The organism is Bacillus sp. z26, from assembly GCF_058313635.1.
Genome location: NZ_JBZFQM010000004.1, coordinates 1 through 57,671, shown reverse-complemented (window position 1 = coordinate 57,671; position 57,671 = coordinate 1). Strand labels below are relative to the sequence as shown.

Genomic DNA, 57,671 nt, shown 5'->3' with positions numbered 1-57,671 from the left:
AAGCGACGTAATTACTATAGGAGGTTGATATTTCTTAATTAACGCTAAATCACTTTCATAACGATGATTAGTAGAGTGGACGATTAAGTTAACACCCCAAGGTGCAATGGTTTTGTCTGAATTTTCTTTCTGCATTTGTGTATGTCTATCCTTTATTTCTTGAAACCATTCCTCCAATTGTTCCTCAGTTCGGGCATTTAAAGTTGGGAATGTACCTATTACCCCAGCTTTACAACTTGCCAGTACCATTTCTGGAGTAGAAATAATAAACATTGGTGAAACAATAATCGGTAAAACAGTTTGCTTCGCTAATTTTTTTACTCTGCTTTCTCTCATTCTTTCTCCACCTTCCCTATTTTAAAGCCACAATATATTATCATATTCCGAATTTACAAATTCATATCTCTGTTTTGTAGTGAAAGAGTATCATCTTGTCGTTTATTTGATATATCGAGAGAAAAGACTATGTAGAGCTTTAATAGAATCTGTATACTGGCAATTCATCAATATCCGCAATTAAAGAATCTTCTTTAACACCTATATCCGTAATTATATTAAATATTTCATTGGGATAAGTTGGCCTTTATTCAAATGCATTTTGCATAAAACGCCCCCCTATCCAATTCCTGAACGAGATAAACTCTCTTTCAAACTAACGCATTAAAATCCCCTTCTCTCCAATCAGCTAAACCTGTAATTCTTACAATAAGATTTTAGAGCTAAAAAAATCTCTTCTTACAGTACTTTTTCAACATCAAGTTAGATATTTCCTTTAAATTGACCAGAAAATGCTCATGGTTTTCTGGTCAATTATCCATTCACGTGGTAGTTCCTTAATTCTTATCATCATGGTAGAAAATAAAAAGAAGACTTTATTAAGAAGAGTATTCCTAATGAAGCCTTCTAAATATGTACTAACCGATTACTGTTAGCAATAGATTATAAATGATTAAAACCTAGTCCTAATGTTTCTTGTTCAATCCCTTTTTCCAGTGAACCTGCACGTCCATAAATGCAAACACCAATCCAATCATTGGCTGTACTTATTTTTTTATTTTTATTTTTTCCTCTTACTACGCTATAGGTCAAGTCGACTTTTTCAAGGAAATCACCTACTTGAATGGTTCCTTTGCCTACCCCTTTTACGGCCTCTAAAATGGTATGATATAACGTATTTCGTTCATTGTATGATTTAGAATTTATAATTCCGTTTGTTTTTGCACTTACTTCAATGACAGAGATGACTTTATTTAAGTCAATAGAACCTATACTTCCTACTGTATACCGGTAATTCTCCTTATCTAGTTGATTTTTTATTATTTCACCGGCTTCATTATTATGTAAGAGGACCAATAATGAAGTTAATTTGCCTACTGTAAAATCATGCTCCTGAATGATCATTGTTAGCACCCCTTTACTTCATTAAAAAGAGCTAGAAATTCTAAATAACAGTTTATCCTCACCTTATACTATTTATTCGTTTATAAAATTTTAGATAAAAAACAAAAAAATCTGAGCCATGCTAAATGGTTGACTAATAAACTAAATCCACTAAAATAACCCTCTAATTACTGATCACTCTTAATACTTAGTGGTTTCATATGCGATGAACTTATTCTAACCAATATTTATTTCAATATTTACACATTTATGATTAAAAAATTAGTTGCAGGTATGTTTATCATCTTATTTTTGAGGGTGAATGATCTGTAGTATGAAATGGGGTGAGCATATAAAATGCTTAGCCTCTAAGGAGTATCTAAATTTAAAAAAATAACTTAATAACCCAAGCTATTATCTTATGCGTTTACTTTCATTTTCCATCGTTTCAACTGTGTTAAAAATTCTTGAGAAAACATCCAATATATTGGCTTCGTTGACCTTATCATTATAAAGACCATAATCCCACTGTAACTCCTCCTCGCCAGAACGGTAATATCCTGCTGCATAATATCCTGGTTGTGGGTTTGGAAATCTTTCAGGATCCGTATCATTCATATATGTATCTGGGGATTCAATAAAGAAGAAAGGGACAACAGCGTTTTGGTATAATTTTTGATAAGTTACTTCTGCTGCTTCAGTTGAATGCTGCTTCATAATAAAAATGGCATCATATTTGGAAGATAGACTACTTTGATTTAAATCTTTTAGTTCAATCTTTTTAAAATGAATGTGATCCTCGCGGACTTCTGGAATCTTACCGACAACACCTATTGTTAATTTTTCACCTTCATATATTGGGCTATCCTTCACTATATTGTTATCATTCATACATGCAGATAGTAGAAATAAAATCCATATTAAAACCAATACAGTATTTTTCTTCATTTAAGCCTCTCCAATCGGCAATCTTTCATTCATTCAACATAATTCCATTTCTCTTTTAGAAATCCCCCTGGAATGAAAAGTGAACTTACTAACTTTATAACCATCTCTTCATTCCGTTTCGAATATAGAAAGTTTATGCTGAGTACGCAAAAACAGACTAATTCGCTATATAAACCAGTCTGTCATAAGTAAGCTCTATTTATTGTTTTTTCTCTGTTATATTTTTTTAACAGGGCCAAAATGATCTTCTAATGCAACCTGCAATATTCCGATGGAACGTTCCAATTCTATTTTCATTAACTTCCGGTAAATTTCTAATTCTTCTTTCCCTTTATCCGTTAAATAATAAATAAAGACTTCCTGGACATTCGCTTCCGGATCACCTAATATTTCCGTTCTCTTTTTTAAGAACCCAGCTTTATACAGTTCTTTATAGGTTTTATATATTTCCGTATGGGTTGGTGAATAACCGAATGGTTTAAATTTCTCTCTTAAATCATTTAACACCATTGAACCATAGTCCCTCGGATGAGAAGCAATTTCTAAAAGATAAAGCTTTAAAAACGCTTTTTGTTTTAATAAAAATCCTCTGTTCATCCCAATCACCTCTTACGTCAAACATCTTTTATTACTTCTATAGTAACAGATTTTCTCATTTCTTGATGGTTTTAAGACTTTTCTTGGTGACGTGGATTTTTGAGATAAACAATGAATATTTGGAACATAGTTTTTATAATTCTTATAAAGAGGTTTGAACTTAATTTAGTGATTTTGGTTCGAATTGGGTGATTTTACAATTTTATTGGTATGAAGACAATAAAAAGCGCGAATCAGCAAAGATTCGCGCTTTTTTCCTTGTACAAGGAACTTTTAAAGTCTTGTATCCCATTTATTGCACCAAACAAGCTCATTTGGTGTGCCGTGGAACTCAGATTCACCCATGATTTTGTCAATCACAGCTTTGATGGTAATTTCAGTATCTTTGTAAGCGTTAATATAGCATTTTACCATTGGTACATCTGTTAAATGCGTTGTATAGTTCAATGATACGAACACAGTTGGTACTTCATGTACATACCAAGGAACTTCGTTAGACATAGCCGTCTTCCATTTGATACGGTAATTGTTTTCTGCACCATAACCGATGACATTGGCGAAAACAAGTGCTGCGTCTACTTCTTCACGATATTTTAATGTAGGGCCTTTAACACGAGTGGTACCATCGTTCACCGTTACTTCAAAGCCTCTGCTTTCTAGCTCACTCACAATGTAATTAAGCGTTTTGTCATCAGCTTTATAAATGCCACCTTTTTCTCCTTCTAAGAAATACAGGCGAATGCGTTTATGTGTTTCTGGGCGAATTGGAAGCTGATCTAACGTGTTTTTAACAAGCGTAATCCCTTTGTCTGCAGCTTGTTTAGCACGCTCGATATGATCGTCACAGCCAATGACTTTTAAATCTTCTTCTGTACGGAAGATGGAACCATCTTCTTTCGCTTTGTGCAAGCCAAGTGTCGCTTTGAAGCCTAAGATTCTTTCTAACGCATCTTGAAGACGTTCTTCTGTAATGATGCCATTTTTGTAGCCATTTAACATGAAGTTATAGTCTTCATCGATATCGTTGAAGAACAAGAACATATCACAGCCTGCTGCAATGGATTGTGGTACATACTCTTCACGTCTCATCGCTGCTGTCATTCCCAGCATATGAGTTGCATCAGTTAGCACTAAACCGTTAAAGCCTAATTTACCTTTTAGAAGACCATTGATTAACTCAGGAGCCAACGTAGCAGGCAAAATATCGCGGTCTTCTAGCTCAGGTACCAATGCTTTTTGATATTCTGGTAAAGCAATATGACCAGCCATAATAGAGTGAACACCGTTTTCAATATGGTTACGGTATACTTCACCGAAGGATTTTTCCCATTCGTCTACAGATAATTCATTTACGCCCATAACTAAGTGCTGGTCACGTTCTTCTGTTCCATCACCAGGCCAGTGCTTAATAGCAACACCTACATTGCTTTCTGTTAGCCCTTTAATGTATGAATTTGTGTGCTTAATAACCGTTTCAGCTTTTGTACCGTAAGCACGTGTATTAACGATTGTGTTTCTCCAGTTTTCTAAAATATCCACACATGGGTCAAAGTTCCAGTTCACACCAACCGCATGAGCTTCACGTCCGCTTACATATCCAGCGTCGAATGATACTTGTTCATCACCGGAAGCTTCACACATAGCAGCTGAAGCCACATATGTACCGTCGTTCACCGCACCATTACCGCCTGCATCACAGTTTGCTGCCACTAATAAAGGAATTTTTGTATCCTTTTGAAGTTCGTTAATAAGTGCTTGAACTTTGTCGGAATTAGCACCCATGTAACGAGCTCCGCCAATATGGTATTTTTCAAGAAGTTCTTTATTGGTAAACGCATTTCCGCTGAATTCATCATTACCAAAGAAGAACAAGTTAATAAACAATTGTCCGATTTTCTCTTCAACAGTCATTCCAGAAATCGTATCTTTAACCCATTTGATATCTTCATCAGAAAGATTATAAGGCTTTGCTTTTAAATCAACTTTAGGCATTGGAATGTTTTTAGCAATTTTTTGGATCATCCGTAGTTCCTCCAAATCTTATTTCAAGTTATCATTAAATTCCTTGATTAATTGTTGTTGGTATTCGCCTGCGAAGCTGCCGTCTAAGAATTTCGCTAAAGCTTCTTCTCTGAAGCGATCCCAAGAGAACTTCTCTTTTCCAACGAGAATTGGGTAATAAAGAACACCATTCGCTTCTGCAGCAGATAAATCTCCCGGAGCATCCCCAATCATCAATACATGAGTATTGTCATAACCGAATTTTTTCAATTGCTCAATGCAGTACGCTTTTGTACCAGCTTCTTGACCAAGCATGACATCAACATGTACGTTTAGTTCATGTCTTGTCCATTCATCAAGGACAGCCGCACCATTTGCTGAAGAAACAATTGCTACATCAGCTACATTATTAGCAGCCTCCAGTCCAGCTTTCGCGCCTTCAACAGGCTTATCGTTACCCGCTAATTCTTCTTCAATTGTACGGTTAACGGCATGGCTCCACTCTAAAGCTTTCTTTAATTGCTCATCATTTGTTTCAGCAATTGCTCTTTCAAGTGATGGATTGGATAGTTCATTTGTTGTTTCTGCCCATTTTTTGAAGGAAGAGATATCTGGCATTTCGATGCCTTCTTTTTCTAATGCTTCAAAAGTAGCGACAACCCCTTTAAAACGGTTGATTCCTCTTGTTCTAGTGTAAAGATTGATATCATTCCATACTTTAAGGAAGCGATCTTTAATATGATGAAGATTCCAAACGTCCACTGCACGAGGTCCAAACGCTTCTTCGTGCTTTACACCCATTGTGTCCATTGCGCAACCATCGGAATCGACGCATACTAAAAAGTCTTTTGTCTTAACAAATTCTTTGATGTTGTCCTTCATTTCTGTACTCTCCTTCTATATGAATAAGCCGATACGAATTCTTAACGACAAGATCCGCATCGACTTATTTTAATCATTAGCGATTATTTTTATTTACTGCTTCCCATAATCCAATTAGGTAAGTAGCACCTAATGCACGGTCATATAAACCGTAACCAGGTTTACCAGTTTCGCCCCAGATCATACGACCATGGTCAGGACGGATTGGTCCTTCATAGTTGAAGTCTTTCATTGCTTTAATTACTTCATACATATCAACGGAACCATACTCAGATGGGTGAGCACTTTCTTCAAATGACATTCCGCCTGTTAATTTAACGTTGCGGGCATGTACAAAGTTTACGCGGTCTTTCTTACCAAAGTAACGAAGCATTTCAGGGAAATCGTTATTTGGGTGGGAACCAAGTGAACCGCTGCACATTGTTAAACCGTTATATGGGCTGTCATATAGGTTAACGAATCTTTCAAGGTTTTCTTTGTTTGTGATGATACGTGGTAATCCAAAGATATCAAACGGAGGATCATCTGGGTGGATTGCCATTTTTACGCCAGCTTCTTCTGCAACTGGGATGATTTCCTTAATGAAGTACTCAAGGTTTTCCCAAAGTTTTTCGTGATCAACATTTTTGTAGTGATCAAATAATTGTTGCAGGTCTTCTTTTTTATAGCTGGAATCCCAACCTGGTAAAGAAAGTTCACCTGTTAATGGATCCATTTTCTTAGCTACTTCTTCTTCGAAGATAAGAGCTGTAGAACCATCTGGAAGACGGTATTCTAAATCTGTACGTGTCCAGTCAAAGATTGGCATGAAGTTGTAGCACACAACTGGGATACCAGCTTTACCAAGGTTACGTAAAGTTGTTTTGTAGTTTTCGATATATTTATCACGAGTTGGAAGACCAATTTTGATATCTTCATGTACAGGTACACTCTCGATAACAGAGATGTGCATACCAGCATCTTCTACAGTTTTCTTTAATTCTTCGATTTTATCCATCGGCCAAGCTTCTCCAACCGGGATATCATAAATAGCTGTTACAATTCCTTTCATACCTGGAATTTGACGGATGTACTCCAAAGGAATACTATCCGTTTTTCCATACCAACGGAATGACATTTCCATAGTAAGTTTCCTCCTAAAAATTATTGAAGATCTATATTAAAATAGTTCTTAGCGTTATTAAAGCAGATGTTCGTAATTAGTTTTTCAAGTAGCGCATCATCATTTGGAATTTCTCCGTCTTCAACCCAAGTACCAATTAGGTTACATAGAATGCGGCGGAAGTATTCATGTCTGCTATAGGAGATGAAGCTACGTGAATCAGTGAGCATCCCTACAAAGTGACTTAATAATCCTTGATCAGCTAAAGCTGTCATTTGGCGGATCATACCTGGTTTAGTATCATTGAACCACCAACCAGAACCAAATTGGATTTTACCTGCGATTCCTTCTTCGTTTGTTTGGAAGTTTTGAATCGTTGTACCAATCAGTTCGTTATAAACAGGATTCAAATTATAGACAATAGTTCTAGGCAGAGCATCCCTGATTTCGAACGCATTTAGCAGCGCATTTAATGGTGCGGCTACTTCGCCTTGATCACTGATGGAGTCAAAGCCTGCATCAGGTCCTAATCTTTTGAACATTTTTGTGTTGTTATTGCGGATTGCTCCAAAGTGAAGCTGCATTGCCCAGCCTCTTTCTGTATAGGCCTTTGCAAGAGCAATCAAGATGGCTGTCTTAAATTTATTTTCATCCTCTAGGCTTACAGCTTTACCACTGCGTCCAGATTGATAAATTCCTTCTAATTCGCTTTCATCGAATTCAGAGAATGGAACCTCAGATAGACCATGGTCAGAAATTCTGCAGCCTTTTTCGTGGAAATATTGAACACGGTCTAATAGAGCCGCTATATAATCCGCATAAGTGGCTAATGATTTGTCAGCTACCTTTTCAAGAGTTTCCACGAATGGAACGAATGTAGCTTTATTGATTTCCAATCCTTTATCAGGTCGGAATGAAGGAAGAACCTTCACTGGGAAATCAGGCAATTCAGCAATTTGCACATGATACATAAGATCATCCGTTGGATCATCTGTCGTGCCAATTACTTTTACATTTGAGCGTTTGATGAGTTCGCGAACAGAAAAATCATCTTGCTGCAACAATTCATTGCAACGGTTCCAAATGCTTTCCCATGTATGTTCGTTTAATAATTCTTCAATACCGAAGTAGTTTTTCAATTCAATATGAGTCCAGTGATACAAAGCGTTTCCAACTGTATATGGAACCGTTTTAGCCCAAGCCTCAAATTTCTCCTTCGGATCGGCATCACCAGTAATATACTTTTCAGCAATACCATGTGCTCTCATTGCTCTCCATTTATAATGGTCACCTTCGAGCCATAGTTCAGTAATATTTTTAAATTTACGATTCTCTGCAATATCCTTTGGGGATAAATGGCAGTGATAATCATAAATCGGCATATTCTTAGCGTATTCATGATACAACTTCACAGCTGTTTCATTTTGCAATATAAAGTTTTCATGTATAAATGAACTCATCCACTTTACCCTCCTTTATGTAGCAGGTCTTGATTATTTATTTTGAAGAGTTGCTAAATGATCCATAAACTCTCTTGCCACTGCTTGGACAGAGCTGTAATCACCATCTTTAACGTTCTTCGTTAAAGCACTTCCGATACCTACCGCGAATGCTCCAACTTCGATCCAGTCAGCTAGGTTATCCTTGCTAACACCGCCAGATGGCATCATTTGAACATGTGGAAGTGGTCCGTGTACATCTTTAATGAAGGATTTACCCAGAAGGCTTCCTGGGAACATTTTAATAACATCAGAACCATATGTAACAGCCTCCATTACTTCCGTTACAGATCCGCAACCTGGTAAGTAAGGAACACAATAACGATTACACATTAATGAAATGTTTTTATCAAAGTGCGGGCTTACGATATAGCGTGCACCCTTCATAATAGCCAGACGAGCTGTAGCTTCATCTAATACTGTTCCAGCACCAATAATCATGTTGTCATCATTCATGCTCGCAAGTTCAGCAATGACGTCAGCTGCATCAGGTGTTGTAAACGTGATTTCTAATGAACGAATACCGCCTGCATATGCTTGTTTAGCAATTTCTACAGCCTCTTCTTTTGTTTTTCCGCGAACAACTGCTACGACGTAGCCTTTTCGCATTTCATTTAATACTTCAAATTTTGGTAACATATCATTCACTCTCCAGTTCACGAGTCGATATCAACAAAACAAATAGCGATACTATAATCGCTATTTGTTTGCTATTTTTAGAACAAATTAAACACCAGAATATGCAGAGAACGCACCATCAACAGGGATGATTACGCCATTAACAAAGCTGGATGCTTCATGGCTTGCAAGGTATAACATTGTTCCAACAAGCTCTTCCGCTTCCCCAAAACGATCCATTGGCGTATTGCGAAGGATTTTTTCAGAACGTTCTGTGTAAGAACCATCTTCGTTTTTTAACAATTTTTCGTTTTGTGCTGTAACGAAGAAACCAGGTGCAATCGCATTAACACGGATTCCCACTTTGGACATATGTACAGCCAACCATTGTGTAAAGTTACTTACCGCTGCTTTAGCTCCGCTGTATGCAGGGATTTTTGTTAATGGTGTGTATGCATTCATAGAAGATACATTGATGATTGTTGCACCTTTACGATTCACCATATCACTTGCAAATTCTTGAGAAGGTAAAAGAGTACCTAAGAAATTCAAGTTGAATACGAATTGAACTCCTTCTGGATCTAAATCGAAGAAAGTGATTGTATCTTTCAATTGACCATTCAAATCTTCTGGGAATAAGTATTCTTTAGTAGTAGTTCCAAGAGGATGGTTACCACCGGCACCGTTGATTAAGATATCGCAAAGACCTAATTTTTCTTTTACAACTGCGTGTGCAGCTTTTAGGCTTTCTTTGTCTAATACGTTTGCTTCAACACCGATAGCAATTCCGCCTTTTTGGCGAACTTCTTCAGCTTTCTTTTCAGCATTTTCTAAAGCACGGTCAAGAATGGCAACTTTCGCTCCACATGCAGCCAAAGCATCAACAAAAGCACCGCAAAGGATTCCAGCGCCACCTGTAACAACAGCAACTTTATCTGTTAAATCAACTTTAAAAGGTAAAGTAGTCATTTCGTCATACCTCCATATATTTGCATTAAAATTCCATAAACACTATGTATACGTGTTATTGCATGCTTGTATACTAGCATACTTGAAGAGTTATATCAATAATTTATTTTTCTAAATTTGAACATAACTCATACATTAAATGCTCACTACATATGATGCTCCTTCCAATGCAAAGTATGTATTATTCCCTGTATTTCTTTTTCATTCATTTATTATTTGACAAAATAACTGTTACACAAAAAAAGATAGCCCCGTTTCGGAGCTATCTTTTAATGATTATTTTTTACGTCTTTCAGCAATATCAATTGCAAGTTGCTCTGTACGTTTCTTGTTTAATGGATACAAGAACATTAGGATTAAGAAAATAACTGCATAGAACAACGCTGGTCCTAATGTACCAAGTGCATGGATACCATTTAACGTACCTTCTGTTTGTGTCTCAAGTGCTGCATTGTAACCAACTGCTGCGATCAAGAAACCGCCAAGTCCACCAGCAACGGCTTGACCTACTTTACGAGCAAAGGAATAAACGGAATAAATCGTTGCATCTTCACGTAAACCTGTTAAGAACTCATGATAATCGATAACATCCGTTACAAACGCCCAAATAACAACGTTTAAGAATGCTGTACCAAACATACCAAGTGCTGCAATCCATACAAATGTCGTTGCACTGATATCTTTCAGCATGAATAGTACGAAGTAAATGATAGCCGCAAATCCCATACCAACAGCTGCAATTTCTTTTTTACCGAAACGGGCAACTAATGGTTTTACCATTGGCATTGCAATGAAAGAAGTAACTGTTGTCATAACACCAACAAGGCTTAGTGCTGCAGTGCTAGTGAAATAATCTTTAAATAGGTAAACGTTCACTGCTCCCATGAGCATGCTGTTTGTCATGAATAATAAAGATGCAGTTAAAATCCAAATAAGTGGTTTGTTTTGACCAATCGCTTTTAGAGTTTTACGAAGATCCATTTTTTCTGCATCATTCGTTTCAGGAACGATACGTTCAGTTGTTAATTTATAGCAACCGATGTAACAAGAAATTGCCAACACACCAAAAATACAAGCAGCCATGAACATACGATTTGCGTCGATTTTGTTATCAACAAAGACAATCATTGGTCCGACTGCATTGATGATCAAGCTCGCAAGCATCATCCCAGCTGTTCTGTAAGTAGATAAAGAAGTACGTTCAATTGGGTTATTTGTCATAACCGATGCCATAGATCCGTAAGGAATATTAACTGTACTGTACAAAGTACCCCAAACGATATAGGTTACGAACGCCCAAGCAAGATAGAAACCATCACTTTGACCAGGAACTGTGATAAACATTAATACGCCAGAAAATACTAGTGGGAATGACATTCTTAAAACCCACGGTCTAAATTTTCCATTTTTAGTTGGTTTTCTAGTGTCGATAAAACGTCCCCAAGTTACGTCAGCTACTGCATCCCATAAACGAGCAGCCATGAAGAGCGCACCAACCGTCGCTGCATTGATGCCAAAAATATCGGTATAGAATACCATTAAGTATGCACTTACCAATAAGAAAAAGAAATCGTTTCCAAAGTCACCTAATAGGTAACCAATTTTGTCCCGCATGCCGAAAGGACGAACATTAGGAGTATGATTTTCTTTTGGTGAGCCTTGTTTTTTCAAAGCTTCTGCACTCATTTAAATACCTCCAAATACAATATGTTTATAAATGACGAATAAATACCGCTAAGCAGGTTCAAACACTTACACTCGATACTTCCATCAATCTTTTGAAAACAGTAAAGGCTTCTCTAATCGGTAGTATATACATACTCACAAATTTTATTTACTTTTCTTTTGCTCATAATTTCACAAAATGAAGTAAAAGAAATAGTTGATGTAAGCTAATTCTTGAACCGATATTAAATACTTCATACAAAAAATTAATTAAGAACTATTATTGCTCACAATTTCACAAAGAAGAGTAAGTAAATGTTTGAAGCTGCTGTCTAGGTTCATATTATGTTTCGTTCATTTACACTAGTATACTAGCATGCGTTAGCAAATAATGAAACCCCTTTTCAATAAATTTTATGCAGGTAAAATCAACCAAAGTTTTATCTATTTTTTCATGTAAAAAATGTTATATGAAGTGTCTCTACCCAGTCCTCTCACTTTCTCTTTGTATTCCTATATCTACTATACATTTACCATAAAGTGCTAATCATTTGACTTGTCAGAGTGGAGGCGTAATATCAAGTTATCATTTAATTTTGGAGGTGAAGGTTACTTTATTCGAAGTGACCGATAATTATTGTGAAATATTTAGTCGTTTGTTTACAAGTCCTTCTTCTTTTCATTTTTTATTATATAGGTGTGTTTCTTCAAGAGTTGTTTAAGATTCCAATTCCTGCAAGTATCATCGGTTTGTTATTACTCTTAATTTGCTTAAAATTAAACTTAATCAAAGTTGAATACATCAATCGGGGAGCTGGCTTTTTAATTGCTTTTTTACCTTTGTTATTCGTTCCAGTCTGCATAGGCATTATGAAGTATCCAGCGCTTTTTTCCATGAAAGGTTTCACAATCATGTCTATCGTATTTCTCAGTACGATTTTTACCATGCTGATTGCAGGAGAAACAAGCCAACTAATTGAAAACTCATCTTATAATAAAAGAAGGGAACAAAAGGAATGGAAAAATTATTGATTGCCATTTTTATTATCGTTATAACCGTACTCATCTTTCTATTATTGAATCAGCTTTACAAACGATTTACCAATCCATTTCTGTTGCCGATTTTAACGACAACAATCGTAATTGTCAGTATTCTGTCTGTATTTAATATTTCTTATGATACATATATGATAGGCGGCGAGTGGATTAATCAATTGCTGGGTCCTGCAGTGGTGGCTCTTGCATTTCCACTCTATAAACAAAGGAAGGTTTTAGTAGATCACATTTATGTCATTTTGGGTGGTGTCTTCTTCGGTGTATTAGCAGGAATGTTTAGTGGACTTTTATTTGGAAAGTTGGCTGGCGTCACCGATGCGCTGGCTGTATCCATATTACCGAAATCATTAACCACGCCAGTTGCTGTACAAATTTCTGAAGAATTAGGAGGAGTTCCAGCATTAACAGCAGTTTTTGTTATGATCGCAGGTTTGACCGGTGCCATTTTAGGACCGCTGATTTTAAAGCTTTTTAAAATCACCAACCCTGTTAGCAAAGGAATTGCATTGGGCAGCGCATCACATGCGATTGGGACATCCAAAGCATTCGAATTTGGAGAATTAACGTTTTCTATGAGTTCTGTTTCCATGACTTTAAGCGCTATTTTCGGTTCTGTTCTTGGGCCTATTTTCATGAAATTATTTATATAAATAAGTAAAAAAAGTCCGTTTATTATAGAACAACTCAGACTGTAGACAATGTCCTTATTTTAGAGGACCTTGTCTACAGTTTTTTTGTTATCGCTGTCCTCTTCTATCGGGTTTACGCTATTTTCTGCAGAATGGGCTCGCTTTCCGCGGGCAAGCATCAAGCCTCCTCGTGCTTTGCACTGCGGGGTCTAGGGTACGCTTGTTCTTCCCGCAGGAGTCTCGCCCATTCTGCAAAATAGGTCCCTGCGTTATAGGGGAGTTTTCTCTGTTTAAGACAGAAATTCTTTGTGTTTTTTTGTATACTATAGGTAACGTTATTTACCAAGGTGTGATGAGCATGTTAACCAAACATAGGCAAATTAATCGTGAACAGTTAGAGATGATTACGTTAGAACAACTGGTGCCTGAGAACCATTTGGTTCACTTGTAGAAGATGACCAATTGGACTTGAGAAAGTCCAAAAAGGGCCTAAAAAATAGAGGAGGATAGGTCAATTCCTCGTGAAGAAGATAAAAAATAAGAAGGAATTCAGTAATTAGCCCCTATTGTGGATCATTCTGAATTCCTTTTGTCTACTATCTGAGTCCGTTTTTATAGAACGGACTTTAAATTACCTTTCGTAAAAAAGAATTTACCTTTATTGTACTGCCTCTTTAATCCTATAGTTGTCATTCTCTAATTTTTTCAGCTTTTCACTGCATTCCTTTAATTGTTGATTCAGTTTTATAAGTTCTTTCTCATATTCGATCTTAATGATATTTTCTGTTTCAATCATATAGGTAATATCCTTTAATTCTTTCTGGATTTGTTTAATTATTACCCTTTCTTCTTGTTTAAACTGACTGTCCGACTCTAAAATATCCATTACCAAACTTTCAAGAAGCTCATCCACTTTTTTCTCCTTGCCAAATTGATCAAGTGTCACTGACATATTAAGCAATTTATTGGCAACTTGCTTCATTAGGCTGGTTTCTAATATGTCTTCTCTTTTTGCTAAGGTCAGTTGTTTTATTTTATTTTGAATATGAAAATATTCTGTGCGATGTTTATCAAAGCTTTGGTTAATCGCCAATTCATTTATATCCATAAAGAGGAGAGTGGATTTAAGTTTGTGTATCTCAATATGCAATCGTTCCTCTATCTGTCTTTTTTGAAGTTCATATTCAGTTATTCTTTGTCGGCATATATGGAGGAGATTACTGATTTCAATATGCTTCATTTCAATAACAACTGACTGGTAATCCATTTGGCGATAATCCTCTACCCTCTTTTTCCACTCGTTCTGAAAAAAAACAGGACTGGATACAGAGTTTTCATTACACAGATATGGCAAAGTTATTTGCATAAGAATAAAAGGCATCAGCCTTTTTTTTATGGCCTGGTGATGATAGTTCACTTGCAGAACTCTGCCTCCTAAAACATGGGGTGTTATAAAATATGGTGAAGTTAAAATTTTTATAGCAGGGGAAATATGGTCATGATGGAGTAAGGGAATGTGTACAGTTAGCTTTTCTGCATACTTAATCATTAAGCTTGTGAACATATGAAAAAAAGAAGGGAGATTACTATTGGATAATTGGAGTAGCAAAGTAGATAATTCAATATTCTTCAGGTCCTCAATCTGCATGACTTTTTCCGGCAAGTTTTGTTGAAGAATCCTTTGGTTATCCTCTGAGAGCTTAAGGATGGATTGATATATGATATTCAAGAAATCCCATTGTTCATCAGATGTAAGATCCTGAAATCTGTACTCCACTTCAAAGAATAACTGCCTTAATTGATAATGAATCATAAGGTGTATACGCGTAAACTCAATTTGCTCATTTGTAAATTGCAAAAATGATTTTTCATGGTTTACATATATTTGATATACTTTTTCAACGATTGCTTCGCACTGATTGTCTATATGATCAGTTGTCTCGTAAGATAGACAGTTTAAGCCCAGTGTTTTATTCATTTCTTGAAATAAGCTAAATTGTAAAGTTGCTTCTGGTATATCATTGAATTCATTTGCTGCGTCAAAAAGGAAGTTTACATAATCTGCATTATGTTCCCTAGTTAATATTTTATTCACATTGAATGAAACCAGTTTTCTTAGATTCATATTACTTAACAAACTATAAATGATACGTAAATCGCTTCCTTTCAATGAATAGATACTGTTGGATAATAATGTGCCATCCATCGTACTCACTCCCCAAACCTTAATGGTTAGGATTATTTTAACATGTTGATGGGTGCAAATATACTACCAACTCTACTATTTACAGAATTTTTAGAATTATTTTATCCAAAATAAATGGGGTAACGATTAATGAGGTAACAAACGGAATCATCAGCTATTCAGAAGGATTAAGCTGGAAAAATAATAGTAAGACGAGGGTAGTGGCTATATCTATACGCTGCTTATTAGAGAAATTAAGAATAAGCGAGGATGGGACATAACTTATAAACGATCCTGAAAAGACGAACGACATCTAATTTATCGGCTTTTTTACTTATTAAAGAGCTAAGTTAGTAGAAAAGTTCGTTCTATCGCGCTACAGCCACTCGCTTTCCGCGGGGAGGAAGGCTTTAGCCTCCTCGGCTACGCCTTGCTCAGGTCTCAGCCTTTCATCTACTTCCCGCAGGAGTCGGTGGCTTCCGCTCCATTCCACTAAGTTTAATAATGGTATACAGTAGTAACCAATCTATTGAAAACAAATAAAAATCCGAACTATTAGGCGAAATATTTATTAAAATATTACCTAATAGTTCTGATTTATTATTGACTGAAATACTTATGTCCCAGCCTCGCTTATTTGTTTTTCAGTAAACTTCATCATTCATTTTCTTTGATTGATCTGCACATACTTCCATTGCCTTGATGACCGAATTTCTAAATCCATGTGCTTCCAGTGTTGTGATGGCAGCAATGGTTGCGCCTCCCGGAGAGCAGACTTGGTCTTTTAGTTCTGCTGGATGAATCCCAGTTTCCAAAGCAAGCCGAGCCGAGCCCAAAATAGTCTGTTCGGCCATTCTGTACGCTTTTTTTCTCTCTATGCCAAGCTTAACGGCAGCATCCGCCATTGCTTCCATTAATACAAATATATAGGCTGGTGATGAACCGCATAAAGCAATAAAAGCTTCAAAATCTTCTTCTTTTATGATTTCATATTCACCAAAAACTCGAAATAACTGGCAGATTCCCTCCAATTCTTCCTCTGTGACATGTGCATTGGGACAAATAGCTGTCATCCCGGCATTCACCATAACCGGAGTATTCGGCATAGATAAAACAAATTTTGATTCCACACCAATCCACTCTTCCATTTGTATTGATTTCACACCAGCTGCAATGGAAATGAGGATTTTATTATCATCAATGTACTCTCTTATTCCCTTGATAACCTCTTCATATTGGTTCGGATTGACTGCTATAAAAATTATATCTGAATTTATGGCAACTTCACTATTGGACAGTGTTGTTTTAATCGGCCACTTTTCCATTATAGTTACTCTCGATTCTTCGGAACGGACAGAAACGATCAATTGGTCAGCATTAATTTGATTGCTGTTTATCAAAGAGCCAACCATCGCTTTCCCCATATTCCCACAGCCAATAAAACCTATTCTACTATTCATGATTCAACACCTATTCTTATTCGTTTGCCACTATTTTAACATAAAATCACTCATAGTTTTTAAATGTGGATTTTTACTGAGCGCTTGTGCTTTCTTTGATCCGCTTCTTTTCGTAATGTCCCAGTGCCAAAAGAGGGAATATATAATTATAACTTTCATAAATGATATAATATCCACCTCTCAATCCAAGGCCTGTTGGATACCGTTTCGCAGAGGAATGATAAGATTCTTCATCCACTAAACAGTTGATTCCTTTCTGGATTGCTGATGACGTTGTCTGTTTTACTGTTAGGAGTGCATCCAACGCCCAGGCTGTTTGTGAAGGGGTACTATAGGGCAATGGGATAAAGTGTTCCTCCTCTGCGCTTTTGCAGGATTCCCCCCATCCTCCATCCTTTAATTGAATAGATTCCAGCCAGTTGATTGCTTTTTGGATAGCAGGATGTTCCGGCTTGATTCCGATTGCACATAACCCTGTGACTGCAGCCCATGTACCGTAAATATAACAGACACCCCATTTTCCATACCAGCTCCCATCTGCCAATTGCTCCTTCAGCAACCAGGAAGCTGCTTCTTTAACAAAAGAATGTTTGTAGGTTAAACCCGCATAATTCCCCATAAATTCTAACACCCTGCCTGTTAAATCTGCTGTGGAATCATCTATAATAGCATCTTTCGCATTTTCAATTGGCAAAAGGGTAAATAATGGGTGATAGGCATCTTTTTCAAAAGCCCCCCATCCCCCATCCTTATTTTGCATGGCCTTCAAATATGATAGCCCTTTTTTCCATGCAAGATTTGTTTGTGTGTCTTGTCTGCTTTGCTTGGTTAACGCTCTTAAAACTGCGCTTGTATCATCATTGTCAGGTACAAAATGATTACTGTCAGAAAAACCCCATCCCCCCGGGACTACATTAGGAGCGTGTATCGCCCAGTCTCCTCGACTATATTGTTGTTTTTTGAGCAAATAAGCATTTGCCCGCTCTATAACCGGATCAGTTTCCTTTAGTCCGGCTTCCTGCAAAGAGTAGCTCAATAAAGCTGTATCCCAAACCATGGAAGGTGAATTCTGCACATGCATGCCATCGGGGGTATTTGTTAAGTAACTCTTCATCCCGGCGACCGCATTTTGAATAACCGGGGAGTCTTTTTTATATCCCAATGCGAGCAGAGCATAAATCATATAACAGGTAGCCGAACTGTAGCTATATAAAGTTCCATTCTTTTCTATTCGATCAAGCATAAGTTTTTCTGCAGATTGGTAACCAGCTTTTTCCCATGAAAACGGAGCATAATTCAAAGATTTCAACTTATTAATTAATTGATTTTCCTCTAAATTACGTTCCTCTCTAAACCATCCTCCTTTTTGCCCTTCAAAATAACTAAGATCTGGTCCCTCATGTTTATACTTAAACCGTTTATTGATACAGATCGTCATAGGGGTTAAATGAACTCTGGCATAATTACTGCACTGATACATATTTAAAGGAATATGTGCTGGAACCATAAAATAACTCATCGGAAAATGGAAAATGGTCGGATAGTTGTACATTCCATTCACTGCCAGCATCATTTTAGTCATAAAATGAGATCGTGATAGACCACCGTGCTTATTTATAAATCTTTCAGCTCTTTTCATTTCCTCGCCATTCCGATGAAACTTGCCGGATACAAGCAGGGCTGCATAAGATTGAACAGTGGCTGATAAATTACCTTCCTTTTCATCTGGATAGATACTCCATGATCCATTATCATTTTGTGTGCGTAATAGCTTTTCTACTAATAGATCAACAACCATATCATCTTTTATTCCCAATGTCCGTATAATTAAAATCATGAAACAATCCGTTAATGAAGACCCTTCAAAATTAAAAGTCCAAGAGCCAGATGTATTTTGTGATTTTTCTAACCTATCAAGCTTGGCAGCCATATAGTTCCTTACTTTTGATCTGTTCATTTATTTCCTATCACCCCATCCATTCGGATTGTCTTTTCTCGCTGGAATTACAGAGAGGAATTACCATCGATTCATTTTTAACTGAATAATCCCGATAAAATCTCATACATCCTGCATAGGCGGCTGCACTTTGTTTATCCGAAGAATGACCTCTCATCAAAAGAGCTTTTCCCGCTTGGACAATTTCTGTTTTTGTAATGGTTTGCATATGCCCTTCTGTTTGTCTAATTATTTTTAACACTTCCTTATATAAAGGTGGAGGAATTTTACTATTTATTAATTGGGAAGATGGAAGAGTAGTGACCATAATAAATTTAGGGATTTTCTTAATGACTTGAAGCTCCAAAAGATCTTTAAAACCATGATAAGCTCCAATGGCTAATAGACTGCTTTCTATTGGGAAAATAACGATATCCGGTTCTTGGTGTCCAAACTGTTCCCAAATCTCATATGTATAGGTTTTTGCGCCCTCAATCAGATAAGGATGATACTCTGATACGATAAAGTGATGTTTATCTAAGGCCGCTTCATGTTTATGACCAGAAGAAATGACTTTTACTCCATAACTTTTATATTTATCCAGCGATTTATTTGAGGTAGTTTCCGGTATAAATAACTCACATGGGATTTTGGCCTGTTTTGCGTATTTAGCAACAGAAAAATTTACGTCCTTTGTATCCGTTAAAATGATCTTCTGTATTTTATGCTCTTTTAATTTGGTCACCAATAGAGCTGAGCATCTATCTATCGAGGATTGACTGGGTAAGCTTTTTTCTAATTTCAAATAAATATGCGGATTATCGGGGTCCAGCTGTTCAAGCTGCGTATTCCCTTCCCCCAATGAAACCTTCTCCCATTCCCTCAATTCTTGATTTACCGATAAAGCACGGAAGAATTTCCACATGGTTAAATTATCATGATCTATCCAATCATCTTTTAACGCACTTTTATCCTTCCTTATGATTAACAGTCCACCACAAGTACAGTTTTTCACGCATGTTTGCTCCGTAAAGAACTTATGGCATTCTGAACAGACATATTGATTTTTACTCAAAATAGCACCTCCTGACTAGAGTGTTATTTCCATTAATTGCATGGTAAAGAGTGTGAATATCGTTTATGATAAAGATATCGAAATATGATAAAGAGGCGATAAAATGATTGATGTATTTCATGGAACATCTCATTCGAGTTATGAGAAGATTCTTAAGAACGGCCTTACACTTGGTAACTCCTTCATTCACGGCAAAATGCATGGTGATGCTATATATGCTACTACACGCAAGGAATGGGCGGAAAAATTCGGACCAGACGTTATAGAGTTTTCCGTTGATACTGAAGACTTCTTCTATATAGAAGATGATGACTATGCTAAATTATATGATTCATTTACGAATGAATTCGTAGAACCGTACGAAACGATCAGTGCGTATATATACAATAAACAATTTGCTGAAATTCATAATTTATCTGCGGGCGATAACAGAAAAAATATGAAATCATTTATCAAAGAGACTGAATTTAAAATAGGCAGCCAGCTTCAGGAAATGATTACTTCTAAGGGCTATAAAGGTATTGTTATTGAATCTAAGGATAGCAACGGCCCTTTTCGTGATTTAACTATTTATGACCTGAGTTGTATCAGTATGTAAACTTGTCTACTATACCATTCGAGAAAACACCGTAACCCTTCCCTATAGTTTGTGTCACCTTCTTGATTCCATTTTGAACTGCAAGTCACCTGCAACAGATTTTCAAACTAGAGAATTCTGTTCTTTCTGGAAAGTATAGTGGTTATAATAGTAATCAAAATACATAAACTTTCTTAAAAGAAAGAAGGAGATTAGTTGGCTAAAAAACACTCATTAACCGAATACCTAATCCCGGGCTGCCTGTTAACCGGTCTTGGAATTGGATTATCTCTTGATACCCCCGGCGTTGGGTGCCTCATTGGTCTGGGTGGAGGCTTTCTATTAACGTCCATCTTCAACCTCTTTCTGGAAGGACAGTCTAAATTAATGGGGATGGAAGAACTCGAAAAAAGAATCAGTAAACTAGAAGAACATACAAAAAAGAACGAATAATGGTGGTTAAAAAACCTTATTCGTTCTTTTTTATGTTTTTAAATGAGTTTTATTCTATAGATTTTGCAAAATAAAGAAACTCTTATTTTAAATTATCAAGTTATTACACAAGTTTACTTTTTAAATATTACTCATGGACTTCAAGTAATTTCTCCGCCGGAATCTTATTGATTGTCATACACGTTTATTGCTTCCCACAATATATATGTTTACGTAATTTGCTTTTACTGACCCTTCGTCCCTTAAAGGTCTTTTCTTTCTAAAGAAAGCAACTCTTTGCCGTTCCCCGCAATGGGATCTTAAAAGAAATCCCTGCCAGAGTAACTAACCTTAAGACTAATATATAAAAGTAATAAACAAAATGATCGTACAAACGAATATTCATCCTCTAAAAGCGCAAAATGATAGTAGAACATGACAAGGAGTCTACTTTCATGAAGAAATTTTGGTATCATATAATCTGGGTGTTGATTTTATTAGTGATCAATCTATGCGCCCTTCCTGTATCCATTTATTCATTATTCGCAATTGAAAAAGGAACTAATATAACAAGAATAGATTATTCTTTGGCCGTACTCATTTTGGCTGTCAGCAATCTTATTACATTGCAGCTCTTTATCGCCATCAAAAAGAATCAAAAACAAAACACATTATTAAGTATTTTGATTGCTTTTATACAAATTATCTCCTTCATTTTATTTATGAATTTGTATGAGAAAACCGGTATCACCATTTTCTCCCTTTCTATTATAGCCTCTGTGATCATGATCATCAAAACTTGGAAACAGAAAAAACCAGCCTTTTTTTAAAAGGTTGATCAGACTGAGTACAAAAGGAATTTTAGAACCGGCTTTATAGCCTTTATTTTGAATTCTTTCTTTATTGTTAAAACGAGATTCATTCTTCTATCATTTAAACCAATGTTAACCACATCATTTTAGATTCATGACCCCCGAACTCGATGGTTTCTTACATCTTGATTATATTTTTTTATTCACATTAGTGTAATGTAGATGTTCTGCTTCCTCTATATATCTTTTTTAAATTACGGATAATAAGTGGCCAATGGAGTTACTTTGCATATTTATTATAAAAAAATATAGAGGATTTCTGTCTACTCGTATTTAACGCAGTATCCTATTTTCTACAGAATGGGAGAGACTCGACCCCGCAGCGCATAGCGCGAGGATGCTTGCCCGCGGGTAGCGAGCCCATTCTGTAGAAAATAGCGTTAACTAAAAAACCAGCCTTTACAAAAGGGCTGGTTTACTTATTATGCTTGTTGCAATACTTCTACAATTTCATTAATCTTTTTCGCTCCAAAGACCACTTGTTCATCATTAATAATCATCGCTGGAACGCTCATTACTTTATATTTCTTTTTAATATCCTGGAAATTGCTGATATCAATCATTTCTGCTTCTACATTTGGATTTTCAATGGCAATTCTTTGTGCGCCTACAACCACATCCGGACAGTAATGGCATGATAGAGACACCATAACCTTAATATTTGTTTGTTTATCGATTGCCTGAATGGACTGTTTAATGGAAGAATCCAAAGCTTGTCCAGGACCTGCCAGGTTATATATGGCGAGGATAAAGGAATTAAGCTCATGTCCTCCCGGTACACCATGGAACTTCACGCCACTGTAATTTCCTTGATTGTCAAGCAATGAAACAACCGGGAATTTATCAGCATTGATTTTCGTTTCCATTTTAGCATTTTCGCCTTTTTTATAAACTTCCAGATGAAGTTTATCGCCAAGTTCAACAACATCCATCAAGAAATCACGTAACTCAACAGATTTAGGCATGTTTTCATCTACAATGCTAACTAAGGTTACCTCTTTCTCCATTTTGGCAAATATACCTTTTAATTGTCCTTTGATAGCATCGCTTAGCAAGTTGCTCTTACCACTTTTAGCTGTTTCTTTTGGTGCGGATTCTTTTTGAACTACAGTTTTTTCTGGCTTAGCTTCATCTACAATGCCAAGACGCTCTTTTTCTTCTGCAACATATTTCTGTACATCTGTTCCAGCAATCGCCCCATCGGCTACTGCTGTAATCACTTGTCTTAAGGATTTAGGACGAAGATCTCCTACAGCGTATACACCCTTAACGTTTGTTCTCATTTCTTCATCCGTAAGAATGTAACCACGTTCGTCCATTTCTACATGGCCTTTAAAAATCTCTGTCTTAGGCTGATATCCAACGAAAACAAATACACCAAATGCGCCATCTTCTTCTTTCGCTGTATATTCCCATTCTTCCTTTGTTACATTATTAATGAATCGTGCATGTTGAACCATATCTTTACCAGATACTTCAAGCAGCTCCGTATTAAATTTAACTTCTATATTTTCATTGGCAAAAACCTTATCTGCAATAGATGGAGCACAAGTAAATTCAGGCTCACGAGCAATAATGGTAACTTTGCTCGCGAAGCGTGTTAAATACATGGCTTCTTCCGCTGCTGCAAATCCTGCACCGATTACAAATACTTCTAAACCTTCGAAGAACTCACCATCACACGTGGAGCAATAGGCAACACCGCGGCCAGTAAATTCAGCTTCACCAGGAAATCCAAGCTTACGCGGCCCAGCACCTGCCGCAATAATAACCGCTCTTCCCTGAAACTCACCATTAATCGTTTTGACGATCTTAACCTCACCGGATAAGTCAACATCAGTCACGTCTGCATTAGTAAATTGTACACCAAAATCTTCACATTGGTTTTTCATTTCTTCTATTAATAAAGGTCCAGTCGTCTTACGAACACCTGGGTAGTTTACAATTTCATTTGTTGTTGCAGCCTGGCCACCCATATTTCCTTTTTCAATAATAAGAGTGTTTAACTTTCCACGGCCTGCATAAATACCGGCAGATAATCCAGCCGGACCTCCACCAATAATAATCAAATCAAAAATCTTTTTACTCATTATGTTCACCTTATTCACAATATCTTTTTTAATAAAAAAGGTACTTATCTCTTTAAGTACCCCTTTAAGTATTAGAACTCTTATATAAGAAATTAGTATTGCATTCATCCTTCAAGGAAGGATGAATGCATTTTTAACAATTAAATTAGATTTTTCCTACTAAGTCCAAGCTTGGTTCAAGTGTTTCTTCACCTGGAGTCCATTTTGCCGGACATACTTTATCACCGTGTTCTGCAACAAACTGAGCTGCTTGAACTTTACGTACTACTTCTGCAGCATTACGTCCAATACCTAGATCGTGAATTTCATATGCCTTAATTTCTCCTTCAGGATTCACAATGAACGTTCCACGAAGCGCTTGACCAGCTTCTTCAATTAATACGCCAAATTGACGAGAAAGAACATGTGCAGGATCTGCAAGCATAGGGTATTTAATTTTGCCAATTGTATCCGTCGCATCTGCCCATGCTTTATGTACAAAGTGAGAGTCAGTGGATACAGAGTACACTTCACAATTAATTTCTTTAAGTGCATCATAATTATCTTGTAAATCAGCTAATTCAGTAGGGCAAACAAAAGTGAAATCAGCTGGATAGAAGAAGAAGATGGACCATTTACCTTGAACATCTGAAAGGCTTACTTCTTTAAATTCTCCATCATGATAAGCCTGCACAGTAAAGTCTTCTAATTTTTTATTAATAAGTGACATATTGATATCCTCCTAAAAAAACTTTTAAGTAATGTTAAATACTATATTATAATAATTATTAAGAAAAAGTTTGTCAATTGCTTATTTATAATAATTATTATATTTCATTATATTTTTGTTCTTAATTCATTGAAAAAAATCATATAACTTCTATAAAAACTGAAATTATAAGGATTTTATTGATTATCACTGTATATATAGAACTTTTTCCACTACAATTTTCTTAATAATAAATAAAGAGGCACACGTCATATTAATTATTTAAATATAATATATTATCACTTTCCTCTTACGGTTTTTAGTATGTCCAAAACTGTTTAAATTCTTCACCCGCTGATGTCACTATATGATCTATTTTTTTAAGGTACTCTTTATCTTCAGTTGTATAGTCAGTTATATAAAAAAAGATGTCACACTGGCTGTCATGGTTCCTATGCAGCCGATACCAGTCAACATGAGAATCATCACAACAATCCATCCACATGCCGTTTACTGGCTCAATATCCCCATCCCTACTGTTGAAGCTGTCACAATCTCCACCAACATGGTCACGTTCTAAAATAGTAATACTTACCATCAATCTTTTTAAAAATGAAAATCCTGCAATACAAATGGTTTATATTCACACATGAAAAGCCCCGATACAGCTCACTGCCGTACCGGGGTTTTATGTAATATTAGACAACGCACCTATCTAGGGAGACAGGAGGATGTAAACTAAAGCAACTGTCTTATTCATGATACCCTTCGTAGAGAGCAAGAAATGCAGATTCTACCGCCCGGAGCGTATGGGCGGGAATTCCGCCACCCATATTATTCCACAATTCAGCGAACAAGTTTGGGTTATGACCTTCCCGCAGCAGCTTTTTAGCGTATTGGACTATGATATTCACATCACGTTGATGACGAATCAAACACATCGGAGACGGATAATTTTCACGGAGTCTAACTTCCGTCTCAAGGGCTTCGCTTTTTGAAATAGCTCTCAGTGATGGTTGGATTCGTTTCCATTCATTTTCTTTAACGGGAATCCAATCGCATGTATCCTCATGGTAAAAGTATGTCTCCTGTCCATTGGTCTGGTAGATCACCTCACCATATTCGTTTAAATCGCGATAATATGTTACGAAGATATCCGTATAGAGATTGGAGATCTCCCAGTACATATCATATTCATGCAGCGGTGCAAATGTATCAATCAGCTTGCTATAGTACCAGCTTTGCTGCTCTTTTCCACGGTTGAACCGAGTCCAGAGTGCATCGCCGCATTCGGTATAGTCCGCTTTGATACTGCGAAGATTAGACAGTTTGTCCGCACAGGCAAGCAGGAGTTCCTCAAAACTTGCTTTCTCTGTCATGTAGTCGATGGTATGCTGCTTTCGCTCTTCCCAACTAAGGGACTTGTTCTCGCTGTTCGACTGAACAAGGGACAGAACGCGAGGACCAAACTCCCTTGAAATTATATCTGCGGTCTCGTCTGTATCTTCCAGAACGTCATGCAGCAGGCCGGCAATAATCAGATCCGTATCACAGCCGGCAGCAGTCAGAATTTGGGCAACCTCAAATGGATGGGATATATAGGGGATATCCGTTCCTTTGCGAGTCTGTCCCTGATGGGCCTTCGTTGCAAAGAGAATGGCACGATGCAGAAGAGCATTTTCTTCCCACGTCTTTGGCCTGTATGGCGCCGCACATTCTTCATTTTCCTTATCAGGTTCACCCTGGTTTCCAAACCTATAAAACCCTAAACATTCTTTCGCCATTGATTTTCCCTCCAATCTTTTTTTTATGTAATTTTGTTGAGTGTAAAGAAACGTATCGTATATATCACTGAATTTTTCCGCACCATTTACTTACAATGATTCCATGTCTTTCACCATCTGAACATACGGCAATTGATGATACCCTTTTCTTTCATATAAAGCCGCGGCACGCATATTTTCAGGCTCGATTTCTAAGCGGTATCTTGCCGCTGGGACATTCATTTCCAACCATTGAAAGAAAGTTTCGCCAAACCCATTTCCTTGATACTGCGGTTTCACATACAGTTCTTCTATCCAAACAACTAGCCCTCCTGCTTCTCTCGAATAGGTTTTATTCAGTAGTGCATATCCCGCAATTCTGTTTTCATATTCAAAGAAATAACAATCCAAGTAAGTATCGGTACGCATTAGCTCATCAAACGCAAGCTCGTGATAGGTATTATTTATGTCATGCAGCACGGCTTCCGATGAATAAAAAGCCTTACCCATATCTATAAATTCCGCTTTATCTTGTGGTTTTATTTTACGAATTACTATTTTCATCCTTTTACTTATAACTCCTTTTCTTGCTTCATTCAGCTTTGATCAAAAATTCTTCAAGTCTGGATTTATAGTTGTATTGCCTCTTAGTAGAATTCTATTTTAAACTCCTAAATAAGCTGTGCACTTCCTCATTCATATCGCTATTTTGCACCACGAATTTCACAGTGAGTAGGACGATCAGTCCGCCTTATCTCTTGCTACATCTCCTATACCTAAAATAATACGGTTATGGCGTTATTACAACAATGATAACTGTACTTCTCCGCGCTTTACTCCAATTATTTAATTAGAAGTCATATTTAATTTTCATATTAAAAGACGTGCGGCAGTTCACACGTCTTTTAATGATTATAATATTTTTTCCATATATAAACGATCTTCCCCAGTTCCGAATTCATCATTTCTAAATTCTTTTACAAGAAAACCAAGGTTTTTATATAATTTTACAGCAGCTGTATTTGCTTCACTCACTGTTAAACTGACTTTTTGAAACCCATCTGCCTTCAAAATGTTCAGAACTTCCTGTAAAAATTGTGTACCCAAGCCTTTTCCATGTTGATCTGACCGTACATAATAACCAAATATATAGGCTTTATCCGGTTGATGATAATCTCTCATACATTCACAAACAGCAACCGGACGATCATCTTCCTTTTGTCTATAAAGTATTAGTTTTCCGTATCTCGCTAATGGGACCAATGTCTGTTCATCAACCGCTCCCACTCCCGGGAAAGCATCCTTTTCCAGCTCCATCATCATTTGCTGTTGTGCCGGAGTTAAAAATTCAGGTACTTCAATGGAATACATCGAATTCATTTGAGTCATGCTTCTTTCCCTCTTCTCTGGGTTATAAATTCTATATTTTTTAAAGGCCACATCTCCTCAGGTATATTTTTATATGGCAGCCGTACAATGTTGTTTGTAGAAACTCCCGGTGCATCGACATAAATGACCTCACTGATGAGTGAATCAAATGCTGCCCTAAAATGATTTTTAGCCTTTAAAATCAAATATCGATACTGGCGCGGTTCAATCCCTATATGGCGAAATAGTTCAGGATCATTTGCAGACATTGGTCTTCCTATCAGGAGGATATCGATTTTCCCCACTTTAATCAAACATGCTCCCTTAACATCTACTCTGAGATTCCTGTTGAATGGTCCACTATTATAAAATACACCATCGGTAAATCTAGAAACAATGGCCTTCACCTCAACCGGCAAACCGAATTCTGGTGATAGTTTACCGCCTAAAGATAAATGGACAGTTGATCCAACTCCTGCTTTTTTGCATGTTTCGATTGCCTCAGGATCTGTTAATCCTCCAAAAAGAGTCAGTTCTTGGTTGAGGTCAATACATTCACACAATAGTTGGGTTGTGTCTCCACTTCCGCCGCTCAATGGATTGTCTGCAATATCAGCCAGTACGATTGGCTTATTTTTATTCATTGAAAGAGCAAGCTGAAACGCCTCTTTAACTCCAGGCAAATGGACAATAAAATCGTGCCGTAATCCCCAAAAAGTTTTGGCTATGTCATGGGCTGCCTGCTCTGCCATTAACCTATTTTCGGCTATCACGATCACACAGGCACCAGCGCTCACTACATCCGAGTAAGGAAATCCACCGAAAACAGAGACATTAACTACTCCATCTAGCTCCTCATAGCTTTGAGCGAGCTCCATCATTACAGCCATTGGGCCTTCATTTGTCCGCATATTAACAGATGGCAGCAACATAGGGATTTTAACACAAACCGCTTCATTATGCTGGTTCAATAAAACATGATTCATTAAAGCATTTGCTGCATTAACCCCCTGCTCATACATATCAATATGGGGATACGTTTTAAATCCAAAATGATACGGCGTAATATCAACCATTGTTGGACTTATATTAGCATGTAAATCCAATGTCGTAGCAATTGGAATATTGTCTCCAAGCTTTTCTTTAATTTTTAAAAGCAAATATTCTTCTGCCCTCTCTATTCCCTCAATGACCATGGCTCCATGCAAAGCAATTAACAGGCCATCCAGCTTACCGGCTTGATCTATTAAACTCAGCATCTCTGTCTCTATATGTTCATAGGTTTCGTAGGTTACTGGGCCTGAAGGAATGGCTGCAGCACACAGAAGAGGTATGATGTCTACCTGGGCACGATTTCTTAAAACATCTATAAACCCGCCAACCTCCGTTTTTGTGTTTGTATAAACATCAAAAATTTCATTCTCTTTAAAAAAAGCTTCATTTTTAAAATGCTGTATGGTTGTTTTTGTTGGGGAGAAGCTATGGGATTCATGATAGAAAAAGGCTATTCCAATCCTCATGCGTTTCACAAAGGAATCCCTCCTATTGGTAATTCATATACACTGATTTCCATTCCGTCATGCTGTCTAAAACATGATGTGAAACTTCACGATGACCATTGCCGGAAAACTTCATTCCGCCAAACGCTACACCAATTTCTGCGTTTGCAGTCCCATTATTAACATAAACAAGGCCACTTTCAATATCGGAAACTGCTCGGTTAGCGTAGGAGAGACTTTTTGTAAAAATAGATGTAGACAGTCCATATCTGGTATCGTTATTTACCTCAATCGCTTCTTCGTAGCTATCTACTTCTATAAAGCCAAGAACAGGACCAAATATTTCTTCATTCGCAATAGAATGATCCCGTTTCACATTGCTGAAGATAGTTGGTTCAAAAAAATTCCCTTTTTGATTATCCGGCCTCTTTCCACCGCATTCAAGTATGGCACCTTCATCCAGTGCTTTTTTTATATAAGTTTCAACAATATTCAATTGCTGCTCATTCACCAAAGGGCCTATATCCACTCTATCATCTAATCCATTGCCGATTTTTAAACTCTTAGTTAACTCTACAACCCGTTTTAACAAAGCATCTTTCACAGAACGTTCTACAATAACCCGGCTTGTCGCTGTACATTTTTGACCTGTCGTTCCGAAAGCCCCTTTAACAATACATTCCGCTGCATAGTCCAAGTCTGCATCACGTAAAACAATGGCTGCATTTTTTCCGCCGAGCTCTAAAGAAATTCGTTTCAATTGTTTGGCTGCTGCCTGTGAAAGTAACAATCCGACTTCAGTAGACCCGGTAAAAGATATTATTTTTACATCCTCATGTTCAGCCAGGCACATCCCGACCTGGCCTCCACTGCCCGTAATGAGATTTAAAACACCCTTCGGCAGACCGGACTCATGAAGAACTTGAGTAAAAAAACCAGCTGAGAGTGCAACCTCTGAGGCAGGTTTCCAGACGATTGTATTCCCGCTAATAAGGGCCGCACATATTTTATAAGCGGCCAGAGCAATTGGAAAATTCCACGGAGTTATGCATGCAACTACACCAAGCGGTTCCCGAATCATAGTGATTGTTCTGTTGTTGCTGCCTGAGTAGATGGTTTCCCCATACATTCTGCGTCCTTCACCCGCCATATACCGGCATGTTTCTATTACTGCATTTACTTCCCCAAGCGTTTCCGCCAGAACCTTCCCCATTTCTCGTGTCATGACTTCAGCTATGTATTCTCTCTTTCGCTCGAATAATTCAGCTGCTTTCCATAAGAACGTGGCTCGTTCCGGTGCAGGAGTTCGTCTCCATGTTTTAAACGCATCGTTTGCATGCTGTACTGCTTTGTCCACTTGTCTGACCGTTGCGATTGCATACTTGCCAACCACTTCACTGGTTGCAGGGTTTATACTTTCTTGGTATTCCTGTCCGGCTTCAGCAGTCCATTGACCATTCAAATAAAGTTGTTGTTTCGTTATTTCCCTGGCCATTTACTTACCCCTCTTCCTCTACTACTTCCCTAATCACTTTTTCAAGAATCAATAACCCTTCATTCAAATCATGATTAGATATATTCAACGGCAGCATCAGCCTGATGGTTTGCCCATTAACACCGCAATTCATGATTAATAAATGATGATCCAAGCATCGTTCTTTAATAATTGGTACCATGGACTTCGCGGCTGATTCGTTAAATTCAATTCCAATCATCATTCCAATCCCGCGAATTTCTTTAATAGCTTCATAGCCTTGCAAACTAGTTTGAAGTCTGGTTACAATTTGCTCTCCAAGCTCCTTGCTCCGATTGACCAATCCTTCTTCTTCAATAACCTGAATACTTGCCAGGGCTGCCGCACATGATATCGGATTACCCCCAAAGGTGGATCCATGCCCTCCTACAGGCCATTTAGAATGCAAATCCCTGTTCGCTACAATCGCACCAAGCGGCATACCGCCAGATAAAGCTTTTGCTAGAATGAGAATGTCAGGAATCACGCCGGAGTGTTCAGAAGCAAACATCCGCCCCGTTCTGCCAAATCCAGATTGAACCTCATCAAATAGCAATAGGATGCCATACTCATCCGCAATCCTCCTTAATTCCTGTAAGAACAAGGGTGGCGCTGGATAGTATCCGCCTTCCCCCAATACGGGTTCTACAAGGATAGCAGCCACTCTGGATGGATCAATATGCAAATTAAACAAAGAATGTAATTGATTGAGACAATAAGATGTCAAATCAGCATCATGAATATCCTTTACTAAACCTGGATAAGGATAGGGTGTATGGTAAACCTCACCTACCAGTGGTTCATAGAACTTTTTATATTTACTGCTTGATCCTGTTACAGTCGTTGCGCCCAAAGTACGTCCATGAAAGGAACCGTTAAATGCAATAATTCCCGGTCGCCCAGTAGCCGCTCGTGCCAGTTTCAATGCCCCATCAATGGCTTCACCGCCTGAATTGGAAAAGAAAACGGTATCTAAAGTACCCGGCGTAATCTGTGCTAATTTTTCGGCCAAACCTATCACCGACTCGTAATAGCCATAATTCAATCCAAAATGAACCAGCTTTTCCGCTTGCTGTTTTATAGCATGAACAATTTTGTCATGAGAATGCCCCAATGCATTTACAGCTACCCCGGAAACAAAGTCAATATATTCTTCCCCATCCTTCGTCCAGAATCGGGTCCCCTTCCCCCGATCAATAATCAATTCTGTCACTCTTGTACTAACAGGAGATATGTGTTTTCTTGCCTTTTCTATTAATTCAATTACATTTTTAGAATGACTCATATCTTACCCCCTCGAATGAATAAATTGTTGCAGGGCTTGCTCTAAGATTGTTATGATTTCATCTATTTCTATTCTGGTTACCGTTAGCGGCGGAGCAATTAATAAATGATCTCCATCATAGCCATTGATTGAACCTGTCCCCGGATAAAAGACTGCCCCCAACTGCATAGCCATTCGATTAATTTCCTGAGAAGCGGAGACGGAAGCAGGAAATGGTTCTCCTTTGGGGTTGGAAACAAGTTCGATTCCTATCATTAAACCTTTCCCCCTAACATCCCAAATAATAGGATATCTCTCTTTAAGTAGGTTAAGCTGTTCAAGCAAATACTCACCCTGATTGTTAACATTAGCAAGGACATTATCTTCTTCCAATATCTTTAGCACAGCCAATCCTGCAGCGACCGAGACTGGATGCCCGCTGTATGTATATCCATGTGCAAATTTACCTTGGCTGTTTTGGATCAGTCCTTCAATTAACCTGTCGTGGACAATCATTCCGCCAAGAGGAGAATATCCTGCGGATACACCCTTTCCAAACGTAATAATATCCGGTGTAAAATCAAAATGCTCTATAGCAAAGTGAGTTCCCGTCCTTCCGAATCCTGTCATCACTTCATCTACTATTAAAATGATATTGTATTCGTCACATAATTTCCTGATTTCTTTAAAATATGAATCTGGCGGACTTACACTGCCCAGTTGGCTCCCGATGATTGGTTCGGCTAGAAAGGATGAAATTTGTTCCGGTCCTACTTCAAGGATTAATTTCTCAATATCCTTAACACATGACCAATTATGTTCTTGATTACAATCATCTATCCGTCTTTGATAAGGACAGCGAATACAATTTGGGGAGTATACATGTTTAAAATCTAAAAGATTTTGAGTGTATAGTTGCCTTCTTTTACTGTCACCCCCTGCTGATAAGGATCCCAAAGTATTGCCATGATAGGATTGCCACCTGCCAATCACAATATGTTTCTCAGGATTTCCGGCACCCTTATGGTATTGCTTGGCAAGTTTAATTGCACTTTCATTCGCCTCGGATCCACCACTGGTAAAATACACTTTATTTAAAGGAACTGGAGAAATCTTTGCAATTTTTTCAGCCAGCTGAAATAACACCTCAGTTTCAAAGCGCATCGTGTGGACAAAAGCTGCCTTTTTAGCCTGTTCAGCCATCGCGTCAGCAATCGCTTGATTACCATGCCCCAAATTAGCCGCAACAGCACCGGAGCAGGCATCTATATATTGATTGCCATCCTTATCGTATAAATAAATCCCTTTCCCATAAGTGATAATTGGATATACATGAGTCAAATCCCGATGGAATACATGGTCAGCCATCGCCTTCTCTCCATTTCAAAAGAGGTAATTTATCATTTTTCCTACATAAAAGATATGCTTAAAAAGTTCATTCAAGACTAAGAAGTTTAGTGTAACTTTTTTGTTAAGTATAGAACCTTAGATGCTTTAAATATAACTGCCAATGTCACCTTCACCGTTCAAATCCACCCGAAATGGTGCTTCCGTTCTCTCTTTGACTTTATCTATTGTGATGCCTGGTGCTGTTTCTATTAAAATAAGACCTTCGCCATCCACTGCAAAAACAGCTAATTCTGTAATAATCAAATCTACCTGCCGTTCCGATGTAAGCGGATAACTCAATTTTCTTACAAACTTTGATTTACCAGCTTTTGTTGTATGCAATGTCGTCACAATAACCCTTTTAGATCCCTCTAATAAATCCATCGCTCCACCGACACCTAGAACAGCTTTGCCCGGCACTGCCCAATTCGCCATTCTTCCCTTTTCATCCACTTGCAGTGCACCTAATATTGAAATATCAATATGGCAGCCTCTTATCATCGCAAAAGAAGTCGCACTATCAAAATAAGAGGCACCGGGAAGGACAGTCACAGGAAGCTTTCCTGCATTTACTAAGTTGGGGTCAGGTAATTCTTTTGGTGACGGACCAACTCCCAAAATACCATTTTCAGAATGAAGAAACACGGACAAATGAGCTGGGAGAAAATCTGCAACTAAGGTAGGAATTCCAATCCCTAAATTGACAATATTTCCACTTCGGAGAACTTGTGCAGCTCGTTTAGCTATCCTCTCTTTTGGGATCACAATGGGTCCTCCTTTACCACTAAATAATCAACATACAAATGGGGTGTGATAATTTCCTCCGGATTCAACTCATCCGGTTCAACTATTTCATCAACTTCAGCAATCACTATATCCCCTGCCGTAGCCATAACTGGATTAAAGTTGCGAGCTGACTTTGTATAAATCAGATTTCCAAGTTTATCCGCTTTAGAGGCTTTAATGAGCGAAAAATCAGCTGTTAATGAATCCTGCAAAATGTATTTTTTGTTATTGAGAATTCTTTCTTCTTTTCCTTTTGTTAATTCAGTGCCTACTCCTACGGGTGTATAGAATGCTGGTATTCCGGCACCACCTGCACGGATTGCTTCAGCTAATGTGCCCTGCGGCAGTAGTTCTATCTCAATCTCCTCCCTAAGGTAGGCATCCACTACATCAGGATTAGAGGTAAAATAGGAACCAATCCCTTTCTTTATTTTCTTTTTTTGAACGAGAATTCCAAGTCCCCTGCCTGGTTCACCTAGATTATTACTGATAATTTCAAGATTTGTTATGCCCATTCGGTCAAGGGAATGAACCAATGTTAATGGACAACCAACCAAGCCAAACCCGCCAACCATTATACGGTTTCCATCTTTCAGTAAAGAAATGGCTTCATCCGCAGTCAATACAGGCTTCACTTCATACACCCCAGTCCTTATTGAAATAAACGATTTAACAAAACGCCAAAGAATAAAGCTTTTCTTTGACGTTTAAGTATATTTGTAAACGCTTACATATATTTTGGTTATTTAAAATAATTCCGTTTTAATAACCGGGGAATCGCCATTAATTTTTCAAAGGAAATGGAACCAGGCAACTGTTTTGTATTGATGAGCAGTAAATGATCCTCAACCTCTTCTGTCAGTTCATCTGTTAAATAGTCCATTTGGCATTGGGAACAATAAATGGTTGGGGTTTCTCTAATTTCCAGTGATTGCGTGCCATCTGGTAACTCCCAAAATACCGTACTCTTTGTCTCAATTGCAGCATCTTTTTCACACCATAGGCATTTCATATTTTTGAATCCTCTTGATCCGTCTTAATCTCTTTCGTTTGTTGAGCCTTGAATTTCTTTTCCTTGAGTTCGTCACGTTTATCACGCTGATTTTTGAGTGTTAAATGTTCCGGGTTTTGTTGATATGCACTCCGCTTGTTATATCTCTCCAACCCCTCAGGTGTAATATTAAATTTGGTCTCATCAATGATGGACAGAATTCCGGTACTCTTATAATCTTCATACACATTTGGATAGGTTTGTTTGAAATATTCATCGGCCCGGCCGGATACATAGCCCTCCGGTTCAGGATAGGAGGTAATTACTCCTTCAAAATTACGAAGAATGACTTTGTTGGAGCTTTGAGAAATGATATAGTTTGGTTGCAACGGGATCTTTCCACCCCCGCCAGGAGCATCTACTACAAAAGTAGGTACTGCATATCCGCTCGTATGGCCACGAAGCCCTTCCATAATTTCTAAACCTTTGCTAATAGGTGCCCTGAAATGTCCAATCCCTTCAGATAAATCACATTGATAAATATAATAAGGCCTGACTCTTATTTTGACTAAGTCATGCATTAATTTTTTCATAATCTGAACACTGTCATTTATACCGGCCAAAATGACGGCCTGATTACCAACAGGCACTCCAGAATCAACCAGCATTTCACAGGCACGCTTTGATTCTTCAGTAATTTCAATCGAGGTATTGAAATGTGTATTCAGCCAAACAGGATGGTATTTTTTAAGAATGGTACATAAATCTTCTGTGATTCGTTGCGGAAATACGACGGGAGCTCTTGTTCCAATCCGTATGATTTCTACATGAGGGATAGCCCGTAAATTTTTTAAAATATACTCTAATATGCTGTCATTTATAAGGAGACCATCTCCTCCAGAAATTAAGACATCTCGGACTGCTGGCGTTTGACTGATATAGTTGATTGCTTTATCTAATTGTTTCTTTGGTACACCCATACCGATTTGACCTGAAAATCTTCGTCTTGTACAATAGCGGCAGTACATCGAACATTGATTTGTAACTAAAAACAGAACTCTGTCCGGATAACGATGAGTTAATCCAGGGACAGGAGAATCTTCGTCTTCATGTAAAGGATCCTCTAAATCGTACACCGTTTTATGGAGTTCTTGGCCTATAGGTACTGATTGCATACGGATTGGGCAACGTTCATCATCAGGATCCATTAGAGAAGCATAGTAGGGGGTTATGTTTAATGGTATTGTTTTAGTGGAAATCCGAACACCTTCTTCCTCTTCCGGTGTCAGATTGATAACCTTTCGTAAATCATCCAATGTTTTAATGGTATGGGTTAACTGCCATATCCAATCATTCCATTGATCATCTCTGACATCTTTCCATAACTCGATCTCACTCCAATGCCGTTTGGGTTTGTATAAGTTATAGTCCACTCTTCTCCCTCCCCTGGTAAGAAATAAACTTTCAAGCCGGATTTACAGATACAAAACTACTATATGACAGAATGGAAATTTGGTGTATATAACCCAATCTCAACCTATCACCTCTACCAGGGCAATGTCAATGACTAAAAATTTTGACAATAAACGTCAATTTGCAATCCCCCTTTTTATGACAAACGAAAAAAGCAGTTCAGCATAAATACTGAACTGCTTCGACATTTATTATAACTTTTCGAGAGCTTTTTCAAGTGGTGTTTCACCTGAGATTAGGTCAAAAGAACGATTATAGGTCGCCTCATTTGTGAGGGATGCGAAAATGGCACGTGCCACATCTTCACGCGGGACTGTACCTTTTTCTATCGATTCTCCTGCCCGAACATTACCGTTACCTGGTTCATTTAATAAACCTCCAGGCCTGATGATTGTATACGTTAATTGGCTGCTTTCTAACATCCGATCTGCATAGTGCTTGGCTACATAATATGGTTTAATTTCTTCACTCCAGTTTTCCCGGTTGTTAGCTTGCAATGCACTAACTAAAATAAACCGTTTGATCCCAACCTTTTCTGCAGCCTCCATCATTTTCACGGCTCCATCGAGATCAATTAAAAGGGTTTTATCATGACCGGTGCTTCCACCGGAACCAGCTGTGAAGATAATCGCATCAGATCCTTCAATTGCCTTAGCCAAGTTCTCTACGCTATCCTCCAGATTAGCAAGAACGGTCTGGATTCCCTTGCTTTCGAATGTTTCGGCCTGCTCTTCCTTTCTAATCATGGCCTTAACATTATGCTGTCCTTCTTCCTTAATGAAATGGATTAAGTGTTTCCCGATTTGTCCGTTCGCTCCAACTACAAGTATATTCATACTATCAATCACCTTCCTATGTAATATACAGCCTTCTTTTACTGCAAAATCCTGCTTTTGATCCAGGCAATAATCAAGTATCCATTGCCATTTTCCAAAACCGGATTCAATATTGATATGCCCTTTGTTACCAACCAGAAGTTGCTTAATACCCAGGTCTTTAAAGTATTGACTGTCTTCTACAGTACAATATGAATCATCTGTAGATTGAATTTGCATAGTATCATGACAAGACTGTATTACTTCCTTACCCTTAATTGAAAGAGGTAAAAACCTCTGAATGATTTCATGATTTAAATAAGGGGAAGGCGGCGCCACTAAAATAACGCGCTTAATCCGTTCATTTAGCTTATGGCCATTCCTTAAAACAAAATGGAGCCATAATATACATCCTAAACTATGTGCTACAACGGTTATATTGTCAGAGGTAATGGTTTCAAATGTATCTTCTAATGTTTGAAACCACTCATCAAAATGAGGGTTATCAAACTCAGGAAGGGTGGGATAGTACACTTTTTCATCAGCATCCACTAATCTTTTATAAAGCCAGGACTGCCAATGGTCAGGACCGCTTCCACCAAGCCCATGCAAAATCAAAAAAACGCGCTCCATATAAACCCCTCCTATTTATATTTCGTCTATATCATACTAATTTTATCAGATTAATAAATTTAACGTCTACTCATACGCTAAGAGGAACAATGCGCTAATAAAGAAACCGGCACGGAGAATAATTATTCTTCGTACCGGAATCCATTATTTATCCTTATTGATCCAAGCAGTTACTTCATCGACGGATTTCCTAACACCTTCGCCAGGGGTCATATCGGGATATCCTATATAAATAAATCCAATTACGGCCCCATCCTCAGAAAGATTAAAGGCTTGGCTCATTCGTTTATCATGACATTGTTTACCTGTTCTCCATACTGCTCCAAGCCCAAGTGCATGAGCAGCAAGCAGCATGTTTTGTGTAGCAGCATGTACAGCAGCAAATTCTTCTTCGATCAGGACCTTATCATTTTTTACAGGTTCCACCGCTGTTACGATGATGACTGGGGCACGATATGGATTCTTGCTGACTTTCTCCAACCTTTTTTTGCTTTCCTCTGATTCAGGGTCCTCAAGTTCAGACTTTAGAATATCCACTAAAGCATCGCTGAGAATGTTTCGTCCATCCTCTTTGAGAACAAAAAATTTCCACGGTTCTGTTCGATGATGACTGGGCGCCCAAGTCCCTGCTTCTATTATTTTATGTATAATTTCATCAGATACCGGGTCATTTTTTACCCTGCCAATACTTCTTCTTGTCTTAATGGCATCAAAAAGATCCATACATACACCTCCACATAATCTATTAATTGGGGAATCAGTTACTACTATACTATATATCCATATGTTAGAAAGTTCAAAAATTTATTCCCGAACAACAAAAAAGAGCAAACCAACGATTGGCTTGCTCTCTAATTTTAGTAGAATATTATTCAAATTTATTTTTGATTTTATAATCTTTCTTTAATTCTTCCAACCATGTGTTATATTCAGAAGAAATTTTTGCACTTAAGGCTGCTTCTTTTGCATCTTCTTTGGATTCTTCATAGGTGGATTCTTTAGCTGCTTTGCGGCCTGTAGCTTTGATAATATGGTAGCCATATTCAGATTTAACTACTTCACTTACTTCATCAACTTCTAGAGCGAAAGCTGCTTTTTCAAATTCTTCCACCATTTCTCCTTTAGAAATATAACCGAGGTCTCCACCCTTTTCAGCTGAAGCCGTATCTGTAGAATTTTCTTTGGCTAATTTCGCGAAATCTTCGCCATCCTTAACTTTTTTCAATAAATCTATAGCCGTTTCTTCATCCTCAACAAGAATATGGCTAACTTCTACTTGTTCAGGCTGGTCATAGTTTTCTTTATTCTCTTCATAGTAAGCTTGTACTTCATCTTCCGTTATCTTTACATCTTTTTGCATTAACTTTTCAATTTTTATATTTACAGTTATATCCTCTTTCAAATCATCAATAGACAAACCGCTGGACTCAAGGGCTGACTTCAATCCTTCCTCTCCTCCATAGTTTTCTTTATAGATATCCACTTGTTCTTTTAACTCACTATCCGTGACTTTTATTTTACGCTCATCTGCTTCCTTCTCGATGACTTTCATCGTAATTAAGTTATCTACAGCAGATGCGCCATAAACTCCAATTAAGGAATCATACAGTTCACTTTTAGTAATTCTATCTCCATTAACGCTACCTACAGTCTGGGATTTTGTATAAGCATATGCACCACCAGCTATGGCTCCGGCCAAGACTACAACTCCAGCTATACCCGCTATCCATTTTTTGTTTTTACGTTTTTTTGTTTGATCTGCTTTTATTTCAGTAGTTTCTTCTGTCTCTGGTGCATTTTTCTTCTCGTTGGTCATAGTGTAACTCCTATCGAAATAATATTTATGATGTCTACTCACAATACTATAATCATATAATGTGTCAGCAAGATGTCAAATACAAAATACGCATTGTAAAATATTGTTTTTGAGTGCGTCATTGATTGCTTTTTCCACATAGTTGTACATAGAAAAATTGTTCATCCGAGAAATCTTTACACCAAAAAGAGAAACGTAACGGTTCATTAACAATTTGACTAAACCTGATACTAATTCATAATCCTGCTTAAAATTTTATGAGATTGGTTATGTTTAAAGTTTTCTTAAGTGGACAAATTTATATTCCGGTTCCAAAGTAAGAACGAATAAACAACTAAATTATAAATACATAATGTTTACTCTATAAGCAAATTGTATGAATTTCATTCATTTAAACATTAAAATAAATAATAATTGATATACAAAGGGGATTATAAAATGCCGGAGCACCATTTTATTTTAGAAGCTGATTGGCCAGGATTGCGAAATGACAGCGGAGAAATACATACTAAAAACTTAAATACCAGAATATCTATACCCGAGGAAATGGATGGCCCTGGAATCGGTACGAATCCAGATGAAATGTTGCTCGGTGCTGCAGCGACTTGTTATATCATCACATTGGCAGCCATGATGGAACGCAGTCATTTAGAAAAAGAAGGATTACGTTTACAATCAGAGGGAATTGTGGATGTAACAAATGGAGTGTTTACCTACAAAAAAATTATTCATCGGCCATACATCATCCTAAAAGACTCTGCAACAGAAAATGATATTGAACTGGCTCATAAACTTGCCCAGAAAGCTGAAACCTCCTGTATGATCAGTCGGGCAATTAAAGGAAATGTAGAACTTGAATTAGAAATGTCTGTTAAGCGTGTTTCAGAACAGGCTTGAAATTTTTAAGAGGAAGATGAAAACAATCAAATCCTGGATAAAATCTTAAACGAAAAACAGCCTGAGTTCTTCCTGAACTCAGGCTGTTTTTATAGTTGATCTGAAGTACGATCCAATCCTTTAATGACTGGAATCTCCGTTTTTGCCAGCTCCTCTTCCAGATTTATTCTGGAATCGCCCCCGGTACTTTTACCAGCGAAGCTTTCTATTAATTCTTTCATATCGATACCTGATGATGCTTTTAATGACTCCTGTAAAGTAGCCATTAAATTTGTGGCATAGCCGGTTACTTTGTTGGCTCCACTGTTAGCACCACCGCTTCCTGTATCAACAATTGTAATTTTATCGATATTGCTGAGCGGTTTTGCCACTTCTCTTGCATATTCAGGAAGCATTTTTAACATCATGTCCATAACAGCTGCCTGACCAAATTGCTCAAAAGCTTCTGCTATTTTTTGCTTAGCTTCAGCCTCTGCCAGACCTTTTAAACGAATGATTTCAGCTTCGGATACCCCTTGTGCTCGTTGTGCTTCAGCTTTAGCGAGACCATCTAAACGTACCCTCTCTGCTTCGGCTTTCGCCATCGCTTCTATCCGATATTGATTAGCATCTGCTTCCGTTAATTGTTTTGTTTTTTCGGCAGAAGCCGCTTGTTCAACAGCATAGCGATCAGCATCCGCTTTTTTCTTCACTTCTGAATCATATTGCTTTTCACGACGTAAGATTTCTTTCTCTTCTAATTCAATCTGTTTTTGTCGCTCGACGATTTTAATTTGCATCTCTTGTTCTGTTACATCTTGCTTAGAGCGTGCCGTCTCTAAATCATACGCCTGGTCGGCTTTTGCTTTTGCAATATCCTGTTCACGTCTAAATTCGGCAATTTTTAATTGATTAATTTTTTCAGCCTCTGCAATTTCAGTGGCACGCTCAAGTTCTGCTTTTTGCGCTTCCTTCGAAGCCTCGGCTCTTTTAATACGCGTCTCTTTATCCGCTTCAGCTGTAGCGATATCTGCATCCCTTTTAACTTGAGCTATTCTCGGTTTACCGAGTGATTCCAAATATCCATTTTTATCGCGAACATCTTTAATCGTAAAGGATACGATAACCAATCCCATCTTCGCCAAATCCTGCGAAGCAACCCGTTGCACTTCCTGTGAAAACTTTTCGCGATTTTTATAGATTTCCTCAACAGTCATTGAACCAAGAATAGAGCGTAAATGCCCTTCCAGAACTTCTCTTGCTTCCTGTTCACGGTCATCCTTCGTTTTTCCTAAGAATTGTTCAGCAGCCGTAGCAATTTCAGAAATCGTATTTCCTATTTTAATAATCGAAACGCCATCTGCCATTACCGGTACACCCTGTTCCGTATACACTTCAGGAGTGGAGACCTCTAATTTACTGGATAATAAGCTTAATGGCTCAGCTTGTTGGAATACTGGAAGAACAAAGGTACCTCCTCCACGTACAATTTTGATCCGATTGCCGGATTCATCAACATGTACATTTTTACTTCCTAAGTAACTTCCGGTGACAATTAATGCTTCATCTGGTCCGGCTGTTCTGTATTTTGTAACAAAAACTCCTATAAGGGCTAATAAAATAAGTACGACTGCACCAATAATACCGTATATTAATGTCATGCTCCCACTCTCCTATCCCAGTTCATTTATTTCTTCATGGGGACTTACATGTAAAACACCATTTTGGATATCAATAATTAATACTCTTGTCTGTGAAGGAATCGCTTCATGATCGAAACTTAAGGCCGGCTTTGAAAAAGATCCGCTTTTACTGGTTATTAATACTTCACCATATCCATCAATAGGTACGGAGGTAATCACTGTTCCCAAACGCCCCTTTAAGTCTGCCTCGTCAATCGTTAAAGATTCATGGGCCGCAGAAACCGGAATCAAAACGAATAGATTAATAATGGCGACAAGTATAAAAGAGGCAGCAATGGAGATTAAAATAACGGGCAGTATCTGCAGCGATGTTAATGAAACAAGCACATACCCTGATCCGCTTGCAATGGTCAAAAAGCAGAGAATAAGGGTTGGATTTAAAAAATCAGGAAGGTCAAAACCGGCAAATACATCATTAAATAAGATGATGATACATGTAAGAATACCGCAAATTATTAATGAGTATAAGAAAAAATCAGCTATCGCCAGGCCTGGAATTTCCATGCTTATCAACCCTTTATCCATTATTTTGGTTCAGTATTTAATGAATCTTTTAACTTTTGTAATTCTGAATCAATTAATTTCTCAGTCTCCATCTTTTTGAATTCCTTATCTAGTTCCAATTGGTTACTTCTTAGCTCTTTGCTTACTTCTGCTTCTGCTTCGTATTCCATCACTTTTTGTTCCATTCGTTCAAAACCAGCCTTGGCCGAATTTCGATTTCCTGTGTGGAAAGAACGATTTACTGATGTTTGTACTTTAGCAGTAAGGGTCCTTGCCTTTAGGGTATCTCTTCTCCTCACAAGCTCCTGATAATCAGCTTTCATTTCCCCTAATCGATTGCGCAAATCAGCTACATTTTGTTTAGCTTGTTCATGCAGATTCTCCAGAGCAGTAAGTTCTTGGCCGAGCTGAAGCTTGTTTTCCAATGTTTGTTTAGCCAGTTCTTCTTTACCAGCCTGAATAGCTTCTAAAGCCTGTGTATTCCGTTTTTCGATCAGCTTTTGCAAATCCGTAATTTTTCTGTATGTCAATTTTTCCTCTGCCATGACCTTAGCGGTTGTTTTCTCAGCCTCTTCTATTTCACTATTCATTTCTCTCAGGTATTGATCAGCCATTTTAATGGGATCCTCAGCCTTTTCGATGAGAGCATACAATTCAGAACTCACTACCGTCTTGATTCGTTTAAAAAACTCGAACATCATATCAACCTCCCAGGATAATCTTACCATTTTATACGCTTGAATATTACAGAAAGTTTCATAAATTTTACATATTTTCAAATTTTTATATATTTTAAAAAGCATCTCGAATTTATATGTAAAAGAGCTCATTCATTTACTCTTCAACAAGCAATATAGTAAAATCTAAAAGCAAAGATTACCCCTTTAGAAAGGATATTGTATATGACTTTACCACGTTTAGATAATCAGGGTGAAATCCGTGAAATGGTGAATAACTTAAATAATGAGCTCGCTTATTCTATTTCCACCTTGTCGAAATTAAAAAATTCACCCAATGACCTAAAAATGGCTCATCAACTTGTGAAAATAAACAGTTCTGATCTATCTGCTATTTCTTCATTGGCAAATATATTGATTATTCATAATACAAAGGATACAACAGACGGACAAATCGCATCAAAATTATTAAAAGAATTATCCAATTCACATCCAAATCGAATCATCAAAACGCTTTCCAAAAAGATGATAAAGCAAAAATGGGGAGAAAAACATGAGACAAAATGAAATTCACCACATATGGGATAAAATCAAACCCATCACGTCTGATCCCGTAATCCAACAACAGCTTTGGGATATCCTTTTAAAAATAATAGAAAACGAAAGGGATTTACATGTCCAAAACTCACATGGGAGAGATTAATAGAGTGCAATGACCATTAGACCTCAAACTTTAAAGCAGGCGGAGAAAACCAATAAGTTTTTCTTCACCTGTTTTGCTTTTTATTCCTGACAGGCATTCTGCTAGTTGATAAGAGGTGGGCTACCCAAAAATCCTGATTCCTCTAATCCCATTATTCAAAAAAGCCTGGCAAGTCATTAAATGACTTACCAGACATTCTCACAAAACTCTATTTCATTTCCTGTACCCTAATTGTATACGATGACAAAGAAGCTGAACCTTTGGCATCTTTTAATTTTATATAATAGGTACCCTTTTTAAGGCTGATATTTAATACTTCGGTATCATTTGCAGCATATCTGTCAGAGATCGCCATTAGTTTACCGTTTTGATAAATTTCAAATGCTCCATCAAGCTCCCTGCCTCCACTTAACGTAATTTGTCCGCTAAAGATCTTATCCAGCTGGAGCTTGTACCAATCTTCATCATTATTTTTTGTATTGAATGCATTAAATCGGCCTGTTTTCTCCCATTTTCCACTTGTTTTCTTAAAGCTGATTGGTTTTGACGGGGTATTTTTCTTTATAACAGTACCTGCATCTTCATCTTTATGGTTCACTTGATTAAGCTTAAATGTATATTGAGTTAATGAGAATGGTAAGTACTCCCCTTCACCAAAAATCCCGATAAAATATGATTTTCCCTTTTGGAAGTAATGTGACCCATATACACCCGCAGGGTCATAATAGGAATCTATATATTTAATTGTATCTAAATCCGCATCATCCACATTCTTGTTATTATTCTTATCTTCCATTACGGCAATATACGAATAAACATCGCCTTTTACCATTGCAGGAAGCCCGGATGTGCTTGGTTTATTATTATCGACCGTTAATGAATAGTTGCCTGATGCTTTAGCAGTATATCTAAAAGTATCTACATCTCCATATTTTGCATAATCCCCTTTAATGGTAGAAGAAGGCAAGGTTTTTACATTTACCATAGAATCATTATTCTCATATTTATCAGATGAATTACCTACCAAGCGTGATTTAAAGAAGTATGGATCAGTAGAGTAGGAATCTGACATCCAGTCCATCTCTACCTTAATATAATAGGTTATTCCGCCTTCAAGCGAAGCATAAAACGTATTAAGCTTTTTACCGGTATACGGATCAATATTATCAGCAACTGTCTCAAGGAAACGGATTTCGTCACCATTTTCACCTTCATACTCAACAGCCTGATAGATGGAGAAAGCGTGCTTGGCTGTACCTAAATCAAAGGAGTGAATTCCTGCTGATGCCACATTTACTTTATACCAATCTTCGTCATAGCGTGACTGTAAATAACCTGATCTTTCACTGGTTAATTTATATGGGATGGCTAATTCATTCAGCATCTCAATTGCGGAGTCATCGCCTTCCTCTTCCCAGGATTCTTCTTCATCATAATTCTCTTCTTCATCATAGTATTCTTCTTCATCACCGCCATAAAGTGACTCAATCCCATCTTCGTCTTCAGGCATTATAACTTGGCTGGCACTAAAGATATATGGATCAGCATTTTGGCCGATTGCCCCAGTTATCTTGGTCGCTGTTGATTCAAATCCTTCCGAAAGAATAAAGAAGTCAAAGAAACTTTCGGAATAACCTTCATATTTGTTAGAAATTTTAATGGTATAGGTTGTCTGAGGTTCAGCAGTAAATACATCTTGCTCACTTTCTCCGATACTGCCGCTGTTAATTTCTTGTTCAAGAACATTTTCAAATATCGGCCCTTCATCCTCAGGAATCTCCTCCTCAATATCTCCCTCGGTATCTTCACTTATTTCCTCTTTTTTCTCTTCAAATACATCTTTCCCTTTACCCATGTTTTCTTCTTCATCTTCTTCACGAATATCTATCAGGGCATAGACAAACATACTGACGTCCGCTCCAGGTGTACCGCTTACTGAAAGCTTAATATTTTCCTCTTGATCACCCGTTGTGATTTGATAATAATCATCGTCCCCATTTTCGCCAACAAGACGCATATTTTTATTCTGGGTTGAATAGGACAGCTTAGGTATAATAATTGGGTTTTCCTCACTAGATTCATCAGTTGGAACAGTTACTTTTTTAAATAACAATTCATACTCTGACAATTTACTTCCAGCCACATCGTAATTTCCACTAATATCTTTTACACCAACTGTCAAAGTCCCATCATATGGAGCTTTGAAATAATGCCCCTCTGTTTTACCTTCACTGACATCATCGATTTTTTTCGTGCTCGATTTATCTTTTCCATACATATTAATAAGTAATTGCGAATCAAAAACTTTGGATTCTTTTAAATTAATCTGATACGTTTCACCTTTTTTTACAGTATGTTTAATCCAGTGCTGCTCCAGTGGTTTCGTAAATGTTTTCTTCACTGTATAGTTACTTCCAACTGTTTTAGCATTTTTCAGAATCGCGTCCTTATTCCAAGCGGAAGCTGTTAAAGATGGAATGTTTTTGATATTAAAGCTTAATGCAGAAGATGGATTAATCAGTCCATATCCATGTTTCTTGTCAAACCCCTTCGTACTTAAATCGGTAGCCGTTTTCTTTAAAATGTATTCTATCTGTTCTGGCTTTAGTTTAGGATATTTAGATAACAGCAAGGAAACCGTTCCAGTCACCATCGGAGCTGCCATCGATGTACCACTATAGGAAGCAAAGGTTGATTTTTTCTCATAATCGTAGATGGGTGCATAGACATCATCCCCAGGTGCCACTATATCTGTCGAAACACCATAGGAGGACCAGGATGTCAGTGTTTTACTTTTATTGACTGCCCCTACACTGATTACGCCCTCGTATGCAGCCGGGTACCCTTTCATTTCGGATCCTTCATTACCAGCCGCAGCCACGATCACAATCCCTGCCGCTTTCGCTTTTTTGATTGCAGCTTCAATAACTGGTGAACTGAATGGGCCACTTAAGCTTAAATTGATTACCTTCGCTTTCTTTTTAATCGCATAATAGATGCCTTCAGCGATATTGTAATCGTACGCACCCCATTCTCTATTAAAAACATCTATAGATAATATAGAGGCATTGGGATTGATTCCGTATCCGCCAATTCCATTATTCTTCTCAGCTGCAATGATTCCGGCAACATGGGTACCATGATCCTCTGGCAATGATGCATTAATAGGATTATGGACATTATAGCTTGATATAATTTTGTTTTTTAACTCTGGGTGATTTTTATCAATCCCCGTATCAATCACGGCTACTAGTACTTTATTTTTTCCTGCTTTTTTCTGTGCTGCCGGTAAGTTTAGCAGATTATTATAATATTGTTGACTTACCTTCGGATCTGTTTTAACAGAGGACGTTTTATACTTCACGCTTGGTGCAATAGAGGAAACATTCTTGGATTTACTTAATTCTGCATAGGCTTCTTTAGCTGCTGCAGCCGTTTTAAACTTTACAACTGAATACCCTAGGCTTCCTCCTGTCTTTACCACTTTACCCTTATATTTGTTCAGTATATTTTTAGATAAAGACCCACTGTGCTTGATAACCAAAGTATCTGCCTGAAGATAATCGTCGTATTTTTTCGTAGCTGTTTTATCAATTTGTTCTGTACTTCGGATTCCCACTTCTTTCTGATTCATTGAACTTACTTTGTTTGCTGCGGCAAATACACCGCTCGTGCCTGTTGAAATCAGCATGGCAGTAACAGCCACGACGGACAATATTTTTCTCATCTTTTCTCCCCTTTATGTCTCCTTAATTTTTTATCAAAGACTATTACTAATTCGTTACAATTGTTTCAAATACCTTTCAATAATTTAAAAAATATTTCGACAAATTCTACTATAAAAAAACTGTCAGCCATAATGCCAAACAGTCAATTAATAATTTAATTTAAAACATCTTACGTTATTATTTGAGATTGTGATTTCAAATAATCAATATCTATGTATGTTTAAATTGATGAATGGGAGCGATGAATGTAAAGGAGTTAGATTCAAACAGAACATTATATAAAGAATCCCTTTATTTGATTAGCCATGAATATTTGTGGGATTTGATTCGTTCATTGAAATATGACCTTCTTTTTTAGCTTTCTTATATGAGATCCACGATAATTTCCATGTATCCCATTTATCGGTTAGTCATTCCATATATTCGATTTTAAATCCATAAGGTGATGTGGACGAATTAAAAGTTCGACTACCGACAACTCTTTTCCGTTCATCAAATACTCAAACCCTCAAATTTTTCTATTACATTTCTATGTTACAGATATTAAAAGGGGACTAACGTCATTAATCCATTTTTCTATAAGTAAACTATTGTCCAAGTCAAAAATAATAATTCAACGTAATCTGTTAATGTAAGACGTTTATCAAGTTATAGGAGGCTATTTATGCAATATTTTCATGAAGATCTAATTAGGAAAGCGTTAGGAGAAGTAGAGGTACGTCAGTTGGATGAGTTTTCATCTCAAGAGCCAGTATCTGAGCAGTCCGAGGATCATAAAGGTGATAGTACATGTTCATGTAAAACAAGTTGGTCACACAACAAAAACTGTTGCCACTCCCACTGCAAAAAACGATCCTGTTCTTGCCACTCTCACAGTGAAAAACAGTCCTGTTCTTGCCACTCTCATAGTAAAAAACGATCCTGTTCTTGCCACTCTCATAGTAAAAAATGGTCCTGTTCTTGCCACTCTCACAGCGAAAAATGGTCCTGTTCTTGCCACTCCCACAGTGAAAAATGGTCCTGTTCTTGCCACTCCCACAGTGAAAAATGGTCCTGTTCTTGCCACTCTCACAGCGAAAAATGGTCCTGTTCTTGCCACTCCCACAGCGAAAAATGGTCCTGTTGCCACTCTCACGGTGAAAAATGGTCCTGTTCTTGCCACTCTCACAGCAAAAAAAATTCCTGCTGTTCTCATAAACATGAACGCAGATGTTGTCTATGCAATAGACCCATTTACAATGAAGAATTTTATACTACAGTTCAAACAAAAAGATACTGGGACCAAGGCAATATGTATTTATTGCATCAAAAACTATAGGCAAAACAGTCAAAGTGCAGCATTTAAAAAAGATGGCTGCACTTGTTTTGAATACTACAATAGATGCCTTAGAAGTCCTGCACTTTCGTACAAGGTAGATATCTTACCTTGTTATTAGTTAGAAGTAATATACAGCAGAATCAATCATATCATTTATTCATCACTCGTTAATTCTGAACCTTTTATATATTGAGAAGGAGTCATAGACGTAATTCTTTTAAAAATCCGGCTGAAATAATTTACATCACTGTAGCCCACCAAGTAAGCTATATCTGTAATCGACATATTTCCTGTAGATAAGTATAATTTAGCAGCTTCTATTCTTTTCATATTTATGAAATCTGTTATACTTTGGCCTGTTTCTATTTTGAATTTTTTTGACAAATGCGAAGCATTCACATGGATAGATTCCGCTATTTCATTAAGTGTTAGAGGGTTTTCTAGGTTGAAATTAATATAGTGAACGGCATTTTTCACTATGGAACTATATTTTCGAGTTGAAAACTCATTTACGAGATCACAGTATTCATCAATCATAGAAAATATAAGTTTGTTTAAATAGGGTAAATTGTCAGCTCGTTCAATCAGAATGGCATATTTTTCGGATATGTCATGTAGGTAAACGGGATGGACTCCTCCTTTTTCAGCAGCAAGTCTAAATAATGTATTCTCAACTAATGTTAAGTTTTTTGTCGATCGAATCGGATTTTCTGGCACCCTATTTTTCAGATGTACATCTGTTAAACCTGTTAATTGTTTTATTGCTCCTTCCTTATCCCCTCTTGCAATAGCCTCTAAGATTCTTTTTTCTATCTTGTAACGATATTCAATGATTTTTTTACGATCCTCTTCCTCCAGTCTAATAGGTTTTACTAAATTAGTTTGATTATTTACACTTGCAGTAACCAGCTGAGAAGATGAAATATAATCGTGAGGACACAAATTCACCAATAACTCTCCTATACTTCGTATTTCTTCCATGCTTAAGATCGACATAGTCTCATAAAAATCCTGATATTGCTTTCTGTCGCTGATAGGTAAATTCCCAGAAGAAATAATTTGGCTGATAAACAAATCTGAAGGTAAATCAGACAGAAAAGGACCAACCATCACTGCGCCTGCATACTGACCATCTTTCCAAATCCCTGCAAAAACACATTCCAATTTAGCCGAATTAATATAATGTAAATACTCATTTTTTTTACTTGCCTTTAACAATTCCGTGATTGATTTATTTTCCACGTCGTTATTTTCCAGTCCATTCGGTATCTGGTGTTTAGCCATTTGGATAATTTTATTTCCATTTAAATCAAGAAGTTTTACATCCAATTTAACAATCGAACTAACCAGATTACACAGCTGGGCGTATACTTTAAGCTGTTCCTGATTCAATTTAATCATCCTTTAAATTTCACTTATTATTTTCATTATACAATGAAAACGCCATCAAAAACTAAAAATAATACTAAATAAACAAAAATCGTACGATATTTTTCCTGAATTCCAACCTATAATGAAATTAATTCAGTAAATACTATATAAGATAATCTGTTTTTTAGAGCCTAGTTGTACACTGAATTAATTTATAAACAGGGAGTTCGAAACATGAGAAAAGTATTTAATCTTAATGGTGCATGGAAATTCATTAAAGAAAACGTACAAGATGCTATGAACCAAGTTTATGATGATGCGAAATGGGAAACCGTAAATGTCCCTCATACGTGGAATGCGATTGATGGAGCAAACGGTTTTGACTTTTATAAAGGTGCATGCTGGTACAGAAAAGAATTCACTGTAGATACTGTGAATGCCGGCAATAAAGTATATATTGAATTTAACGGAAGCAATAGTGTAACGGATGTTTATGTAAATGGACAACATTTAGGTCAACACCGCGGTGGATATTCCATTTTCCGCTTCGATATCACAGATCTAGTAATATTTGGCGGTAAAAATACACTTGCTGTAAAAGTAGATAACACAGTTGTTGAAGATGTATATCCGCAAATGGCTGATTTCACTTTCTTTGGCGGTATTTATCGTGATGTTAATCTTGTTATCGCTAACCATGTTCACTTTGATTTAATGGATTATGGCTCCCAAGGGGTTTACATTATTCAAAATGAAGTGAATAAAGAACAAGCATCTATTACTCTTAAAACAAAACTTACAAATGATCTTGAAGAAGAAAAAAAAGTTCGTTTATGGGCTGACATACTTGATGCTGAAGGTAAAACGGCTGCTTATGGGGCTCAAGAAGTCGTTCTTCCGGCTGGACAAACAACTGTCGTTGAATTACCAATTACCATTGAAAACCCAATCCTCTGGAACGGCCTTAAAAATGCCTATATGTATGAAGCAAATGTTACTTTAACAAGCTTCAACGATACAATTGATGAACTTTCCATCCCGTTTGGTGTCCGCTACTTTAAAGTAGATCCTGAAAAAGGCTTCTTCCTCAATGGTGAGCACCTGCGTCTGAATGGTGTTTCCCGTCACCAGGACCGTAAAGATATGGGTTGGGCAATCACTAATAAAGAGCACAAAGAAGATATGGAATTCATCAAAGAAGTCGGTGCTACTTCCATTCGTCTGGCGCACTATCAACATGATCAATACTTCTATGATTTATGTGACCGTGAAGGTATGGTGGTATGGGCTGAAATTCCATTTATCTCAGTCATGTCCAAAACCGAGCATGAAGGTATTAATGCTAAACAGCAAATGGTTGAGCTAATTAGACAAAACTACAACCACCCTTCCATTATTTTCTGGGGCGTTCAAAACGAGATTCAAATTGGCGGAGAAAGACCGGAAGTAAGAAGACTTGTTAAAGAACTTAATGAATTAACGAAAAAAGAAGATCCAACACGCTTAACTACCCAAGCCAATGTTATGTTTGTTCCTGACACGGATGAATATAACTATATCACTGATACTGTTGGTTACAACAAATACTATGGATGGTACCAAGGTAAAGCAGAAGATTTTGCTGACTGGATTGATGGATACCATGCTACCAATCCACAAGTTAGCCTTGGAATTTCTGAATATGGTGCTGAAGGTATTATCCAATATCACTCTAATGATCCAAAAGTAAAAGATTACACAGAAGAATATCATACTCTTTACCACGAAACCGTATGGAATATCTTTGCTGACCGTCCTTTCCTTTGGTCAACATATGTTTGGAATATGTTTGACTTCGGTGCCAACATTCGTGATGAGGGTGGCGTAAAAGGCAGAAATAATAAAGGTCTAATGACTTATGATCGTAAAATTAAAAAAGATGCATTCTATATGTATAAAGCTAATTGGTCAGATGAAAAATTTGTTCATATTACAAGCAAACGATTCGTTGACCGTGCTGATGATCAAATTACGATCAAAGTGTATTCTAACTGTGATGACGTAACATTAGAAGTAAACGGAACTACCTATACAGCAGAACGTAACCGTGCTGCCTTCATCTTTAGTGGGGTTAACTTGGAGGACGGCATGAATACAGTAAAAGCAATCGGAACATCAGAAGGACAAACTTTTGAAGATACTGCACACTTCAATAAAGTGGATGAGCCAAATCCAAGCTACCTAGTTCCTGAGAGTGATGCTGGCGGAGTAGTTGCGAACTGGTTTGACATGCCTGAGATTGATGAGGATATGGAAATCGAAGAACTGGTCATTACAGATGACGTTTATTCTACCCGCGATAAACTCGGTGAACTATTTAAAAATCCTGAAACCAGAAAAGTGATGGATAAATACTTAAAAGGTTTTAATGAAGAGAATCCAATGTTCGGTATGGCAGAAGGTATGGCCCTTGATATGATGGCATCCATGGCTGATGATATCTTCACTGAAAAAATGATGTATGCGATTAACAAAGAATTAACACAAATTAAAAAAGGTTAATCTTAGATCTGAAAGTAGCGATCCAGGCCTATACCAGGGTCGCTTTCTTTCCTATATTCCTGCAAAAAAAGAAGGTGTACGTATTGAAATCAATTATGTTATTTGGTGAAATGCTGCTGCGTTTAACACCTACAAACCATCAAATGTTGATCCAAGCTAGCCAATTGGATATGATGTACGGTGGTTCTGAAGCAAATATTGCTGTTGCACTCAGTAATTGGGGCGAAAAAACTTCCTATGTTACATGCCTTCCTGATAATAATATCGGGCTTGCCGCTGTCATGCAGTTAAGAAAATTCGGGGTCAAAACGAATCATATTGTTCATAAGGGTAAAAAAATGGGCTTATATTTCGTTGAACAAGGTCATTCAATCAGACCGACTGAAGTCACTTATGACCGTCAAAATTCAGCTTTTGTTGAAGCAAAGCCAAGCGATTATAATCTCGAAGCCATGCTTAGCGAAGCTAAATGGCTCCATGTCAGCGGAATTAGTTTAGGCGCCAGTAAACAGGCACGTGAAACGACAATGGAGCTCGTTAAGCTTGCTAAAGATAAAGGGATAAAAATTAGCTTTGATTTTAACTACCGTGCAAAATTATGGACTTTAGAAGAAGCCAGAAAAGCTTATATCGAAATCCTCCCTTATATCGATGTAATCATCGGTAGTTATTTGGATGTATTAACCATCAGACAAGAAAGTAAAGAAGTTCATACATTCGAAGAAAAAATAGCTTTACTTAAAGAGTTTCAAAAAGAGTATAATTTTGATCAAATCTATACAACTGAAAGAACCATGCTAGGTAATAATGTACAAGAATTACGCTGTGCCGTCATAACAGAAAATGAGCATTACACTTCCGGACCGGTTAAAGTAAATGTTCTTGAACGAATTGGTACCGGTGATTCCTTCGTAGCCGGAGTATTGTATGGAATTAACAACCATTACAGTCCTCAAGAAGTTATAAATTTTGCTTTATCATCTTTCGCTTTAAAGCATACTATTATCGGCGATTTCCAAATTGCCAGTAAAACGGACGTTCAGCAATTTGATGTAGATAATGAAAAAGTCGTTATCAAACGATAAAATTCAGTTAACAGGTGCTATGGAATTAGCACCTGTTTTTTTATTTCAATTCTTTTTAATCTACTATCCTTGAAAAATATGTTTGAAGATCATACGAATTTGGAGATAGATATATGAAGTCTCAAAATATAAGCTGATATAGTTTACAGAAAGTGAGTCGAGTAATCATGCCATCGGAAATTCTAACTACAGACTTATTTATATTACTAGCATCCATTGTATTGATCATCGGAATCCTATCTACTAAATTTTCCGCAAAAATAGGAGTTCCTTCGCTTATCTTTTTCATAATGGTTGGAATGTTAATGGGAAATGAAACTTTCGGTGTTATCCATTTTACGAATGCTGGTTTAGCCCAAACAATCGGAGTATTTGCTCTGATAATTATTTTATTCGAAGGAGGTATACAAACAAAATGGACGTCACTGCGTCCCGTTATCCTCCCTTCCCTCTCACTTGCAACTGTAGGTGTTTTAATAACATCCGTAATTATTACGGTAGCGGCTCATTATATTCTAAATGTCGATTGGCTGATTGCCATGTTATTCGGGGCAATCGTTAGTTCAACGGATGCAGCAGCTATCTTTGCTGTACTGAAAGGAAAAAACATCCGTGACCGTACAGCTAATACATTGGAGGCTGAATCGGGTACCAATGACCCAATGGCCATTTTTTTAACCGTATCCTGTATTGAAATGATTACCTCATCTGAAATGAGTATAGGTAAATTGATTGGTTCATTTTTTCTTGAAATTGGACTAGGTTTACTACTTGGATGGGTATTAGGGAAAATAGCAGTTGCGGTCCTTAATCGTATTAATTTAGAATCAACGGGTCTTTATCCCGTTTTTGCCGTAACTTTCGCATTATTGACCTATGGGATAACGGCAAATATACATGGGAGTGGATTACTGGCTGTATACGTGATGGCGATTGTCATTGGTAACTCTGAAGTTGCCTATGAAAAGGCGACCCAGTATTTTGCAGAAGGATTCGCTTGGATGATGCAGATTTTAATGTTCATTATATTAGGATTGCTTGTTAATCCTGCTGATCTGTTTTCAGTGGAAATCGTTCTGAAAGGGTTATTGCTTTCTGTCATTTTAATCCTGATTGCACGACCGGCCGCTGTGTTTGTATCGACAATTAAAATGAACTTTAGCTTTAAAGAGCTCCTATTTCTTTCCTGGGCTGGCTTGAAAGGTTCAGTGCCGATTGTCCTTGCTACATTTCCCCTTCTTGCCAACATCGAGGATAGTCATTTAATTTTTAATGTTGTATTTTTTATTGTATTAACAAGCTGTTTAATACAAGGATCTTCTATTCCTTTTGTGGCTGATAAGCTTGGATTAGCAGGACCGGCAAGTGAAACACCTATGCATTCACTCGAAATTGTCTCACTTGGTAAAGCCAATGCCGAGATGGTGGAATACCAAATGAAACCAGATGCCTTCCTGATAGGGAAACCATTAAATGAAATTCCATTCCCGGACAATACATTGGTTAACGCTATCATAAGAGATGATAAATTGGTTACACCTACCGGAGATACTATTATCGAAGAAGGAGATTTTCTTTATATATTGACACCAAAAACAAAAAAAAGAAGTGTAAAACAATTACTGCAAAAGAAACAAAATCGTAAGAAGCAAGAATCAAATCACACGAATATAGAATTATAAAGTACTACTATATGAAACGTATGAATGATAGATTCAGAATTACGTACAAAAAGCCTCCTAGCGCACTGTGAACTGCCCCGTAAAAGTTAGACACTAATCTAATTTTTATGGGGGTTTTTTTATGGCAAAATCAACTGTTGAACAAAGAATCCAAGCGGTTCAACGTTATGTAAATGGATATGAAAGCATGAATGAAATTGCGAAAGATATTGGTGTTACAACACGGGTTATGAGTGTCTGGGTTCGCCTTTATCAAGCGAACGGTAAAGAGGCATTCTTAAAACCCTATACAAACTATTCTGCTGAGTATAAAATAAGTGTACTAAATTATATGAACGAAACAGGTACATCTTCAACTGACACAGCTGCGATATTTAACATTTCATCTCCGGGCATGATTCGAAATTGGAAGAAGAAGTTTGAAATTGGCGGTTATGATGCCCTTGTTTCTAAGAAAAAGGGGCAAACATCCATGAAAAAGAACACGAAAAAAACAATGAAGCCTGTACCGGCAGAAGGATCTGTAGAAGAACTTGAAGCACGTATAAAGCAACTGGAAATGGAGAATGCGTATTTAAAAAAGTTAAACACTTTAGTTCAAATGCAAGAAAAATTACCAACCAAATCAAAGCGCAAGTAATTTATGAACTAAAGGAAATCTATGAAGTGGTGGAGTTAATCAAAGTCGCCGATATTCCACGCAGCACTTATTATTACTGGGAAAAGCATTTGAGTCGTGATGATAAATACGCCAACGTAAAAGCTGCTATTCATTCCATTTATCACGAACATAAAGGGCGTTATGGGTATCGTCGAATAACTAAAGAATTAAAGAAATATGGTTTTAATCATGATCCAAAAACAATTAATAGATTGATGAATACCATGGGCATTAAATGCGAAGTTCGAATGAAAAAATACCGTTCTTATAAGGGAAACGTCGGAAAAATTGCACCAAACATTTTACAACGGAATTTTAAAGCAGAAAACATGAATGAGAAATGGGTAACAGACGTGACAGAATTTCATCTATTTGGTGAGAAACGTTATTTATCGCCAGTACTAGATCTGTGTAACGGTGAAATTATTGCCTATTCGGTGATGAGCCGACCGGTGTATAAGTTGGTAGACGATATGTTAAAACAAGCAATAACTCGTCTTCAACCTGGTGATGAAGTCATTCTTCATTCGGACCAAGGGTGGCACTATCAAATGAAACAATATCAACGAACATTAAAACAACATAAGATTACACAGAGTATGTCCCGTAAGGGCAACTGTTTAGATAATGCAGTCATAGAAAATTTCTTTGGCTTATTAAAATCCGAGCTACTTTATCTACAAGAATTCGAAAGTATGGAGCATTTTGAGAAAGAGCTGGCAGAATATGTTTACTATTATAATAACAAACGAATGAAATCAAAATTAAAAGACCTAAGCCCGGTGGAATACCGAACTCAGGTCCTTGAAGTAGCCTAAATACATATGTCTAACTTTCTTGGGTCAGATCAA

49 protein-coding genes and 1 pseudogene (1 of these 50 running past the window's edge) are annotated in these 57,671 nt (G+C 37.3%); 13 read left to right on the top strand and 37 right to left on the bottom strand.

Going from position 1 to position 57,671, the window contains the following annotated elements; genetic code table 11:
• From AC4G3K_RS13450 to AC4G3K_RS13400, 11 genes are all read right to left on the bottom strand, one after another.
• On the bottom strand, positions 1 to 336 hold the 5' end (the start) of the coding sequence (locus AC4G3K_RS13450) for an NAD(P)H-dependent flavin oxidoreductase (protein ID WP_491133620.1). It extends 642 nt beyond the left edge of the window; only the first 336 of its 978 coding nucleotides appear in the window; it begins with the start codon at positions 334 to 336; its stop codon lies beyond the left edge, outside the window.
• A 603-nt stretch (positions 337 to 939) separates the two neighbouring features.
• A complete protein-coding gene (locus tag AC4G3K_RS13445; RefSeq protein ID WP_491133619.1) occupies positions 940 to 1,401 on the bottom strand; it encodes a HutP family protein in 462 nt (153 codons plus the stop codon).
• A 393-nt stretch (positions 1,402 to 1,794) separates the two neighbouring features.
• Complete coding sequence (locus AC4G3K_RS13440) at positions 1,795 to 2,328, bottom strand: hypothetical protein (protein WP_491133618.1); 534 nt, start codon at positions 2,326 to 2,328, stop codon at positions 1,795 to 1,797.
• A 216-nt stretch (positions 2,329 to 2,544) separates the two neighbouring features.
• Positions 2,545 to 2,925 (bottom strand): Replication termination protein, encoded by a 381-nt coding sequence (locus tag AC4G3K_RS13435; RefSeq protein ID WP_491075156.1) that lies wholly within the window; start codon positions 2,923 to 2,925, stop codon positions 2,545 to 2,547.
• A gap of 273 nt (positions 2,926 to 3,198) precedes the next feature.
• Positions 3,199 to 4,947 carry a glycoside hydrolase family 3 protein gene (locus AC4G3K_RS13430; protein WP_491133617.1) on the bottom strand — a complete coding sequence of 583 codons (1,749 nt, stop codon included), beginning with the start codon at positions 4,945 to 4,947 and terminating at the stop codon, positions 3,199 to 3,201.
• An 18-nt stretch (positions 4,948 to 4,965) separates the two neighbouring features.
• On the bottom strand, positions 4,966 to 5,808 hold the full coding sequence (locus tag AC4G3K_RS13425) for an HAD family hydrolase (RefSeq protein WP_491075158.1): 843 nt from the start codon (positions 5,806 to 5,808) through the stop codon (positions 4,966 to 4,968).
• 76 nt (positions 5,809 to 5,884) lie between these two features.
• Entirely contained in the window at positions 5,885 to 6,931 is a 1,047-nt protein-coding gene (gene uxuA, locus AC4G3K_RS13420) for a mannonate dehydratase (RefSeq protein WP_066103670.1), read from the bottom strand.
• Between the two features lie 20 nt (positions 6,932 to 6,951).
• A complete protein-coding gene (gene uxaC, locus AC4G3K_RS13415; RefSeq protein WP_491075159.1) occupies positions 6,952 to 8,370 on the bottom strand; it encodes a glucuronate isomerase in 1,419 nt (472 codons plus the stop codon).
• A gap of 33 nt (positions 8,371 to 8,403) precedes the next feature.
• Positions 8,404 to 9,048 carry a bifunctional 2-keto-4-hydroxyglutarate aldolase/2-keto-3-deoxy-6-phosphogluconate aldolase gene (locus AC4G3K_RS13410; RefSeq protein ID WP_491075160.1) on the bottom strand — a complete coding sequence of 215 codons (645 nt, stop codon included), beginning with the start codon at positions 9,046 to 9,048 and terminating at the stop codon, positions 8,404 to 8,406.
• An 87-nt stretch (positions 9,049 to 9,135) separates the two neighbouring features.
• Entirely contained in the window at positions 9,136 to 9,996 is an 861-nt protein-coding gene (locus AC4G3K_RS13405; protein ID WP_066103664.1) for an SDR family oxidoreductase, read from the bottom strand.
• 276 nt (positions 9,997 to 10,272) lie between these two features.
• Positions 10,273 to 11,682, bottom strand: a complete 1,410-nt coding sequence (locus tag AC4G3K_RS13400) for an MFS transporter (RefSeq protein ID WP_491133616.1) — start codon at positions 11,680 to 11,682, stop codon at positions 10,273 to 10,275.
• 618 nt (positions 11,683 to 12,300) lie between these two features.
• On the opposite strand from AC4G3K_RS13400, the gene AC4G3K_RS13395 reads away from it, so the two are divergent.
• Positions 12,301 to 12,693, top strand: a complete 393-nt coding sequence (locus AC4G3K_RS13395) for a CidA/LrgA family protein (protein ID WP_491133615.1) — start codon at positions 12,301 to 12,303, stop codon at positions 12,691 to 12,693.
• Positions 12,678 to 13,367: an LrgB family protein gene (locus AC4G3K_RS13390; RefSeq protein WP_491075162.1), complete on the top strand. Its 690-nt coding sequence runs from the start codon at positions 12,678 to 12,680 to the stop codon at positions 13,365 to 13,367. Before AC4G3K_RS13395 ends, AC4G3K_RS13390 begins: the two co-directional genes overlap by 16 nt.
• A 637-nt stretch (positions 13,368 to 14,004) precedes the next feature.
• On the opposite strand, the gene AC4G3K_RS13385 is transcribed toward AC4G3K_RS13390, so the two are convergent.
• The 4 genes from AC4G3K_RS13385 to AC4G3K_RS13370 all read right to left on the bottom strand — a co-directional run bounded on the left by AC4G3K_RS13385 (position 14,005) and on the right by AC4G3K_RS13370 (position 20,002).
• On the bottom strand, positions 14,005 to 15,552 hold the full coding sequence (locus AC4G3K_RS13385; RefSeq protein ID WP_491133614.1) for a hypothetical protein: 1,548 nt from the start codon (positions 15,550 to 15,552) through the stop codon (positions 14,005 to 14,007).
• A gap of 623 nt (positions 15,553 to 16,175) precedes the next feature.
• On the bottom strand, positions 16,176 to 16,991 hold the full coding sequence (gene proC / locus AC4G3K_RS13380) for a pyrroline-5-carboxylate reductase (protein ID WP_491075165.1): 816 nt from the start codon (positions 16,989 to 16,991) through the stop codon (positions 16,176 to 16,178).
• Between the two features lie 73 nt (positions 16,992 to 17,064).
• On the bottom strand, positions 17,065 to 18,948 hold the full coding sequence (locus AC4G3K_RS13375) for a terpene cyclase/mutase family protein (protein ID WP_491133613.1): 1,884 nt from the start codon (positions 18,946 to 18,948) through the stop codon (positions 17,065 to 17,067).
• 10 nt (positions 18,949 to 18,958) lie between these two features.
• On the bottom strand, positions 18,959 to 20,002 hold the full coding sequence (locus tag AC4G3K_RS13370) for a pyridoxal-phosphate dependent enzyme (protein ID WP_491133612.1): 1,044 nt from the start codon (positions 20,000 to 20,002) through the stop codon (positions 18,959 to 18,961).
• Between the two features lie 103 nt (positions 20,003 to 20,105).
• Here AC4G3K_RS13370 and AC4G3K_RS13365 point away from each other — a divergent pair, with 103 nt between their 5' ends.
• From AC4G3K_RS13365 to AC4G3K_RS13355, 3 genes are all read left to right on the top strand, one after another.
• The gene (locus tag AC4G3K_RS13365) at positions 20,106 to 20,600 is read left to right on the top strand and encodes a hypothetical protein (protein WP_491075168.1); all 495 of its coding nucleotides are present in this window, start codon (positions 20,106 to 20,108) and stop codon (positions 20,598 to 20,600) included.
• A 195-nt stretch (positions 20,601 to 20,795) separates the two neighbouring features.
• On the top strand, positions 20,796 to 21,032 hold the full coding sequence (locus AC4G3K_RS13360; protein ID WP_491075169.1) for a hypothetical protein: 237 nt from the start codon (positions 20,796 to 20,798) through the stop codon (positions 21,030 to 21,032).
• A gap of 434 nt (positions 21,033 to 21,466) precedes the next feature.
• Positions 21,467 to 21,841 carry a hypothetical protein gene (locus AC4G3K_RS13355; RefSeq protein WP_491133611.1) on the top strand — a complete coding sequence of 125 codons (375 nt, stop codon included), beginning with the start codon at positions 21,467 to 21,469 and terminating at the stop codon, positions 21,839 to 21,841.
• A 464-nt stretch (positions 21,842 to 22,305) separates the two neighbouring features.
• Here the strand turns inward: AC4G3K_RS13355 and AC4G3K_RS13350 are convergent, their stop codons facing one another.
• Both AC4G3K_RS13350 and ahpC read right to left on the bottom strand, forming a co-directional pair.
• The gene (locus AC4G3K_RS13350; protein WP_491133610.1) at positions 22,306 to 23,973 is read right to left on the bottom strand and encodes an FAD-dependent oxidoreductase; all 1,668 of its coding nucleotides are present in this window, start codon (positions 23,971 to 23,973) and stop codon (positions 22,306 to 22,308) included.
• Positions 23,974 to 24,118: 145 nt separating this feature from the next.
• Positions 24,119 to 24,682: an alkyl hydroperoxide reductase subunit C gene (gene ahpC / locus AC4G3K_RS13345; RefSeq protein WP_491075172.1), complete on the bottom strand. Its 564-nt coding sequence runs from the start codon at positions 24,680 to 24,682 to the stop codon at positions 24,119 to 24,121.
• Between the two features lie 346 nt (positions 24,683 to 25,028).
• Here ahpC and AC4G3K_RS13340 point away from each other — a divergent pair, with 346 nt between their 5' ends.
• Entirely contained in the window at positions 25,029 to 25,241 is a 213-nt protein-coding gene (locus AC4G3K_RS13340) for a hypothetical protein (RefSeq protein ID WP_491133609.1), read from the top strand.
• A 172-nt stretch (positions 25,242 to 25,413) separates the two neighbouring features.
• On the opposite strand, the gene AC4G3K_RS13335 is transcribed toward AC4G3K_RS13340, so the two are convergent.
• The 15 genes and pseudogenes from AC4G3K_RS13335 to AC4G3K_RS13265 all read right to left on the bottom strand — a co-directional run bounded on the left by AC4G3K_RS13335 (position 25,414) and on the right by AC4G3K_RS13265 (position 39,971).
• Positions 25,414 to 26,445 carry an HD domain-containing protein gene (locus AC4G3K_RS13335; protein ID WP_491133608.1) on the bottom strand — a complete coding sequence of 344 codons (1,032 nt, stop codon included), beginning with the start codon at positions 26,443 to 26,445 and terminating at the stop codon, positions 25,414 to 25,416.
• A gap of 90 nt (positions 26,446 to 26,535) precedes the next feature.
• Positions 26,536 to 26,988 (bottom strand): GNAT family N-acetyltransferase, encoded by a 453-nt coding sequence (locus AC4G3K_RS13330; protein WP_491133607.1) that lies wholly within the window; start codon positions 26,986 to 26,988, stop codon positions 26,536 to 26,538.
• 348 nt (positions 26,989 to 27,336) lie between these two features.
• Positions 27,337 to 27,813 carry a GNAT family N-acetyltransferase gene (locus AC4G3K_RS13325; protein ID WP_491133606.1) on the bottom strand — a complete coding sequence of 159 codons (477 nt, stop codon included), beginning with the start codon at positions 27,811 to 27,813 and terminating at the stop codon, positions 27,337 to 27,339.
• Positions 27,810 to 29,312 (bottom strand): M81 family metallopeptidase, encoded by a 1,503-nt coding sequence (locus AC4G3K_RS13320; RefSeq protein WP_491133765.1) that lies wholly within the window; start codon positions 29,310 to 29,312, stop codon positions 27,810 to 27,812. The genes AC4G3K_RS13325 and AC4G3K_RS13320 overlap by 4 nt, the downstream gene beginning before the upstream one ends.
• Positions 29,313 to 29,334: 22 nt before the next feature.
• A complete protein-coding gene (locus AC4G3K_RS13315) occupies positions 29,335 to 30,786 on the bottom strand; it encodes an aldehyde dehydrogenase family protein (RefSeq protein ID WP_491133605.1) in 1,452 nt (483 codons plus the stop codon).
• A 4-nt stretch (positions 30,787 to 30,790) separates the two neighbouring features.
• On the bottom strand, positions 30,791 to 32,089 hold the full coding sequence (locus AC4G3K_RS13310) for an aminotransferase class III-fold pyridoxal phosphate-dependent enzyme (protein WP_491133604.1): 1,299 nt from the start codon (positions 32,087 to 32,089) through the stop codon (positions 30,791 to 30,793).
• Between the two features lie 3 nt (positions 32,090 to 32,092).
• A complete protein-coding gene (locus AC4G3K_RS13305) occupies positions 32,093 to 33,436 on the bottom strand; it encodes an aminotransferase family protein (RefSeq protein WP_491133603.1) in 1,344 nt (447 codons plus the stop codon).
• Between the two features lie 126 nt (positions 33,437 to 33,562).
• The gene (locus tag AC4G3K_RS13300) at positions 33,563 to 34,225 is read right to left on the bottom strand and encodes a 3-oxoacid CoA-transferase subunit B (RefSeq protein ID WP_491133764.1); all 663 of its coding nucleotides are present in this window, start codon (positions 34,223 to 34,225) and stop codon (positions 33,563 to 33,565) included.
• Positions 34,219 to 34,878: a CoA transferase subunit A gene (locus AC4G3K_RS13295; protein ID WP_491133602.1), complete on the bottom strand. Its 660-nt coding sequence runs from the start codon at positions 34,876 to 34,878 to the stop codon at positions 34,219 to 34,221. The genes AC4G3K_RS13300 and AC4G3K_RS13295 overlap by 7 nt, the downstream gene beginning before the upstream one ends.
• 107 nt (positions 34,879 to 34,985) lie before the next feature.
• Complete coding sequence (locus AC4G3K_RS13290; RefSeq protein ID WP_491133601.1) at positions 34,986 to 35,255, bottom strand: YokU family protein; 270 nt, start codon at positions 35,253 to 35,255, stop codon at positions 34,986 to 34,988.
• On the bottom strand, positions 35,252 to 36,667 hold the full coding sequence (kamA, locus tag AC4G3K_RS13285) for a lysine 2,3-aminomutase (RefSeq protein WP_491075185.1): 1,416 nt from the start codon (positions 36,665 to 36,667) through the stop codon (positions 35,252 to 35,254). The genes AC4G3K_RS13290 and kamA overlap by 4 nt, the downstream gene beginning before the upstream one ends.
• 231 nt (positions 36,668 to 36,898) lie before the next feature.
• The gene (locus tag AC4G3K_RS13280) at positions 36,899 to 37,543 is read right to left on the bottom strand and encodes an SDR family oxidoreductase (RefSeq protein WP_491133763.1); all 645 of its coding nucleotides are present in this window, start codon (positions 37,541 to 37,543) and stop codon (positions 36,899 to 36,901) included.
• A gap of 90 nt (positions 37,544 to 37,633) precedes the next feature.
• Positions 37,634 to 38,155, bottom strand: a pseudogene (locus tag AC4G3K_RS13275) (RBBP9/YdeN family alpha/beta hydrolase); the annotation flags it as partial.
• 144 nt (positions 38,156 to 38,299) lie between these two features.
• Entirely contained in the window at positions 38,300 to 38,878 is a 579-nt protein-coding gene (locus AC4G3K_RS13270) for a nitroreductase family protein (RefSeq protein WP_491075188.1), read from the bottom strand.
• A gap of 145 nt (positions 38,879 to 39,023) precedes the next feature.
• Positions 39,024 to 39,971, bottom strand: a complete 948-nt coding sequence (locus tag AC4G3K_RS13265) for a peptidylprolyl isomerase (protein ID WP_491133600.1) — start codon at positions 39,969 to 39,971, stop codon at positions 39,024 to 39,026.
• Positions 39,972 to 40,409: 438 nt separating this feature from the next.
• Between AC4G3K_RS13265 and AC4G3K_RS13260 the strand changes: the two genes are divergently transcribed.
• Complete coding sequence (locus AC4G3K_RS13260; RefSeq protein WP_491133599.1) at positions 40,410 to 40,868, top strand: OsmC family protein; 459 nt, start codon at positions 40,410 to 40,412, stop codon at positions 40,866 to 40,868.
• 89 nt (positions 40,869 to 40,957) lie between these two features.
• Here AC4G3K_RS13260 and floT read toward each other — a convergent pair whose 3' ends face one another.
• The 3 genes from floT to AC4G3K_RS13245 are packed head-to-tail and all read right to left on the bottom strand — an operon-like array spanning position 40,958 to position 43,755.
• Complete coding sequence (floT, locus tag AC4G3K_RS13255) at positions 40,958 to 42,508, bottom strand: flotillin lipid rafts scaffold protein FloT (protein ID WP_491133598.1); 1,551 nt, start codon at positions 42,506 to 42,508, stop codon at positions 40,958 to 40,960.
• Positions 42,509 to 42,520: 12 nt separating this feature from the next.
• Positions 42,521 to 43,054, bottom strand: a complete 534-nt coding sequence (locus AC4G3K_RS13250; RefSeq protein ID WP_491133597.1) for an NfeD family protein — start codon at positions 43,052 to 43,054, stop codon at positions 42,521 to 42,523.
• Between the two features lie 20 nt (positions 43,055 to 43,074).
• On the bottom strand, positions 43,075 to 43,755 hold the full coding sequence (locus AC4G3K_RS13245; RefSeq protein WP_491075193.1) for a PspA/IM30 family protein: 681 nt from the start codon (positions 43,753 to 43,755) through the stop codon (positions 43,075 to 43,077).
• Between the two features lie 201 nt (positions 43,756 to 43,956).
• Between AC4G3K_RS13245 and AC4G3K_RS13240 the strand changes: the two genes are divergently transcribed.
• The gene (locus AC4G3K_RS13240; protein WP_491075194.1) at positions 43,957 to 44,298 is read left to right on the top strand and encodes a hypothetical protein; all 342 of its coding nucleotides are present in this window, start codon (positions 43,957 to 43,959) and stop codon (positions 44,296 to 44,298) included.
• A gap of 344 nt (positions 44,299 to 44,642) precedes the next feature.
• Here AC4G3K_RS13240 and AC4G3K_RS13235 read toward each other — a convergent pair whose 3' ends face one another.
• On the bottom strand, positions 44,643 to 48,161 hold the full coding sequence (locus AC4G3K_RS13235; protein WP_491133596.1) for a S8 family peptidase: 3,519 nt from the start codon (positions 48,159 to 48,161) through the stop codon (positions 44,643 to 44,645).
• Positions 48,162 to 48,941: 780 nt separating this feature from the next.
• Between AC4G3K_RS13235 and AC4G3K_RS13230 the strand changes: the two genes are divergently transcribed.
• Positions 48,942 to 49,598 (top strand): hypothetical protein, encoded by a 657-nt coding sequence (locus tag AC4G3K_RS13230; protein WP_491133595.1) that lies wholly within the window; start codon positions 48,942 to 48,944, stop codon positions 49,596 to 49,598.
• Positions 49,599 to 49,633: 35 nt separating this feature from the next.
• On the opposite strand, the gene AC4G3K_RS13225 is transcribed toward AC4G3K_RS13230, so the two are convergent.
• Positions 49,634 to 50,881 carry an AraC family transcriptional regulator gene (locus AC4G3K_RS13225; protein WP_491133594.1) on the bottom strand — a complete coding sequence of 416 codons (1,248 nt, stop codon included), beginning with the start codon at positions 50,879 to 50,881 and terminating at the stop codon, positions 49,634 to 49,636.
• 204 nt (positions 50,882 to 51,085) lie between these two features.
• Here AC4G3K_RS13225 and AC4G3K_RS13220 point away from each other — a divergent pair, with 204 nt between their 5' ends.
• The 4 genes from AC4G3K_RS13220 (at position 51,086) to AC4G3K_RS13205 (ending at position 57,638) form a co-directional block, all read left to right on the top strand.
• Positions 51,086 to 53,392 carry a glycoside hydrolase family 2 protein gene (locus AC4G3K_RS13220; RefSeq protein ID WP_491133593.1) on the top strand — a complete coding sequence of 769 codons (2,307 nt, stop codon included), beginning with the start codon at positions 51,086 to 51,088 and terminating at the stop codon, positions 53,390 to 53,392.
• Between the two features lie 83 nt (positions 53,393 to 53,475).
• Positions 53,476 to 54,477, top strand: coding sequence for a PfkB family carbohydrate kinase (locus AC4G3K_RS13215; protein ID WP_491133592.1), 1,002 nt, complete (start codon positions 53,476 to 53,478; stop codon positions 54,475 to 54,477).
• A 167-nt stretch (positions 54,478 to 54,644) separates the two neighbouring features.
• A complete protein-coding gene (locus AC4G3K_RS13210; protein WP_491075200.1) occupies positions 54,645 to 56,159 on the top strand; it encodes a potassium/proton antiporter in 1,515 nt (504 codons plus the stop codon).
• 121 nt (positions 56,160 to 56,280) lie between these two features.
• A protein-coding gene (locus AC4G3K_RS13205) for an IS3 family transposase (RefSeq protein WP_491132024.1) occupies positions 56,281 to 57,638 on the top strand; the annotation gives its coding sequence in 2 pieces (ribosomal slippage) (positions 56,281 to 56,749 and positions 56,749 to 57,638; 1,359 coding nt in all).
• Positions 57,639 to 57,671 lie beyond the last annotated feature (33 nt).

What these genes read in the sequence shown, in the direction of transcription:
- AC4G3K_RS13240 (WP_491075194.1), top strand. Translation starts at nt 43,957, where the DNA reads ATGACTTTACCACGTTTAGATAATCAGGGTGAAATCCGTGAAATGGTG.
- AC4G3K_RS13390 (WP_491075162.1), top strand. Translation starts at nt 12,678, where the DNA reads ATGGAAAAATTATTGATTGCCATTTTTATTATCGTTATAACCGTACTC.
- AC4G3K_RS13250 (WP_491133597.1), bottom strand. Translation starts at nt 43,054, where the DNA reads ATGGAAATTCCAGGCCTGGCGATAGCTGATTTTTTCTTATACTCATTA.
- AC4G3K_RS13220 (WP_491133593.1), top strand. Translation starts at nt 51,086, where the DNA reads ATGAGAAAAGTATTTAATCTTAATGGTGCATGGAAATTCATTAAAGAA.
- AC4G3K_RS13245 (WP_491075193.1), bottom strand. Translation starts at nt 43,755, where the DNA reads ATGATGTTCGAGTTTTTTAAACGAATCAAGACGGTAGTGAGTTCTGAA.
- AC4G3K_RS13350 (WP_491133610.1), bottom strand. Translation starts at nt 23,973, where the DNA reads ATGAGTAAAAAGATTTTTGATTTGATTATTATTGGTGGAGGTCCGGCT.
- AC4G3K_RS13270 (WP_491075188.1), bottom strand. Translation starts at nt 38,878, where the DNA reads ATGGATCTTTTTGATGCCATTAAGACAAGAAGAAGTATTGGCAGGGTA.
- AC4G3K_RS13265 (WP_491133600.1), bottom strand. Translation starts at nt 39,971, where the DNA reads ATGACCAACGAGAAGAAAAATGCACCAGAGACAGAAGAAACTACTGAA.
- AC4G3K_RS13385 (WP_491133614.1), bottom strand. Translation starts at nt 15,552, where the DNA reads ATGGATGGCACATTATTATCCAACAGTATCTATTCATTGAAAGGAAGC.
- AC4G3K_RS13410 (WP_491075160.1), bottom strand. Translation starts at nt 9,048, where the DNA reads ATGTTACCAAAATTTGAAGTATTAAATGAAATGCGAAAAGGCTACGTC.
- AC4G3K_RS13435 (WP_491075156.1), bottom strand. Translation starts at nt 2,925, where the DNA reads ATGAACAGAGGATTTTTATTAAAACAAAAAGCGTTTTTAAAGCTTTAT.
- ahpC (WP_491075172.1), bottom strand. Translation starts at nt 24,682, where the DNA reads ATGTCACTTATTAATAAAAAATTAGAAGACTTTACTGTGCAGGCTTAT.
- AC4G3K_RS13290 (WP_491133601.1), bottom strand. Translation starts at nt 35,255, where the DNA reads ATGAAATGCCTATGGTGTGAAAAAGATGCTGCAATTGAGACAAAGAGT.
- AC4G3K_RS13225 (WP_491133594.1), bottom strand. Translation starts at nt 50,881, where the DNA reads ATGATTAAATTGAATCAGGAACAGCTTAAAGTATACGCCCAGCTGTGT.
- AC4G3K_RS13405 (WP_066103664.1), bottom strand. Translation starts at nt 9,996, where the DNA reads ATGACTACTTTACCTTTTAAAGTTGATTTAACAGATAAAGTTGCTGTT.
- floT (WP_491133598.1), bottom strand. Translation starts at nt 42,508, where the DNA reads ATGACATTAATATACGGTATTATTGGTGCAGTCGTACTTATTTTATTA.
- AC4G3K_RS13335 (WP_491133608.1), bottom strand. Translation starts at nt 26,445, where the DNA reads ATGGCGAAAGAATGTTTAGGGTTTTATAGGTTTGGAAACCAGGGTGAA.
- AC4G3K_RS13400 (WP_491133616.1), bottom strand. Translation starts at nt 11,682, where the DNA reads ATGAGTGCAGAAGCTTTGAAAAAACAAGGCTCACCAAAAGAAAATCAT.
- AC4G3K_RS13330 (WP_491133607.1), bottom strand. Translation starts at nt 26,988, where the DNA reads ATGAAAATAGTAATTCGTAAAATAAAACCACAAGATAAAGCGGAATTT.
- AC4G3K_RS13310 (WP_491133604.1), bottom strand. Translation starts at nt 32,089, where the DNA reads ATGAGTCATTCTAAAAATGTAATTGAATTAATAGAAAAGGCAAGAAAA.
- AC4G3K_RS13355 (WP_491133611.1), top strand. Translation starts at nt 21,467, where the DNA reads ATGAAGAAATTTTGGTATCATATAATCTGGGTGTTGATTTTATTAGTG.
- AC4G3K_RS13305 (WP_491133603.1), bottom strand. Translation starts at nt 33,436, where the DNA reads ATGGCTGACCATGTATTCCATCGGGATTTGACTCATGTATATCCAATT.
- AC4G3K_RS13280 (WP_491133763.1), bottom strand. Translation starts at nt 37,543, where the DNA reads ATGAATATACTTGTAGTTGGAGCGAACGGACAAATCGGGAAACACTTA.
- uxaC (WP_491075159.1), bottom strand. Translation starts at nt 8,370, where the DNA reads ATGAGTTCATTTATACATGAAAACTTTATATTGCAAAATGAAACAGCT.
- AC4G3K_RS13375 (WP_491133613.1), bottom strand. Translation starts at nt 18,948, where the DNA reads ATGAACAGATCAAAAGTAAGGAACTATATGGCTGCCAAGCTTGATAGG.
- AC4G3K_RS13430 (WP_491133617.1), bottom strand. Translation starts at nt 4,947, where the DNA reads ATGATCCAAAAAATTGCTAAAAACATTCCAATGCCTAAAGTTGATTTA.
- AC4G3K_RS13210 (WP_491075200.1), top strand. Translation starts at nt 54,645, where the DNA reads ATGCCATCGGAAATTCTAACTACAGACTTATTTATATTACTAGCATCC.
- AC4G3K_RS13425 (WP_491075158.1), bottom strand. Translation starts at nt 5,808, where the DNA reads ATGAAGGACAACATCAAAGAATTTGTTAAGACAAAAGACTTTTTAGTA.
- AC4G3K_RS13340 (WP_491133609.1), top strand. Translation starts at nt 25,029, where the DNA reads ATGATCTATTTTTTTAAGGTACTCTTTATCTTCAGTTGTATAGTCAGT.
- AC4G3K_RS13320 (WP_491133765.1), bottom strand. Translation starts at nt 29,312, where the DNA reads ATGAGGATTGGAATAGCCTTTTTCTATCATGAATCCCATAGCTTCTCC.
- proC (WP_491075165.1), bottom strand. Translation starts at nt 16,991, where the DNA reads ATGAATAGTAGAATAGGTTTTATTGGCTGTGGGAATATGGGGAAAGCG.
- AC4G3K_RS13325 (WP_491133606.1), bottom strand. Translation starts at nt 27,813, where the DNA reads ATGACTCAAATGAATTCGATGTATTCCATTGAAGTACCTGAATTTTTA.
- AC4G3K_RS13440 (WP_491133618.1), bottom strand. Translation starts at nt 2,328, where the DNA reads ATGAAGAAAAATACTGTATTGGTTTTAATATGGATTTTATTTCTACTA.
- AC4G3K_RS13365 (WP_491075168.1), top strand. Translation starts at nt 20,106, where the DNA reads ATGATTGATGTATTTCATGGAACATCTCATTCGAGTTATGAGAAGATT.
- AC4G3K_RS13445 (WP_491133619.1), bottom strand. Translation starts at nt 1,401, where the DNA reads ATGATCATTCAGGAGCATGATTTTACAGTAGGCAAATTAACTTCATTA.
- AC4G3K_RS13315 (WP_491133605.1), bottom strand. Translation starts at nt 30,786, where the DNA reads ATGGCCAGGGAAATAACGAAACAACAACTTTATTTGAATGGTCAATGG.
- AC4G3K_RS13235 (WP_491133596.1), bottom strand. Translation starts at nt 48,161, where the DNA reads ATGAGAAAAATATTGTCCGTCGTGGCTGTTACTGCCATGCTGATTTCA.
- AC4G3K_RS13260 (WP_491133599.1), top strand. Translation starts at nt 40,410, where the DNA reads ATGCCGGAGCACCATTTTATTTTAGAAGCTGATTGGCCAGGATTGCGA.
- uxuA (WP_066103670.1), bottom strand. Translation starts at nt 6,931, where the DNA reads ATGGAAATGTCATTCCGTTGGTATGGAAAAACGGATAGTATTCCTTTG.